The 56126-nt window shown below is 73.7% G+C and carries 53 protein-coding genes and 2 pseudogenes (3 of these 55 only partly in view); 19 read left to right on the forward strand and 36 right to left on the reverse strand.

Annotated features, from left to right (window positions below):
• Positions 1-381, forward strand: a pseudogene (locus DDJ31_RS17095) (zf-HC2 domain-containing protein); its annotated part reaches 834 nt to the left of the window's first position; the annotation flags it as partial.
• 158 nt (positions 382-539) lie between these two features.
• Here the strand turns inward: DDJ31_RS17095 and purU are convergent.
• Together purU and DDJ31_RS17105 are read right to left on the reverse strand one after the other, a co-directional pair.
• A complete protein-coding gene (gene purU / locus DDJ31_RS17100; RefSeq protein ID WP_127179423.1) occupies positions 540-1421 on the reverse strand; it encodes a formyltetrahydrofolate deformylase in 882 nt (293 codons plus the stop codon).
• A 44-nt stretch (positions 1422-1465) separates the two neighbouring features.
• The gene (locus tag DDJ31_RS17105; protein WP_127179422.1) at positions 1466-1966 is read right to left on the reverse strand and encodes an SCO4402 family protein; all 501 of its coding nucleotides are present in this window, start codon (positions 1964-1966) and stop codon (positions 1466-1468) included.
• A 117-nt stretch (positions 1967-2083) separates the two neighbouring features.
• On the opposite strand from DDJ31_RS17105, the gene DDJ31_RS17110 reads away from it, so the two are divergent.
• Positions 2084-3388 carry an ABC transporter substrate-binding protein gene (locus DDJ31_RS17110; protein ID WP_127179421.1) on the forward strand — a complete coding sequence of 435 codons (1305 nt, stop codon included), beginning with the start codon at positions 2084-2086 and terminating at the stop codon, positions 3386-3388.
• 15 nt (positions 3389-3403) lie between these two features.
• Here DDJ31_RS17110 and DDJ31_RS17115 read toward each other — a convergent pair whose 3' ends face one another.
• Both DDJ31_RS17115 and DDJ31_RS17120 read right to left on the reverse strand, forming a co-directional pair.
• Entirely contained in the window at positions 3404-5182 is a 1779-nt protein-coding gene (locus tag DDJ31_RS17115; protein ID WP_127179420.1) for a hypothetical protein, read from the reverse strand.
• Positions 5183-5336: 154 nt separating this feature from the next.
• A complete protein-coding gene (locus DDJ31_RS17120; protein ID WP_127179419.1) occupies positions 5337-6719 on the reverse strand; it encodes a transcriptional regulator in 1383 nt (460 codons plus the stop codon).
• A 262-nt stretch (positions 6720-6981) separates the two neighbouring features.
• On the opposite strand from DDJ31_RS17120, the gene DDJ31_RS17125 reads away from it, so the two are divergent.
• The 3 genes from DDJ31_RS17125 (at position 6982) to DDJ31_RS17135 (ending at position 10224) form a co-directional block, all read left to right on the forward strand.
• Positions 6982-7635, forward strand: a complete 654-nt coding sequence (locus tag DDJ31_RS17125) for a bifunctional DNA primase/polymerase (protein WP_127179418.1) — start codon at positions 6982-6984, stop codon at positions 7633-7635.
• A 199-nt stretch (positions 7636-7834) separates the two neighbouring features.
• Positions 7835-8608 carry an ABC transporter ATP-binding protein gene (locus tag DDJ31_RS17130; RefSeq protein ID WP_431029209.1) on the forward strand — a complete coding sequence of 258 codons (774 nt, stop codon included), beginning with the start codon at positions 7835-7837 and terminating at the stop codon, positions 8606-8608.
• Entirely contained in the window at positions 8605-10224 is a 1620-nt protein-coding gene (locus DDJ31_RS17135; RefSeq protein ID WP_127179416.1) for a transporter, read from the forward strand. Before DDJ31_RS17130 ends, DDJ31_RS17135 begins: the two co-directional genes overlap by 4 nt.
• 81 nt (positions 10225-10305) lie before the next feature.
• On the opposite strand, the gene DDJ31_RS17140 is transcribed toward DDJ31_RS17135, so the two are convergent.
• Both DDJ31_RS17140 and DDJ31_RS17145 read right to left on the reverse strand, forming a co-directional pair.
• Positions 10306-11439: an alpha/beta fold hydrolase gene (locus DDJ31_RS17140; protein WP_127179415.1), complete on the reverse strand. Its 1134-nt coding sequence runs from the start codon at positions 11437-11439 to the stop codon at positions 10306-10308.
• Between the two features lie 551 nt (positions 11440-11990).
• The gene (locus DDJ31_RS17145) at positions 11991-12683 is read right to left on the reverse strand and encodes a metal-dependent transcriptional regulator (RefSeq protein WP_127179414.1); all 693 of its coding nucleotides are present in this window, start codon (positions 12681-12683) and stop codon (positions 11991-11993) included.
• A gap of 282 nt (positions 12684-12965) precedes the next feature.
• On the opposite strand from DDJ31_RS17145, the gene DDJ31_RS17150 reads away from it, so the two are divergent.
• On the forward strand, positions 12966-13721 hold the full coding sequence (locus tag DDJ31_RS17150; protein ID WP_127179413.1) for an SIS domain-containing protein: 756 nt from the start codon (positions 12966-12968) through the stop codon (positions 13719-13721).
• Positions 13722-13813: 92 nt separating this feature from the next.
• Here DDJ31_RS17150 and DDJ31_RS17155 read toward each other — a convergent pair whose 3' ends face one another.
• Positions 13814-15268, reverse strand: coding sequence for a PAS domain-containing protein (locus DDJ31_RS17155; RefSeq protein ID WP_127179412.1), 1455 nt, complete (start codon positions 15266-15268; stop codon positions 13814-13816).
• 121 nt (positions 15269-15389) lie between these two features.
• On the reverse strand, positions 15390-15575 hold the full coding sequence (locus DDJ31_RS17160; RefSeq protein WP_127179411.1) for a hypothetical protein: 186 nt from the start codon (positions 15573-15575) through the stop codon (positions 15390-15392).
• Positions 15576-15796: 221 nt separating this feature from the next.
• Here DDJ31_RS17160 and DDJ31_RS17165 point away from each other — a divergent pair, with 221 nt between their 5' ends.
• Complete coding sequence (locus DDJ31_RS17165; RefSeq protein WP_127179410.1) at positions 15797-16873, forward strand: NAD-dependent epimerase/dehydratase family protein; 1077 nt, start codon at positions 15797-15799, stop codon at positions 16871-16873.
• Positions 16874-16896: 23 nt separating this feature from the next.
• Here the strand turns inward: DDJ31_RS17165 and DDJ31_RS17170 are convergent, their stop codons facing one another.
• A complete protein-coding gene (locus DDJ31_RS17170) occupies positions 16897-18006 on the reverse strand; it encodes a sensor histidine kinase (protein ID WP_127179409.1) in 1110 nt (369 codons plus the stop codon).
• Positions 17999-18796: a response regulator transcription factor gene (locus DDJ31_RS17175; RefSeq protein ID WP_127179408.1), complete on the reverse strand. Its 798-nt coding sequence runs from the start codon at positions 18794-18796 to the stop codon at positions 17999-18001. The genes DDJ31_RS17170 and DDJ31_RS17175 overlap by 8 nt, the downstream gene beginning before the upstream one ends.
• A gap of 122 nt (positions 18797-18918) precedes the next feature.
• Between DDJ31_RS17175 and DDJ31_RS17180 the strand changes: the two genes are divergently transcribed.
• The 3 genes from DDJ31_RS17180 to DDJ31_RS17185 are packed head-to-tail and all read left to right on the forward strand — an operon-like array spanning position 18919 to position 20905.
• Positions 18919-19632, forward strand: coding sequence for a glycosyltransferase family 2 protein (locus DDJ31_RS17180; protein WP_240678179.1), 714 nt, complete (start codon positions 18919-18921; stop codon positions 19630-19632).
• Positions 19629-20249 carry a TIGR04282 family arsenosugar biosynthesis glycosyltransferase gene (locus tag DDJ31_RS39185; protein WP_164784947.1) on the forward strand — a complete coding sequence of 207 codons (621 nt, stop codon included), beginning with the start codon at positions 19629-19631 and terminating at the stop codon, positions 20247-20249. Before DDJ31_RS17180 ends, DDJ31_RS39185 begins: the two co-directional genes overlap by 4 nt.
• Positions 20246-20905, forward strand: coding sequence for a class I SAM-dependent methyltransferase (locus DDJ31_RS17185; RefSeq protein ID WP_311633917.1), 660 nt, complete (start codon positions 20246-20248; stop codon positions 20903-20905). The genes DDJ31_RS39185 and DDJ31_RS17185 overlap by 4 nt, the downstream gene beginning before the upstream one ends.
• A gap of 44 nt (positions 20906-20949) precedes the next feature.
• Here DDJ31_RS17185 and DDJ31_RS17190 read toward each other — a convergent pair whose 3' ends face one another.
• A complete protein-coding gene (locus tag DDJ31_RS17190; RefSeq protein ID WP_127179406.1) occupies positions 20950-21354 on the reverse strand; it encodes a hypothetical protein in 405 nt (134 codons plus the stop codon).
• A complete protein-coding gene (locus tag DDJ31_RS17195; RefSeq protein WP_127179405.1) occupies positions 21354-22496 on the reverse strand; it encodes a molybdopterin-dependent oxidoreductase in 1143 nt (380 codons plus the stop codon). The genes DDJ31_RS17190 and DDJ31_RS17195 overlap by 1 nt, the downstream gene beginning before the upstream one ends.
• A 645-nt stretch (positions 22497-23141) precedes the next feature.
• Between DDJ31_RS17195 and DDJ31_RS17200 the strand changes: the two are divergent.
• Positions 23142-23741 (forward strand): annotated as a pseudogene (locus DDJ31_RS17200) (glycosyltransferase 87 family protein); the annotation flags it as partial.
• A 291-nt stretch (positions 23742-24032) separates the two neighbouring features.
• On the opposite strand, the gene DDJ31_RS17205 reads toward DDJ31_RS17200, so the two are convergent.
• Positions 24033-24599 (reverse strand): hypothetical protein, encoded by a 567-nt coding sequence (locus DDJ31_RS17205; protein ID WP_240678177.1) that lies wholly within the window; start codon positions 24597-24599, stop codon positions 24033-24035.
• Positions 24563-25972 carry a molybdopterin-dependent oxidoreductase gene (locus DDJ31_RS17210; RefSeq protein ID WP_127179404.1) on the reverse strand — a complete coding sequence of 470 codons (1410 nt, stop codon included), beginning with the start codon at positions 25970-25972 and terminating at the stop codon, positions 24563-24565. Before DDJ31_RS17210 ends, DDJ31_RS17205 begins: the two co-directional genes overlap by 37 nt.
• Before the next feature lie 750 nt (positions 25973-26722).
• On the opposite strand from DDJ31_RS17210, the gene DDJ31_RS17215 reads away from it, so the two are divergent.
• Positions 26723-27757: an isopenicillin N synthase family dioxygenase gene (locus tag DDJ31_RS17215; RefSeq protein WP_127179403.1), complete on the forward strand. Its 1035-nt coding sequence runs from the start codon at positions 26723-26725 to the stop codon at positions 27755-27757.
• Positions 27758-27838: 81 nt separating this feature from the next.
• On the opposite strand, the gene DDJ31_RS17220 is transcribed toward DDJ31_RS17215, so the two are convergent.
• On the reverse strand, positions 27839-28939 hold the full coding sequence (locus DDJ31_RS17220) for a citrate synthase 2 (RefSeq protein WP_127179402.1): 1101 nt from the start codon (positions 28937-28939) through the stop codon (positions 27839-27841).
• 146 nt (positions 28940-29085) lie between these two features.
• On the opposite strand from DDJ31_RS17220, the gene pdxH reads away from it, so the two are divergent.
• Positions 29086-29763, forward strand: coding sequence for a pyridoxamine 5'-phosphate oxidase (gene pdxH / locus DDJ31_RS17225; RefSeq protein WP_127179401.1), 678 nt, complete (start codon positions 29086-29088; stop codon positions 29761-29763).
• Positions 29764-29836: 73 nt separating this feature from the next.
• Here pdxH and DDJ31_RS17230 read toward each other — a convergent pair whose 3' ends face one another.
• From DDJ31_RS17230 to DDJ31_RS17265, 8 genes are all read right to left on the reverse strand, one after another.
• Positions 29837-30442 carry a TetR/AcrR family transcriptional regulator gene (locus DDJ31_RS17230; protein WP_127179400.1) on the reverse strand — a complete coding sequence of 202 codons (606 nt, stop codon included), beginning with the start codon at positions 30440-30442 and terminating at the stop codon, positions 29837-29839.
• The gene (locus DDJ31_RS17235) at positions 30430-31164 is read right to left on the reverse strand and encodes an enoyl-CoA hydratase family protein (protein WP_127179399.1); all 735 of its coding nucleotides are present in this window, start codon (positions 31162-31164) and stop codon (positions 30430-30432) included. Before DDJ31_RS17235 ends, DDJ31_RS17230 begins: the two co-directional genes overlap by 13 nt.
• A complete protein-coding gene (locus tag DDJ31_RS17240; protein ID WP_127179398.1) occupies positions 31161-32723 on the reverse strand; it encodes a 4-coumarate--CoA ligase family protein in 1563 nt (520 codons plus the stop codon). Before DDJ31_RS17240 ends, DDJ31_RS17235 begins: the two co-directional genes overlap by 4 nt.
• A 28-nt stretch (positions 32724-32751) precedes the next feature.
• Positions 32752-33912 (reverse strand): acyl-CoA dehydrogenase family protein, encoded by a 1161-nt coding sequence (locus DDJ31_RS17245; RefSeq protein WP_127179397.1) that lies wholly within the window; start codon positions 33910-33912, stop codon positions 32752-32754.
• 77 nt (positions 33913-33989) lie between these two features.
• A complete protein-coding gene (locus tag DDJ31_RS17250) occupies positions 33990-35831 on the reverse strand; it encodes an acetyl/propionyl/methylcrotonyl-CoA carboxylase subunit alpha (RefSeq protein ID WP_127179396.1) in 1842 nt (613 codons plus the stop codon).
• Positions 35832-35836: 5 nt separating this feature from the next.
• Positions 35837-37435 (reverse strand): acyl-CoA carboxylase subunit beta, encoded by a 1599-nt coding sequence (locus DDJ31_RS17255; RefSeq protein WP_127179395.1) that lies wholly within the window; start codon positions 37433-37435, stop codon positions 35837-35839.
• Positions 37432-39117, reverse strand: a complete 1686-nt coding sequence (locus DDJ31_RS17260) for an acyclic terpene utilization AtuA family protein (RefSeq protein ID WP_127179394.1) — start codon at positions 39115-39117, stop codon at positions 37432-37434. Before DDJ31_RS17260 ends, DDJ31_RS17255 begins: the two co-directional genes overlap by 4 nt.
• On the reverse strand, positions 39114-39908 hold the full coding sequence (locus tag DDJ31_RS17265; RefSeq protein WP_127179393.1) for a TIGR03084 family metal-binding protein: 795 nt from the start codon (positions 39906-39908) through the stop codon (positions 39114-39116). Before DDJ31_RS17265 ends, DDJ31_RS17260 begins: the two co-directional genes overlap by 4 nt.
• Before the next feature lie 321 nt (positions 39909-40229).
• On the opposite strand from DDJ31_RS17265, the gene DDJ31_RS17270 reads away from it, so the two are divergent.
• Positions 40230-41024 (forward strand): SDR family oxidoreductase, encoded by a 795-nt coding sequence (locus DDJ31_RS17270; protein WP_127179392.1) that lies wholly within the window; start codon positions 40230-40232, stop codon positions 41022-41024.
• 55 nt (positions 41025-41079) lie between these two features.
• On the opposite strand, the gene DDJ31_RS17275 is transcribed toward DDJ31_RS17270, so the two are convergent.
• From DDJ31_RS17275 to DDJ31_RS17295, 5 genes are all read right to left on the reverse strand, one after another.
• A complete protein-coding gene (locus tag DDJ31_RS17275) occupies positions 41080-41541 on the reverse strand; it encodes a cupin domain-containing protein (RefSeq protein ID WP_127179391.1) in 462 nt (153 codons plus the stop codon).
• An 8-nt stretch (positions 41542-41549) separates the two neighbouring features.
• Positions 41550-42509, reverse strand: coding sequence for a helix-turn-helix domain-containing protein (locus DDJ31_RS17280; protein WP_127179390.1), 960 nt, complete (start codon positions 42507-42509; stop codon positions 41550-41552).
• Positions 42510-42560: 51 nt separating this feature from the next.
• On the reverse strand, positions 42561-43571 hold the full coding sequence (locus DDJ31_RS17285) for an EamA family transporter (RefSeq protein WP_127179389.1): 1011 nt from the start codon (positions 43569-43571) through the stop codon (positions 42561-42563).
• Between the two features lie 158 nt (positions 43572-43729).
• Positions 43730-44524 (reverse strand): GntR family transcriptional regulator, encoded by a 795-nt coding sequence (locus DDJ31_RS17290; RefSeq protein ID WP_240678176.1) that lies wholly within the window; start codon positions 44522-44524, stop codon positions 43730-43732.
• Positions 44521-45063, reverse strand: a complete 543-nt coding sequence (locus tag DDJ31_RS17295; protein ID WP_127179388.1) for a GntR family transcriptional regulator — start codon at positions 45061-45063, stop codon at positions 44521-44523. Before DDJ31_RS17295 ends, DDJ31_RS17290 begins: the two co-directional genes overlap by 4 nt.
• Before the next feature lie 171 nt (positions 45064-45234).
• On the opposite strand from DDJ31_RS17295, the gene DDJ31_RS17300 reads away from it, so the two are divergent.
• Positions 45235-45630, forward strand: a complete 396-nt coding sequence (locus tag DDJ31_RS17300) for an ATP-binding protein (protein WP_127179387.1) — start codon at positions 45235-45237, stop codon at positions 45628-45630.
• Positions 45631-45668: 38 nt separating this feature from the next.
• Here DDJ31_RS17300 and DDJ31_RS17305 read toward each other — a convergent pair whose 3' ends face one another.
• Positions 45669-48797 (reverse strand): FAD-binding and (Fe-S)-binding domain-containing protein, encoded by a 3129-nt coding sequence (locus DDJ31_RS17305; protein WP_127179386.1) that lies wholly within the window; start codon positions 48795-48797, stop codon positions 45669-45671.
• Between the two features lie 123 nt (positions 48798-48920).
• Here DDJ31_RS17305 and serC point away from each other — a divergent pair, with 123 nt between their 5' ends.
• Entirely contained in the window at positions 48921-50039 is a 1119-nt protein-coding gene (gene serC / locus DDJ31_RS17310; RefSeq protein WP_127179385.1) for a phosphoserine transaminase, read from the forward strand.
• A gap of 101 nt (positions 50040-50140) precedes the next feature.
• Here serC and DDJ31_RS17315 read toward each other — a convergent pair whose 3' ends face one another.
• The 3 genes from DDJ31_RS17315 to DDJ31_RS17325 are packed head-to-tail and all read right to left on the reverse strand — an operon-like array spanning position 50141 to position 52112.
• On the reverse strand, positions 50141-51022 hold the full coding sequence (locus DDJ31_RS17315) for a PhzF family phenazine biosynthesis protein (RefSeq protein WP_127179384.1): 882 nt from the start codon (positions 51020-51022) through the stop codon (positions 50141-50143).
• 44 nt (positions 51023-51066) lie between these two features.
• Entirely contained in the window at positions 51067-51246 is a 180-nt protein-coding gene (locus tag DDJ31_RS17320) for a DUF397 domain-containing protein (protein WP_127179383.1), read from the reverse strand.
• Positions 51243-52112: a helix-turn-helix domain-containing protein gene (locus tag DDJ31_RS17325; RefSeq protein ID WP_127179382.1), complete on the reverse strand. Its 870-nt coding sequence runs from the start codon at positions 52110-52112 to the stop codon at positions 51243-51245. Before DDJ31_RS17325 ends, DDJ31_RS17320 begins: the two co-directional genes overlap by 4 nt.
• Positions 52113-52300: 188 nt before the next feature.
• Here DDJ31_RS17325 and DDJ31_RS17330 point away from each other — a divergent pair, with 188 nt between their 5' ends.
• Positions 52301-52723 carry an ATP-binding protein gene (locus DDJ31_RS17330; protein WP_127179381.1) on the forward strand — a complete coding sequence of 141 codons (423 nt, stop codon included), beginning with the start codon at positions 52301-52303 and terminating at the stop codon, positions 52721-52723.
• A gap of 230 nt (positions 52724-52953) precedes the next feature.
• Here DDJ31_RS17330 and DDJ31_RS17335 read toward each other — a convergent pair whose 3' ends face one another.
• The 3 genes from DDJ31_RS17335 to DDJ31_RS17345 are packed head-to-tail and all read right to left on the reverse strand — an operon-like array spanning position 52954 to position 55219.
• The gene (locus DDJ31_RS17335) at positions 52954-53568 is read right to left on the reverse strand and encodes a DUF5753 domain-containing protein (RefSeq protein ID WP_240678175.1); all 615 of its coding nucleotides are present in this window, start codon (positions 53566-53568) and stop codon (positions 52954-52956) included.
• 17 nt (positions 53569-53585) lie between these two features.
• Positions 53586-54434, reverse strand: a complete 849-nt coding sequence (locus DDJ31_RS17340; RefSeq protein WP_127179380.1) for a helix-turn-helix domain-containing protein — start codon at positions 54432-54434, stop codon at positions 53586-53588.
• 29 nt (positions 54435-54463) lie between these two features.
• The gene (locus DDJ31_RS17345) at positions 54464-55219 is read right to left on the reverse strand and encodes a DUF6879 family protein (RefSeq protein WP_127179379.1); all 756 of its coding nucleotides are present in this window, start codon (positions 55217-55219) and stop codon (positions 54464-54466) included.
• Between the two features lie 190 nt (positions 55220-55409).
• On the opposite strand from DDJ31_RS17345, the gene DDJ31_RS17350 reads away from it, so the two are divergent.
• On the forward strand, positions 55410-55634 hold the full coding sequence (locus tag DDJ31_RS17350; RefSeq protein ID WP_127179378.1) for a DUF397 domain-containing protein: 225 nt from the start codon (positions 55410-55412) through the stop codon (positions 55632-55634).
• A gap of 27 nt (positions 55635-55661) precedes the next feature.
• Positions 55662-56126, forward strand: partial view of a hypothetical protein gene (locus DDJ31_RS17355; RefSeq protein ID WP_127179377.1) — the 5' portion only. It continues 9 nt past the right edge of the window; 465 of the gene's 474 nt are visible here — the first part of the coding sequence; the start codon lies at positions 55662-55664; its stop codon lies off the right edge, out of view.
• Positions 56111-56126: the 3' end of an FAD-dependent monooxygenase gene (locus DDJ31_RS17360; protein ID WP_127179376.1), read on the reverse strand. 1490 nt of this gene lie beyond the right edge of the window; 16 of the gene's 1506 nt are visible here — the last part of the coding sequence; the start codon falls outside the window, past its right edge; the stop codon is at positions 56111-56113. The genes DDJ31_RS17355 and DDJ31_RS17360 overlap by 25 nt on opposite strands.

Consider the following 56126-nt stretch of genomic DNA (forward strand, 5'->3'; position numbering starts at 1 on the left):
GCCCCGCCGTCGCCGCGCGATCTGCACCGCATGATCGACCTGGCGGCGCGGATGCTGCCCACCGTGCTCGCGGTGCGGCGGCAGGCGGGGCTGGCGGCGCCGACGCACGGGCGGCATCTCGTACCGGCCGGTGAGCCGGGGCGGACGCTCCGGCTGGAGATCGAGGGCGCGGGCGGCGGGACGTGGCTGATCCCGCTCGACTCGCCCGCGGCGACCGGGTCGGCGGAGCACGAGGTGGCCCATATCGCCCTGGAGGGCGTGGAGTTCTGCCGACTGGCCGCGGGTCACGTACCGCCGCGCGAGGCCCCTGCGGGGCGGCTGGGCGACGCGGAGGCGATCAGGGACGTCCTGTACGCGACGGCGTCCATGAGCAGGATGTGAGGAGCGGGGGCCGATCGGGCGGCTCCCCGCGCCCAGGGTCGGTCACCGCGTTGCCCGTGATCAGCCGGCGGGACGGGTGGGCGCCGGTGGGCGCACCCACCCAGGGGCGCGGGGAACCGCGCGCCGAGCCACGGGTCACGTACCGCCGCCCGAGGCCCCTACGCGAAGACCACCGTGCGCCGCCCGTTGGGGAGGATGCGCCGCTCCGCGTGCCACTTCACCGCGCGCGCCAGCGCCTGGCACTCCACGTCACGCCCGATCGCCACCAGCTGCTCCGGCGTCACGTCGTGCCCCACCCGCTCGACCTCCTGCTCGATGATCGGCCCCTCGTCGAGGTCGGCGGTGACGTAGTGCGCGGTCGCCCCGATCAGCTTCACGCCCCGCGCGTGCGCCTGGTGGTACGGCTTGGCGCCCTTGAAGCTCGGCAGGAACGAGTGGTGGATGTTGATGATCCGCCCGCTCAGCTGCTTGCACAGGTCGTCCGAGAGCACCTGCATGTACCGCGCGAGCACGACCAGCTCGACGTTCTCCTCGCGCACCAGGTCGAGCACCCGCGCCTCGGCCTCGGCCTTGGTGTCCCTGGTCACCGGAACGTGGTGGAAGGGCACCCCGTAGGAGCCGACCAGCTCGGCGAAGTCGGTGTGGTTGGAGACGACCGCCGCGATCTCCACGGGCAGCGCCCCGGTCCGCGCCCGGAACAGCAGGTCGTTCAGGCAGTGCCCGAACTTGCTGACCATCAGGACGATGCGCATCTTCTCGTCGGCCCGGTGGATCTGCCAGTCCATGTGGAAGGCGTCACCGATGGCGGCGAAGCTGGCCCGCAGCTTGTCCACGGTCACCGGCGCCTCCGCCGAGAAGTGGACCCGCATGAAGAACAGCCCGGTGTCGTGGTCGCCGAACTGCTGGCTGTCCTCGATGTTGCAGCCGGTCATGAAGAGGTAGCTCGACACGGCGTGCACGATGCCCTGCTTGTCGGGGCAGGACAGGGTGAGGATGTACTGGTCCGTGGAGACGGCGGCGGCGCGGGACGGCTCGTTCATGCAGGACAGGGTCCCATACCCGGCGCCCTCGACCCCAGCGGCCGCTACGCGGACCGTGTCATGATCCGCAGGACGTCCAGGGTGCGCGGCGCGGCGTCGGGGTCGTCGCCGTCGGCGACCGCCATCCGGACGTGCGCGTCCCGGGCCGCGCGGACCGCGTCGGGCCACGCCTGGTGGTCGACGTAGACGGAGACGTGGGCGTCCGGGCCGACCTGGTGCATGATCCTGAGCACCCGCAGCACCGCGGTGTCGACGAGGGCCGCCTCCTGGGAGTCCCGGAAGATCGTGCCGACGTACTTCTCGGCCGACCAGTTGTCGAGCCAGGTGTCCTCGACCAGCCGGTAGACGGCGTCGGTGACGTCCCCGTAGCCGTCGACGCCGGCCAGCCAGACGTTCTGCTGGAAGACCGGGTCGGAGAGCATGTGCAGCGCGGAACGCACGTTGCTGCGCCAGCGCCACCACGGCATGTCATTCAGTGGCATGCCGCCCATGGTGGAGGAGCGACGGCCACGACGGGAAGAGTTCTCCGTACCTTGCACGGTCAACGATCGTACGTTCTTCTGCCCGGCCGTCCCACCGGCCCCCGCAATTCACCGCGCCGTCACCGCCCGACAACCGTCAGTCATCCCCGGGTTGGCGATGTGGCGGAAGCGTGTGTGGACATGACCGGCAGGCGACGCATCCGCAGCCCCTTCCACCGCACCTCCACCGGGCCCGTCACCAGCGCCGTCCGCGCGGCCGCCGCGGTGGCCGCGGGCACGGCCCTGCTCGCCGGCTGCGGGGTGGTGCCCGGCACCGGGGGCGGCGCGGGCGACACCGTCACCGTGATGACCTGGGCGCCGTCCGGCACCAGCGGCACCAACAAGCCGGGCATGCCCGCCTTCGCGCAGGCGTACGCCCGCTGGGTCAACGCCCACGGCGGCCTCGGCGGACGCACCCTGAAGGTCCTGACCTGCAACGAGCGCAACGACAGCGTGGCCGCGGCGAAGTGCGCCCGCGACGCCGTCAAGCGGAACGTCGTCGCGGTCGTCGGCTCCTACAGCCTCTACGGCGACTCCTACCTCCCCACCCTCGAAGGCGCCGGCATCCCCTACATAGGCGGCTACGGCGCCACCAACGCCGAGTTCACCAGCCCGCTCTCCTATCCCGTCAACGGCGGCCAGCCGACCCTGCTGGCCGGTCTCGGCCGGGAACTCGCGGGCGGCTGCGGCCCCGTCGTCCTGGTCCGCCCCGACACCATCAGCGGCGACGAACTGCCCCCGATGCTCGACTCCGGGCTCAAGGCCCGCGGCCACGCACCCGCCGTCGACGAACGGGCGGCCGACGACACCACCGAGTACGCCACGCCGTCGACGCGGGCGCTGACCGCCGCGAGCGGGCAGCCCCCGGAGAAGGGGTGTGTGATCCCCGCGCTCGGCGACAGCACCGGCACCTTCATGGACTCCTTCAGGCGGGCCCGCGGGAAGTTCCCCGCGGTGCGGACCGCGGCGACCCTCGGCAACGTCGACCAGACGGTGATCAACGCGTCCGGCGGGGCGTCGGGGCCGTACGAGGGCGCGTACGTCACCGGCTGGTACCCGGCCTCCTCCGACGCCCGCTGGGACCGGATGAAGAAGGTGATCAGCGAGCAGGCGTTCGGCGACAACCGCATCGACCCGGCCGACGCCGGGGTGCAGACGACCTGGATCGCCTACACCGTGCTCAAGGCCGTCGTCACGTCCCTGGGCGGCGGCGAGGTCAGCTCCGAGACCGTGCGCCGGGCCCTGAACGGCGGCCTCTCGGTCACCACCGGCGACCTCACCCCCACCCTCAGATGGGGATTCCAGGGCGAGTTGGCGGCCATCGGGCTCTCCCGCCTGGTCAACGCCGAGGTGACCCTCCAGGTGGTCAAGGAGGGCCGGCTCGTGCCCGCCCGCAAGGGCGTCACCGACCTGACGGACACCCTCCGCGAGGCCAAGGTCAACTGACCCGCGGGCGGAACGTCACAGCTGGGTCGGCTGGCGCTCCGTCAGGCCGTACGTCTTCGCGATCGCGTTCCAGAGGCGGGCGGCCTCCGCCTTCTGCTCGCTCGCGGTGCCGCTGGCCGCGTTGCCCGCCCGGGTCTGCCCGGTGGTGCGGGCCTGCCCCTTGTGGCAGCCGCGCTTGCCGCCGACCTGGTCGGCCCAGGCCGCGTAGTGGTTGTCGGCGGACGCGGACGCCTGCCACGCCTTGGTGAGCGCGGCGGTCAGCGCCGCGTGGTCGGGCAGCTTGTCGACGGTGATCCCCGACAGCCGGGTCACCAGGCCGGTGCGCTGCTTGGCCGCGTCCCGCAGGTCGGAGGCGGCCCCTTCGAGGTTGCTGCACGTCTTCACATCGGCGACGGCGCTGATCACCGACGCCCTGCTGTCCCCGCTGTCGGCCAGCAACTGGTCGAGGGCGACGGCCTGTTGCTTGACCGGGTCGGCGCCGGGCGACGGCGACCGCTCGTCCGCGGGCGCCGTCGCCGACACCGTCTGGTTGTCGCTGCCGCCGTCGCCGTCGCCCCCGCTGAGCAGCGCGCCCGCGCCCACCCCGAGGACGACGATGCCCACGCCGACCGCGGCGATGAGCGGCACCTTGGACCGCGACCTGGCCGCGCCGCGCCCGCGCGGCTCGTCGTGCCCGCCGTGCCCGCCGGGGCTCTTGGGCGGCTGGTGGTGCCGTGCGGCGCGCGGCCCCGGCGGGGGCGGCGGCTGGTGGTCGACGCGCGGCATCTGCTGGGTGGCCCCGGCCGGGCCGTCCCCGCGGAACAGGTTGTCGAACTCGGCGGGCGGCTGCCGGTCCCCGCCGTACGACGGGTCGGTCACCGGCGGGATGTACTGGGTCGCCTCGGCGTCGGAACCGGACGGCGGCGGCCCGGCCCCGGCCTCGGGCGGCAGCGCGCCGGGACCCACGGGCGGGATCAGCTGGGTGGCGCCCTCACTGGCCGGCACCGGCGGGATGAACTGGGTCGCCCCGTCGGCGCCGGGCACCGGCGGAAGGTACTGGGTGGCGCCCTCGGGGTGCGCGCCGGGCTGCATGTACTGGGGCGTGCCCTCGTCGGCGGCGACCGGCGGGATGTACTGGGTGGCGCCCTCGCCCGCCAACGGGGGGAGGGGCGCACCGAAGCTCGGGGAGGCACCGGGCCCGCCCCGCATGCCCTGCCCGTAGCCGTCCTGGCCGGTGGGAGCGGTGTACGCCGGGGGCGCGGCATAGGGGTCGACGGAGCCGGAGCCGGTGTACGGGGCGGGCGCGGAGCCCTGGTACGGAGCGGGTGCGCCGTACGGGTCCTGGCCGGCGGGCGGGAGCTGCGTGTCCGCCGGCTGCTGGGGTATCGACGGCGGCTGCGGTATCCCCCGGCCCTGGTCGTACGGCGTGCCGTACGGCCCGGGGGTCCGCTGGTCCTGCCCGCTCTCCGGCGGCAGCGCCCGCGCGTCCTGCTGCTCGGGTACGCCCCACTGCGGGCCCGACGGGGTGCCCCAGCCCTCGCCGGGCTGCGGGGCCGGGCTCTGGTACTGCTGCTGGTCGGCACCCCACGGGTCGTTCCAGGTCCGGCCGCCGGACTGCGCGGACGGCGGGGCGGAGTGCCCCGCGTCCTGCTCGCCGCCACCGTGCCGACCGCCGTGCCGTCCGGCGCCGCGGCCACCGCCGTAGCCGTCACCCGTCATGCCCGGCAGCAAGGGCTCTCCGCCGTCGGACGGCAGCACGATGCCTTCGCGCGGCTGCCGTACCGAGGGCTCCTCGCCCTGTCCACTCTGCGTCACCGGGGCTCCTACGAATGGGGGACCTTCGGAATCGTCGGCTCACGCTACCGGGTCCCCTGAGCACCGTGCCACGCAGCTCAGTTCGTGACCTCCCTGTCTGTGACGGCGGTAACAGGACCGGCTCCCCCGCGGACACCGGCCGTTGGCCGCGGGTTCACGCCGCCTGCAACTCCATCCGGGCCCCGAACTCCCGCACCACCGGCTCGTCCCGGTAGGGCTCGAGCCGGAGTTGGAAGTCGTCCAGGTACTCCGCGCCCCGGTTCGACCGTACGGATTCCAGGAGTTCGACCGCCTTCAGGCCCGTGTGGCACGCCTGCTCGATCTCCCGCTGCTGCACCTGCGCGCTGGCCAGCAGCACATAGCCGATGGCCCGCCTGCGGGCCCGTGACGCGGGATGCCCGGCCAGCGCGTCCTGCGCGCACCGGGCCGCCGCCTCGGCCTGCCCGAGGTCGCGGTGGCAGTGCGCCAACTCGTCGGCCAGGTACGCCGCGTCGAAGTGCGCGATCCACGCCGGGTCGTCGCCGCTCGACGGGTCGGCGGCCTCCAGCGCCGTCATCGCCCGCCCGGACGCGGTCTGCGCCGCCCGCGCGTCACCCATCAGCGCGTGGCCGCGGGCCTCCGCCGCGTAGAACATCGCCTCGGCGCGCGGGGTCACCCGCCCCCTGGCGCCCTCCTGGGCCGCCCGCGCCAACTGGGCGATCTCCCGCGGGTTTCCGAGCTGGGCGGCGAGATGGCTCATGGACGCGGCGAGCACATAGCCGCCGTACCCGCGGTCGCCCGCCGCCTGCGCGAGCCGCAGCGCCTGGATGTAGTACCGCTGCGCCAGGCCCGGTTGACCGGTGTCGATGGCCATGTACCCGGCCAGCTCGGTGAGTCGGGCGACGGCGGCGAACAGGTCACGTCCGACCGCCTCCCGGTAGGAGCCGGCGAGCAGCCCCGACACCACGCTGTTGAGGTAGTGCACGACGACCGGGCGCACATGCCCGCTGCCGTACTGGTGGTCGAGGTCGACGAGCGCCTGGGTCATCGCCCCCACGGCCGCCACGTCAGACTGCCCGACCCGGGGGCCCGCGGAGCGCGCCACCTGGCCGTCCGGCGCGGAGATCAGCCAGTCGCGGCTGGGCTCGACCAGCGCGGACGCGGCGACCGAGGACCCGGACAGGAAGTCCCGGCGCCCCACGTCGCTGCGCCACAGCTCGCAGACCTGCTCGATGGCTCCCAGTACCGTCGGCGAGAACTGGAGGCCCACGCCCGAGGCGAGGTTCTTGCCGTTGGCCATGCCGATCTCGTCGATCGTGACCGTACGGCCGAGCTTGCGGCCGAGCGCCTCCGCGATGATCGCGGGCGCCCGTCCCCGTGGCTGCTGACCGCGCAGCCAGCGGGCCACGGACGTCTTGTCGTAACGGAGATCGAGCCCGTGCTCAGCGCCGCACATGTTGACCCTGCGGGCCAACCCGGCGTTGGAACAGCCCGCTTCCTGGATGAGTGCCTGCAGCCGTTCGTTCGGCTGTCGCGCGACGAGTGGCCTCGCGGCCATGGTGTACCCCCTGCGAAACCCCTGGAGCGAAAAGATCCGGCCGTGAAGATCAGTGCCCCGCGAACATGACGAAAATGCGAGGCTTGCGCGGATTGCCGGGGTGAAGGCGGACGCCGACCCCATTTCTGGCTACCCCGCCCATGCGGCGGATCCTCCCGCGCGCCCCTGCACGTGCACCCATGCGCCCCGATCGCGGAATCGATGCTCCTCCCCCGCGCTCGCCGCGCCCGTAACTCCAGGTGGGTGCGGGAGTTGAGTGGGCGTGGAAGAGACGATCGCGGGTACCGAAGCCGTTCAGATTCCGACGCAGCGCGGGGAATCGCTGCTGGAGACAGCCGTGCGCTACGCCGAGGACCGTCACTGGGACGTCTTTTCCGGCACCTGGCTGGAAGCCGTCGACGGGGTGCAGCGCTGCTCCTGTGGCGACACCGCGTGCGCCGCCCCCGGCGCGCACCCGGCGCGCGACGACTGGGCGACCCAGGCGTCCGGCAGCGCGACGGTCGTGCGGCGGATGTGGTCGACGCGGCCGACGGCGTCGATCCTGCTGCCCACGGGGCGGACGTTCGACGCGCTCTCCGTCGCCGAGAGCGCGGGGTTCCTCGCGCTGGCGCGGATGGAGCGGATGGAACTGGACCTCGGCCCCGTGACGTCGACGCCGGACGGGCGGATGTACTTCTTCGTGCTGCCCGGTGCCGGTGCGAAGGTGCCTGAGCTGGTGCGGGGGCTCGGGTGGGCGCCCGGGTCGCTCGACCTCGCCGCGCTCGGGGAGGGCGGGTACGTGGCGGCGCCGCCGACCCGGGTGGGGTCGCGCGGGGCCGTCCAGTGGGCCTGCCGGCCGACGTTGGCGAACCGGTGGCTGCCGGATGTGGAGGAGCTGATCTCGGCGCTCGCGTACGCGTGCGGGAGGGACCGGTAGACCGGTGGGCGGCGGCAGGTAGCGAACCGGGGGCGGGGGACCGGTCGTTCGGCGGGCGAGGGCGGGCGGGGGCGAGCGAGTGCGGGTGGGGGCGAGCGGGTGCGGGCCGGTCGCGCGGTCCCCGCGCCCCCTGCGGCCGTCGGACCGCCGCTCGCGTCGTCCGGGTCGGCCGCGCGGCCCGTAGGGTTCTGGCATGACGATGGGAACAGCGGCCGTACGGGTGCGAGGGCTCTGGAAGCGGTTCGGGCAGCAGGTCGCCGTCGCCGGGGTCGATCTCGACCTGCCCGCGGGGAAGTTCATCGGCCTGGTGGGTCCCAACGGAGCCGGGAAGACGACCACCCTCTCCATGGTCACCGGGCTGCTCCGGCCCGACCAGGGGAGCGTCGAGGTCGCCGGGCACGACGTGTGGCGGGACCCGGTCGCCGTGAAGGCGCGGATCGGGGTGCTGCCCGAGGGACTGCGGCTGTTCGAACGCCTGTCGGGGCGTGAACTGCTCGCCTACACGGGCAGGTTGCGGGGGCTGCCGGGCGACGAGGTCGACAAGCGGGCCACCCAGCTGCTCGACGTCCTCGACCTGGCGGGCGCCCAGCACAGGCTCGTCGTCGACTACTCGACCGGCATGCGCAAGAAGATCGGGCTGGCCGCCGCCCTCCTGCACAACCCCGAAGTGCTCTTCCTCGACGAGCCGTTCGAGGGCGTCGACCCGGTCTCCGCGCAGACCATCAGGGGCGTCCTGGAGCGGTACACCGGCTCGGGCGCCACCGTCGTCTTCTCCTCCCATGTGATGGAACTCGTCGAGTCGCTCTGCGACTGGGTCGCGGTGATGGCCGCAGGCCGGATCCGCGCCACCGGCACCCTCGCCGACGTGCGCGGCGACGCGCCCTCGTTGCAGGCCGCCTTCCTCGAACTCGTCGGCGCCGGAACCCGGGACACCGCCTCCGACCTCGACTGGCTGGGCGGCGGCACCCGATGACGCGCGCCGAAGCCGCCCCCGCGCCCGGCCCGTCGTCCGTCACGGCCGTCTTCGTGCGGCTCAAGCTGTCCCTGCTGCGCAACGGGCTGCGGCAGTCCGGCGGCCGCCGGGCCGCGTTCGTCACGTCGCTCGTGGTGGCGCTGGTGTTCGCCGCGCTCCAACTGCTCGGTCTGATCGCGCTGCGCGGCCACCCGCACATCGAGTCCGTGATCGTGCTGCTGGTGGCCGTGGTCGCGCTGGGCTGGGCGGTGATGCCGCTGTTCTTCCCGAGCGGCGACGAGACCCTCGACGCGACCCGCCTGGTGATGCTGCCGCTGCGGCCACGGCCGCTGGTGCGGGCGCTGCTCGCGGCCTCCCTCGTGGGCATCGGACCGCTGTTCACGCTCTGCCTGCTGGTCGGTTCGGTGATCGCCCTCGCGCACGGCGTGGCCGCGACCGCGGTGGGCGTGGTGGCGGTGGCGCTCGCGCTGCTGGTGTGCGTGGCGCTGGCGCGGGCCGTGGCCGCCGCCAACGTCCGGCTGCTGAGCAGCCGCAAGGGCCGCGACCTCGCGGTGCTGAGCGGGCTGGTGATCGCGGTCGGCGCGCAGTTGGTCAACTTCGGGGCGCAGCGCCTCGGCGCGAGCGGGCTCGCCCAGCTCGCACCGGTGGGGGACGTGCTGAAGTGGGTGCCGCCCGCGTCGGCGATCGCGGCCGTCGACGCGGTGGGCGCGGGCGCCTACGGGACGGCGGCGGCCCAACTCGCGCTGTCCTGCGCGGCCCTGGCCGGGCTGCTCGCCCTGTGGGCGCGGCATCTGACCCGGCTGATGACGGCGCCCGACGGCTCCACCCTGAACGCGGCCGAGCCGTCCGCCCGGCGGCGCGGCGCCGGGGGCCTCGCCCGGCTGCTGCCCGCGGGCCGGACCGGCACCGTCATGGAGCGCAGCCTGCGGTACGTCTGGCGCGACCCCAAGACCAAGGCGGCCTGGGTGACATCGCTGGCCATCGGGCTGATCGTGCCGGTGTTCAACGCGTTGCAGGGCACCGGCTCGATCTACTTCGCGTGCTTCGCCGCCGGGATGCTCGGCGTGCAGATGTACAACCAGTTCGGGCAGGACACGTCGGCGTTCTGGATGGTCGCGGCGACGATCTCCGACGCGCGGGACGCCTACGTCGAACTGCGGGGCCGGGCGCTGGCGCTGCTGGTGATCACCCTGCCGTACGCGGTCCTGGTGACCATCCTGACGACGGCGCTGCTCGGCGCGTGGCCGCGGCTGCCCGAGGTGCTCGGGCTGTCGCTCGCGCTGCTCGGGGCGATGCTGGCGACCGGGGCGTGGACGTCGGCCCGCTTCCCGTACTCCATCCCGCAGGAGGGGTACAAGAACGTGGCCCCCGGCCAGGCCGGGCTCGCCTGGATCTCCATCTTCGGTGGCATGGTCGCGGCGGCCCTGGTCTGCTCGCCGGTGATCGCGGTGACGATCTGGCTGAACGTGTCCGCGGGCGGCGACCGCTACAGCTGGCTGCTGCTGCCGCTCGGCGCGGGGTACGGGGCGTCGGTCGGCTGGGCGGGGCTGCGGCTGGCCGCGCCGCGGACGGCGGCCAGGCTGCCGGAGATCCTGACGGCGGTCAGCAAGGGGTGAGGGGCCGCCGTCCGGGTCGCCGGCCCGGCGCCGCCGGGCGGTCGGGCGGTCGGGACGTCAGGACTTCAGATCGTCAGGACTTCAGGTCGTCAGGTCGGTGAGGATCTGGTCGAGGAAGGGTTCGATCGCCGTCAGCCAGCCCTCGGGCTGGTCGTAGTGGACGAGGTGACCGGCGTCGGAGACCTCCGCGTACTGGCCGCGCGGCAGCACCCGGACCATCTCCTGCGCCTCGGCCCTGCCCAGTTCGCCGTCCAGGCCGCGCACCACCAGGGAGGGGCATCTGACCTGGGCCAGCTCCTCCCAGTGGGCGTCCAGGACCCATGCCTCACGGGAGCTGAGCATCTGCTCGGGGTCGAAGACCGGGTGCCAGCCGTCTTGCTCCTCGCGCATCACCTCGGCGTAGAACTCGCCGCGGGCCCGGTGCGGGCGCTCCACCCAGGGGTCGTCCTCCCCGAACCACTTGCGGACGTCGGCGAGGGTGGCGAAGGGGACGGGCCAGGCCCGGAACCAGTCGGCCCACTCGCGCTGCGAGGCGGCGCCGAGGGCTGAGGCCCGCATGTCCAGGATGATCAGTCCGCTGACCAGGTCGGGGCGTTTGGCGGCGAGCTGCCAGGCGGTCAGCGCGCCCATGGCGTGGCCGACCAGGACGGCGGGGCCGAGGCCCAGCTGCTCGATGGCCGCCTCGGCGTCCTCGACGTAGGCGTCCCGGGTGTAGGTCCCGTCCGCGGGCCTGTCGCTCTGCCCGTGGCCGCGCTGGTCGAGCGCGACGGCCCGGAACCGCCCGGAGAGCCACCGGGCGGTGGACGCCCAGTGCGAGGCCCGCCCCATCAGCCCGTGCAGCAACAGCACACCCGGGGTGTCCTGCGCGGCAGGAGCAACGGGACGGTCGGGGGTTTTGGAGGTTCGGGGACCGTCAGAGGTGGCGGGACCGCCGGGACCGCCATGGCTGCCAGGACCGCCGGGAACCCCGCGGGGCTCGTCGCCGGCAGGGTCTCCGTGGTCCCGCTGGCTCACCACCCGGAGGGTGGGTCCTGGTGGGACGGCCCTGCCCGGGGGCCGTTCGCGGGCCGTGGGCCGCCCGGTCTGCCGGGCGGTGCCCAGCGGGGGCGGCTGTTCCGGTACGACTCCCGCCGGCTCGCCCTTCGGCGGGTCTCCGAACTCCCACGCGGCGAGGCGTACCCCGCCCGCGCCGGTCACCTCGATGCGCCGCGCCATTGGTCCTGGCACCCCCTCGCTTTGGTGGGACCGCTCCCGCTCGATCCGGGCGCCGGGCGATCGGCCCGGTGTGCCCGCTCCGCGTCCGCCGCCGTACCGCGCGGCCCGCCACACCCCCAGATTATCGAATGCGCATTCGAAAATGCTCTTTCTGCGGTCAACACCCCTCGTTCGAGTGACCACCCGCAAGGAATGATCGCCACCGTGGAGGGGAGATCTTCAGCGGGAGGCGGACCGCTCGGGGAAAACGGTCCGAGGGGATTGACCCTGGGAGCTCGGGGCTCCGGGTCAGCACAGGGGAGGACGGGCCCCGGCGCCGCAAGGCGCCGGGGCCTTCACCGTGTCTGCGGCACATCCGCCCGCCCCCTCCAGGTCATATGCCTCACGCGCAAGCCTGGCACGCGAATCGTCCGAGCGCTGCGATTCGACGCACAGAATTCCTTGATTCGACGAGAACGCCGACGGGAGTCACAGAGGACGCCAACCGCCACGTCCCCCACGGCAGTTGACCGGCGCCCCGGAGGGCACCACGCTCCGTGACGGCCGGGCGGTCAGCGCTTGGCGACGAAGACGTGCGACGCGACGTCCGTGTCCAGCTCGGCGGCCTCGCCGCCGCTGCCGACCAGCACGCCCCCCGCCGACTCCGTCACGCTCACCACCGAGCCGGGCTGCACACCCGCCCGACGCAGCGTGTACATCAGCTGCGCGTCGGTCTGGATGGGCTCGCCGATGCGGCGCACCACGACGGTCTTGCCCTCGGTGCCGGGGTCGAGGTCGGCGAGCGAGACCATGCCCTCGTCGAGGAAGGGGTCGGCGCCGTCCTTCTCGCCCAGCTCCTCCAGGCCCGGGATCGGGTTGCCGTACGGCGACTCGGTGGGGTGCCGCAGCAGTTCGAGGACGCGGCGCTCCACGGCCTCGCTCATCACGTGCTCCCAGCGGCAGGCCTCGGCGTGCACCTGCTCCCACTCCAGGCCGATCACGTCGACCAGCAGACACTCGGCGAGCCGGTGCTTGCGCATCACGCGGGTGGCGAGTCTGCGGCCCTCGTCGGTGAACTCCAGGTGCCGGTCGGTGGCGACGGACACCAGGCCGTCCCGCTCCATGCGGGCCACGGTCTGGCTGACCGTGGGACCGCTCTGGTCCAACCGTTCGGCGATCCGGGCGCGCATCGGGACCACACCTTCCTCCTCAAGCTCGAGGATGGTGCGGAGATACATCTCCGTGGTGTCGATCAGTCCGGACATACGTGCCCCTCGATGAGATCTGCCGGAAGCGCGGCGGCTTCCCGGCGCGTGCGCTGGCCCTGACTTCAATTCTGACGCATACCACTGACAACCGTGCCGAGCCAGGAAGCCACGGGCCTTCGAGCGGAGACGCGGCGGTACCGCTCGGCATCCGGGCGGGGTACGGCGGGCGCGCACCGACCACCGTACGCCTCCGTATTGACAGGGCGCTGGTCCAGACCGCACCGTGATCCGCGACACAGGCACGGGCACCGCACGGACACCGCCCCCGAAAGGACCCGCATGAGCGACGCCACACCGGCCGGGCAGTTCTTCGACGCCGCGATCGACCTGCTGCGGCGGGCACGGGACGAGGAGGCGGAGCGGATCGCCGAGGCCGGGGCGCTGCTCGCCGACACGGTGGAGTCGGGGGGACGGCTGTTCGCCTTCGGCGCGGGCCACTCCTCGCTGGCCGCCCAGGACGTCGTCTACCGGGCGGGCGGCCTCGCGCTGATGAACCTGCTGTCGGTGCCGGGTGTCGTCGGCGTGGACGTGATGCCGGCCACGCTCGGTTCGGCCCTCGAGCGGGTCGACGGCCTCGCGAGCGCCGTCCTGGACAGCTCGCCGCTGCGCGCGGGCGACGCCCTGGTGATTGTCTCCCTGTCGGGGCGCAACGCGCTGCCCGTGGAGATGGCGATGAACGCCCGCGCCCTGGGCGTGAAGGTGATCGGCGTGACGTCGGTGGCCTACGCCTCGCAGACGACGTCACGGCACACGTCGGGGAGCTACCTCAAGGACCACTGCGACATCGTCCTCGACTCGAAGATCGCGGTCGGCGACGCGGAGCTGACCCTGGACACCATCCCGGCCCCCTTCGCCCCCGCCTCGACGGTCGTCACCTCGGCCCTGCTCCAGGCGGTCGTGGCGACGGCGGCGGCGACCCTGGCCGACCGGGGCACCGAGCCGCCGCTGCTGCGCTCGGGGAACGTCGACGGCGGCCACGAGTGGAACGGCCGCGTGATGACGGAGTACGGCGACCGGATCTTCTACCGCCGGTAGGAACCACGAAGACCGGCCCGCCGGGCCGCTGGGCCCCGTGAGGACCGGCCCGCCGGGCCCCGGGGGTGCTCCCGGGGTGTTCCCGGGGCCGTTCAGCGGCCGTGGTCCCGCCGGTCCGCGGGGGTCCCGCGGTCCCCGCCCTCCAGGGTCGCCGCCAAGTCGAGGGCGGTGGCGATGCGGACCGCCACGTCCTCCGCGTAGGAGGCGTCGCCCCGTTCGAACTGGGTGCGGCCCGCGCCGCGCAGGAACGTCACGACACCCAGCGTGCGGCCACGGCTGCGCAGCACCGCGCACAGGGCGTGGACGGCGTCCGGGGGCCAGCGGCGGGCGGTGGCCCACTCGCGGGCCTGTTCGGGCGGTGCCGAGCTGGAACCGGCCCTGACCGAGCCCGCGCGCTGCACGCACTGGAGCGCCGGGTGGCCGGGTCCGTAGCGGACCGGGAGGCCCGCGCGGCCGGTGAGCAGGCTGGGCCCGGGGCCGCCCGACGGGGTCGCGGCGACCCGGACCAGGCGGACCGGTCCTGTCCCGTCGCCGTCGGCGAGCGAGCCGCCCGCGATCCGGTCGATCACGGCGTGGTCGGCGAAGCCCGCGAGGGCGAAGTCGAGATGGACGGTGGCCGCCTCCGCGGGGTCCTCGCACTCGGCGGCGGCCCGCGCGGCGCGGTGCAGCTGGTTGGAGCGGAAGCGCAGCAGCGCCGCCTCCTGCTCGCCCTGCTTGGCCTCGGTGACGTCCTCGAAGACCCAGCCCACGCCCAGCGGAACCGGTTCTTCCGCGAGCGGTGAGGCCAGCCGGACGAAGCCGCACCGCCAGCACCTGCGCTGCTCGCCCTCGGCGGTGCGCACGCCCACCCAGAACTCGGCGAGCGCGGGCGGCGCCCCCTCGGAGAGGACGTGGGTGAGGGCGCTCTCCAGCTCCTCGACCCCGTGGGCGAGCAGGTCGCCGAGGGGGCGGCCGAGGGCGGAGCTGCGGCCGATGCCGAGGGCGCGGGCCGCGTGCGCGTTGACCACGGCGGGCCGCAGGTCGGCGTCGATGAGGACGACGCCCCAGGAGGCGTCCTCGAAGAGCGCCTCGCTCAGCGCGATCGAGCGCTCCAGGTCGATCTGGGTGTGCACCTCGCTGAAGGCGCAGTACACGCCCGCGGGCCTGCCGTCGGGCCCGCGCACGGCGGCCGACTGGGTGCGCACGAGGACCCGCCCGCCGTCCTTGGTGAGCAGCGCGAACTCGTGGACCTGGCGGCCGTGCGCGTCCATCGCGGACATCAGGCGCCGCTGGACCTCGTCGGCGTCCGCCGGACGCACCGCCCACCCCGCGAACCCCTTGCGGCCCACGGCCTCGGCGGCGGTCCAGCCGAGGATGCGCTCGGCCTCGCGGTTCCAGTGGGTGACGACGCCCTCGGCGTCGAGCGCGCACAGGGCGGCGTCCATGCCGTCGAGGAGCGCGGCAAGGAGGTCGGAGCCGTCGGGGCCGCCGGGGCTCTCGGGTCCGGCCCGTTCGGGCTCGTCGGGGCCGACTTCGTCGGTGGTCCCACCACGCCGGGAAGCACTCACCTGGACCCCCTGCCAAGCTGCGTCCGCACGTACGGCGCGTCGGTTCGCTCACTCGCCATCATCTAACTGGAACGTGACGCAGCACACACCGAGTTCCCCAAGATTGCAGGTAATCGTTGCGTCACACCGCGCTGGTCCCCGCCTCCTCCGTCATCAGGTCGATCTCCGGGCCGGTCGGGGAACCGGTCCGGGAACCGGCCCGCGAACCGGTCGCCGGCCGGTCGGGAAGCCGGTCGACGGGGTCCGTCCACCGGCCGCTCCGCAGCGGGTTCCCGCCTTCCGGCGCGACCATACGAAGATCAGTCACTTCTTCAGCGAACATCGCCCACCGGCGCACGTCAACGGGGCACCGCGGATCGGTGCCGCGCGCCGGTCCGACGCTCGGGACGATCTTCGTCCTGTCATGTACGCAGCGCTAGTGTCCTGCTCCAGAGTCCTGCTCCCGAGTCCTGCTCCCGAGATGACGGAAGTCTTACGTCCGCGCGTGGGACCGCCCCGCGCGCGGGTGCCGTGCGTACCGTCCGGGACATGCGCGTACTCGTCACCGGAGGAGCCGGGTTCATCGGCTCCCACATCGTCACCGCCCTCACGGCCCGCGGACACGAGCCGGTCGTCCTCGACGCCCTGCTGCCCGCCGCCCACCCCGCCGCGCCGCCCCTGCCCGACGCGGAGTTCGTCCACGCCGACGTACGGGACCCCGACGCCGTGCGCTCCGCGCTGCGCGGGGTGGACGCGGTCTGCCACCAGGCGGCCATGGTCGGCCTCGGCAAGGACTTCGCCGACGCCCCCGAGTACGTCGGGTGCAACGACCTCGGAACGGCGGTGCTGCTGGCCCGGATGGCTGACGCGGGCGTGCGCAGGCTGGTCCTCGCCGGGTCGATGGTGGTCTACGGAGAGGGCCGGTACACGTGCGCCTCCCACGGGACGGTGCGCCCCGGACCGCGCCGGGCCGAGGACCTGAAGGCGGGCCGGTTCGAGCCGCGCTGCCCCGACTGCGGCGCCGCGCTCGCGCCAGGGCTGGTGCGCGAGGACGCGCCCACGGACCCCCGCAACGTCTACGCGACGACGAAGCTGGCGCAGGAGCACCTGGCCGCCTCCTGGGCCCGGTGCGCGGAAGGCCGCGCGGTGTCGCTGCGCTACCACAACGTGTACGGACCCGGCATGCCGCGCGACACCCCTTACGCGGGCGTCGCCTCCTTCTTCCGCTCGGCGCTGGCCAGGGGAGAGGCCCCGCGGGTCTACGAGGACGGCGCGCAGCGGCGGGACTTCGTCCACGTCACCGATGTGGCCGCCGCGAACTCCGTGGCGCTGGAGGCCGTCGCCGGCCTGGCGGGCGGGACGATGACCGCGTACAACACGGGCAGCGGGGAACCGCACACGGTCCGGGAGATGGCCGCCGCGCTGGCGACGGCGTGCGGTGGCCCCGCCCCGGTGGTCACCGGCGAGTTCCGGCTCGGCGACGTACGGCACGTCACCGCCGACTCCGCCCGGCTGCGCGACGAGCTGGGCTGGCGGCCCGAGGTGCGGTTCGCCGAAGGGATGGCGGAGTTCGCGCGGGCCGGTCAGCGGACGTCGGCGGAGCCGGTCGGCCCCGGCAGGCCGTGAGCCCGCGGCCGGCCGGGGCCCGCCTACCCGGGCGCGGGCAGCGTCAGCTCGAACCGGCAGCCGTCGGGGACGTTGTGGACGGCCGCGTGCCCTGAGTGGGCTTCGACGATGCCGCGGACGATGGCCAGGCCGAGCCCGGCCCCCGAGGGCGGGGTACGGGCCTGGCTGCCCCGCCAGCCGGTGTCGAAGACCCTCGGGAGGTCCTCCTCCGGGATGCCGCCGCAGGCGTCGGTGACGGAGAGCACCACGGTGTCCGCGCGGCGCTCCGCGGCGATCGCCACCGTGCCGTCGGCCGGGGTGTGCCGGATGGCGTTGACCAGCAGGTTGGACAGCACCCGCGTCATCTCCTTGCCGTCGACGTGGACCGGCAGCGGGGCGACGCCGCCACCGGCGAGGCGGACACCGTGTTCGCGGGCGAGCGCGTCGGTCCCCGCCAGCGCGTCCCCGACCAGGTCGTAGAGGGAGACACGGGTGGGGCTGAGGGAGAGCGCCCCGGCATGGATGCGGGACAGCTCGAACAGGTCGGTGACCATGGAGTTGAGGCGGTCCACCTCGGCGCGCATCTGGCGGTGGTAGCGGGCCGGGTCGTCGACCACACCGTCCTCCAGCGCCTCCGACATCGCCCGCAGCCCGGCGAGCGGGGTCCGCAGGTCGTGCGAGATCCAGGCCACCAGCTCGCGCCGCGAGGTCTCCAGGGCCCGCTCGCGGGCCCGCGACGCGGCGAGGCGCTCGCTGCTGAGGGCCAGTTCGCGGCTGAGCGCCGCCAGCTCGGCGGGGGCCGGCACGGCGGGCGCCTCGAAGGCGCCGTCCTCCCCGAAGCCGCGTGCCGCGACGACCAGTTCCCGGCAGCGGCGCACCACCTGACGCCCCAGCAGCAGCGTCGTGCCGAGCGACACCGCGGCGGCCATCGCGACGACGGTGGTCACCACGGAGAGGTCGTGCGGGGAGAGGAACATCGCCCACGCGACCGCGAGCGTCCCGGCGAGCATCGCGGACACGGCGACTGCCGCGACCACCGCGAGGGAGACGGCGACGCTGCGCCGGCGCAGGGCCCGCAGCGCCACGGCGCCGAGGAGCCCGGCGGCAGCCGCGCCGAGGAAGGCGTACAGGGCGATCAGCAGCAGGTCACGCACGGCCGCCGTCCTCCGTCCCGGCCGCGGCCGCCGCGCGGTCGGCCGGGGCGGGGCCCGCCTCGAAGCGGTACCCGGCGCCCCAGACGGTCCTGATCAGCCGCGGATCGGCTGGGTCCCGCTCGATCTTGCCGCGGAGTCTGCGGACGTGCACGGTCACCGTGGACAGGTCGCCGAAGTCCCAGCCCCACACCTCGCGCATCAGCCGCTCCCGCCCGCAGACCCGCCCGGGGTGCCGCAGGAAGTAGGTGAGGAGGTCGAACTCCCTGAGCGTGAGGGCCAGTTCGACGCCGTCCCGGGTCGCACGGCGGGCAGCGGGGTCCACGGTCAGGCCGGCCGCAGCGAGCACGGGCTCGTCGGCCGGGGTTGCCGCCGACGCCCTGCGCAGGACCGACCGGACCCGCAGCACCAGCTCGCGCGGACTGAAGGGCTTGGTGACGTAGTCGTCCGCGCCGACCTCCAGGCCGAGGACACGGTCGTCCTCGTCCCCGCGCGCGGTGAGCATGACCACCGCCACGGAACGCCGCCCGTCCTCCCCCGCCCGCAGCCGGCGGCAGACCTCGATGCCGTCCATGCCGGGCAGCATCAGATCGAGGACGACGAGGTCGGGCCTGCGCCCGGCGGCGGCCGCCAGCGCGGCCGGACCGTTGGCGGCCCGCTCCACGGTGAACCCGGCCCGTTCCAGATAGCCGGCCACGACCTCGGAGACGGTCGGGTCGTCGTCCACCACCAGGACGCGGCCCGCGACGTCACCCGGGGCCGGGGGCCGGTCGGTCTCGCTGCTCGATGCCATGCCCCCAGAGTGGCACCGGGCCGGGCCGCGGGACCCGGGCGTGCCGCCGTGCGGCTCGGGCGTCAGCGTTTCGTAAGGTCTTCCGCGCCCTTCTCGGCCCTCCGGTTCCTACGGTGTGGAGGGTGACTTCCTCTGCTTGTCCGCCTGCCGCGGACCTCGTACTGCCCTGCCTCGACGAGGCGGAAGCCCTGCCCTGGGTGCTGGCACGGGTGCCCGCGACCTGGCGGGCCATCGTCGTCGACAACGGCTCGACCGACGGTTCGGCCGACCTCGCCCGCTCCCTCGGCGCCACCGTCGTGCACGAGGCCAGGCGCGGCTTCGGGGCCGCCTGCGCCGCCGGACTCCTCGCCGCACGGGCCGAACTGGTCTGCTTCTGCGACTGCGACGCCTCCATGGACCCCGGTCTGCTCGCCCCGATGGCCGAACGGGTCGCCGCCGGCGAGGTGGACCTCCTGCTCGGCAGGCGCCGCCCGCAGGGACGCGGCGCCTGGCCCGCGCACGCCCGCGCCGGGAACCTCGCCCTCGCGCGGATGGTGCGCCGCCGCACCGGGCTGCGCCTCCACGACCTCGGCCCCCTGCGGGTCGCCCGCCGCGAGGCGCTGCTCGGCCTCGACCTCACCGACCGGCGCAGCGGCTACCCGCTCCAGATGGTCGTCAGGGCCGCCGACGCGGGCTGGAAGGTCGCCGAGACGGACGTCCCGTACCTGCCCAGGACGGGCAGGTCCAAGGTCACCGGGACCTGGCGGGGCACCTGGCACGCCGTACGGGACATGCGGCGGGTCCTGGCCGAGCCGCCGGGCACCCGCGGCGCGGCGGCCGAGGGGATCTCCGCGTGAGCACCCTCCTCGTCATCGCCAAGGCACCCGTCGCCGGGCGCGTGAAGACCCGCCTGACCACGCGCTTCACCCCGCGGCAGGCGGCCGACCTGGCCCGCGCCGCGCTCCAGGACACCCTCGCGGCGGTCCTGGCGACCCCGGCCGAGCGCCGGGTCCTGGTCCTCGACGGGCTGCCGGGCTCCTGGCTCCCGGACGGCATCGAGGTCGCCCCGCAGGGGAGCGGCGGCCTGGACGCCCGGCTGGCCGCCGCGTTCGCCCTGGCCGAGGGACCGGCCCTGCTCATCGGCATGGACACCCCGCAGGTCACCCCCGCCCACCTGGCGCGCGGGCTCGACTTCAGCGAGGCGGACGCGTGGTTCGGGCCCGCCGACGACGGAGGGTTCTGGGCCCTCGGCCTCGCCGCCCCCGACCGGGACCTGCTGCTCGGCGTCCCGATGTCGGTGGCCCGCACCGGCGAGGTCCAGCGGCGGCGGCTGACCGACGCGGGCCTCACCGTGCGGGACCTGCCGGGGCTGTGCGACGTGGACACGCCCGCCGACGCGGAACGGGTCGCGGCCTCGGCCCCGCTGACCCGCTTCGCCGCCCTGCACCACGGCCTGTGCGCGGTGGCCGGGTGACCGCGCAGCTCACCGCGCCCGCCACCCGCACCTGGCAGGCGGACCCGTACGTGGACGCCCTGCGCGCCGGGCAGGGACCGCTGTTCCTGCGCCGGCGCGACGGCTGGCTGCTGCCGCTCGACGTCGAGCGGTGGTGCGCCGGGCCCGACGCGGCCGACGACACCGTCCTGGCCCGGTGCACCGGGCCCGTCCTCGACATCGGCTGCGGCCCTGGACGCCTGGTCGCCGCCCTCGCCGGGCTCGGACACACGGCACTCGGCGTGGACGTCACCCCGGAGGCGGTGGACCGCACCGTGCGGGCGGGCGGCAGCGCCCTGTGCCGGTCGGTGTTCGACCCGCTCCCCCGCGAGGGCGGCTGGGCCACCGTCCTCCTCGTCGACGGCAACATCGGCATCGGCGGCGACCCCGCCGCGCTGCTGCGCCGCGCCGCCGAACTGACCGCCCCCGGGGGCTCCCTGCTGGTCGAGGTGGCCGCCGCCGACGTCGACGAACGCGTCGAGGTGCACGTCGAGGACGGCGCCGGCGGGCGCGGAGCCGCCTTCTGGTGGGCGCGGCTCGGCGCCCGCGCCCTGGACGCGAAGGCCGAGGCCGCGGGCTGGACCCGGTGCGACAGCTGGCAGACGGCGGGCCGGCACTTCTCGCACCTCACCCGCTGACGGCCGCCCCGACCCGCGCGGCGCGCGGCGGGGCGCCCGCCCGGTCAGGGCCGACGGCTCACCCGGCGCCGCACGGCCCGCACACCGGCGTGCCCGAGGGTGAACAGCGCGACGGCGGCCAGGGCGAGCAGCCAGTCGCGCAGGTAGTCGAGCGGCAGCACGGTGGGGTTGGCGACCGCGCCGGGACGCAGCAGCGGCGGAAGGGCGACGGCCGTCAGGGAGCCCGCGACCATCAGGGCCGCGCGCGGCACCCCGCGCGGGCGCCGCCCCACCGCGGCGATGAGCGCGGCGAGCCCGATCACCAGCGGCGCGACGAACCCGTCGTGCAGCACGACCGCCGCCGCGAGCCAGCCGGCGATCCGCCACGGCGCGGGCTGCTGGAGGAGCAGCCACCCGCCCCAGGCCGCGCACAGCAGCCCGCAGCCGCCCACCACCTGACGGAGCCCCATCACGCGACCTCCAGTCGGCCGACCCACTTGGTCTGCAGGACACCGGGCCGGTTCGGGGCGATGATCCGCGCCGGGTAGCCGTGGTCGAGGGAGAGCACCTCGCCGTTCAGCCGCAGCGCCAGCAGTGTGAGCGGACTCTGCGCGTAGCTCCGTCCCATCTCCGAGACCCGGTAGGCGCCGGACGCTTCGAGGGAGACCACGCGGGCCCGCGCTCCGGGACCGCCGCCCGCCCGCTCCAGGAGGTCGCGCACCCGGACCCCGCTCCAGTGGGCGGACGCGCTCCAGCCCTCGACGCAGGCGATGGGCAGGGTGACGTCGTGCTGCGGCAGGGCGCGCAGCTCCGCCAGGGTGAGCGTGTACGGGCGCGGCCCCTCCACGGTCAGCCGCCACCGGGCCAGGGAGGCCGCGCTGACCCCCGCGGCGGCGGCCGTCCGGTTCACGGGCAGCCCCTGGACGCCGTGGGCGGGGCTGCGCGGGGCGAAGAGGTCCAGCGGGCCGAGGGCGGTGAGCGACTGTCCGACCGTGGTGAGCGTGACCGCTCCGACCGAGGCCGTGACGCCGAGGAGGAGGCCGCGCCGGTCGGGCCCGTCGGCCTCGGGCAGGGCCAGGGTGCCCGGGGAGCCGAGCGTGAAGTGGTCGCGGATCCTCGGCCACTCGACGGCGACGTGCAGGATCAGCGAGCCCAGCAGCAGCCAGGCGACCGCGTAGTGGACGGGGACGAAGCTGAACGGCCACGGGTACCACTGGAAGGTGTTCAGCAGCCCGGTGGCCAGTTCGAAGAGTCCGGAGGCGACGAGCACGGCGACGGAGAGCCGCTTCAGCGCGTGCCGGACCGACCGCACCGGGGGCCAGGCGAACAGCCGCGGGTACACCGCCCACAGTTTCGCCAGCAGCAGCGGGATCGCGGCGATGCCGGACGCCACATGCGTGCCCTGGGTGAGCCGGTAGCCCCAGTACGGGCGGCTCGGCAGGGAGTCGGCCAGCCATCCCGGCGGGTGCTGGAGGACGTGGCTGAGGAGACCGGTCGCGAAGCAGACCGCCATCGCCGCGCCGAGCCAGCGGCCGATCGCGGTCGCGGTACGGGCGTCGTGCAGCGGCGCGTCGAAGGTGACGGGCGGTCCGGGGGGCAAGGGGAGACGCATGCCCCCATCACACGCTCCGCGCGGCCCGCGCGGACCGCCTGAACACCTTACGAATCGCGGACATCGGCGGTGGCACGGCCTGCGGAAGGACCGCTTCCTGGAAGGCTTCCGCAGGTGAAAGCCCTCACCTCCGCCACCCCTCGCGGCGCGCTCACGACCACCGCCGTGCTTGCTGTGCTCGCCGCGCTGACAACGGTGCTCACCCTCACCCTCGGCCACGGTGGCCATCCCAGCGACCGCGTCGGGCTGTTCTGCCGGTACGCGGCCTGCTGGGCGGTCTTCGCCGTCGCGCTGCTGGCCCTGCGCCGGGTCCCGGCCCGCCACGCCGTCCCGCTGATCGTCGCGGGCGCCGTCGCCGTCACCGTGACCGGGCTGGTGGGTCCGCCGCGCACCAGCACCGACTCCTACCGCTACGCCTGGGACGGCCGGGTCCAGTCCGCCGGCATCTCCCCCTACGACCACACCCCGCGGGACCCGGCGCTCGCCCGGCTGCGCGACCCCTGGCTCTTCCCCACCGGCGCCGCCTGCGCGAAACCGGGGCTCACACCGCTCCCCCGCGCCGACGGCCAACGCCGCTGCACCCGCCTCAACAGGCCGGGCGTCCACACCATCTACCCGCCGGTCGCCGAGGCGTACTTCCTCGCCGTGGACCGGCTCTCCCCGGCCGGCGCCCGGCACAAGCCGCTCCAGGCGGGCGCCGCCCTGATCTCCCTCGGCGTCACCGGCGCGCTGCTGCTGATCCTGCGGCGGCGCGGTGACGACCCGCGCAAGGCCGCGCTCTGGGCGTGGTGCCCGGCCGTCCCCCTGGAGGCGGTCAACAACGCGCACGTCGACATCCTGGGCGTGCTCCTCACCGTCACCGGCCTCGGCCTCGTCGCCTCCCGGGCCGTGGCCGGACGCTCGGCGGGCGGTCTGCTGATCGGCGCCGCCGTCGCCACGAAACTGATGCCGGCCGTCGTCCTGCCCGGAGCCCTGTCCGGGGTCCGCCGGCTCCGCGACGCGGCCACCGTGCTGCTGCCCGCCGCCGCCTTCGTGGTGATCGGCTACCTCCCGTACGTCCTCCTCTCGCACGCCTCGGTCTTCGGCTACCTCGGCGGCTACGTGGAGGAAGAGGGCTACGACGACGCGTCGGCGGGCTCCCGGTACGCGCTCCTGCGGCTGGTCCTCCCCGACACCTGGGCCCTGCCCGTGCTGGTCGCCGCCGTCGCCGCCGTGTCCGGGTGGGTGATGTGGCGCGGGGACCCGCGACGCCCCTGGAGCGGCGCCCTCCTCGTCACCGGCTGCGCCTTCGTGCTCCTGACGCCCGGCTACTCCTGGTACGCGCTCCTGCTGATCGCCCTCGTCGCCCTGGACGGGCGCTGGGAGTGGCTCGGTGTCGCCCTCGCGGGCGCCGCCGTCTACGTCCTCGGTCCGGCGTTCGGCACCCGGCCGTCGGTGAGCGAACTCGCGTACGGAGCGGCGGCGGCCCTGGTCCTGGTGGCGGCCTGGGCGCGGCGGCGGGCCGCCTCCGACCGGGGGCCCGCCGGCCGGGCCGGGTCACTCCGCGGCTCTCCGGGCTCGTGCCCGAGCACGGGCCGCCTTGCGTTCCGGCCGCAGGCGCAGCCAGGTCCTGACGGCCAGGACCAGCGCCGAGGCGAGGAAGAGGCCCGCGGTGACGAGGAGCCAACGGGTGAGGAACCCGTCCGCTGACAGGGCCGTGTAGGCGGTGTAGTGGCCGCCCTGACGCAGGATCAGCGGCCACCAGACGAGGAACAGGACCCCCGCGACGAAGGCCGGGACGCGCAGGTGGTTCACACCGGGCCGCGGCACGCCGCCTGGCGCGGGGCTCCGGCCGCGGAAGAGGAACTGGGCGGCGCGGTCGGTGAGCGAGTAGGCGGGCAGCAGGACCAGGTCGTGGAGGAGGGCGGCGCCGACGAACCAGATCACCACCCCGACGGTGTCGCCCTTCAGCAGCCGGACACCGGCGTAGAGGGCGACGGCGAAGCAGGCCAGGGTGAGCAGGAGGCGCCGCGGTGAGGCGCCGTAGCGGCGCCCGAAGGCCGCGGCCAGGGCCGTGCCGGTGCGCTTCACGCGGGCTCTCCGAAGGTGAGGCGGGTGACCCATTTGGTGTTGTGGACGCCGGGCGCCGCCGGGATGATCACGCGGGCCGGGTAGCCGTGGTCGGGTGACAGATCGGCGCCGTTCACGCGGGTCGCGAGGAGCGAGCGGTCGTCGCGGGCCTGGTTGGCGGCGAGGACGACGGAGGAGAAGGACCCGCCGCGCTGGACCGACTCGACCAGCACGTGCGGGGTCTCCTCGCCGAGTCCGACGAGGGCGGCGAGGTCGGTGAGGCGGACCCCTGACCACTGCTGGTCGGGGGTCGACCAGCCCTCGACGCAGGCGATCGGCAGCGCCGCCTCCCGCTGCGGCATCGCCAGCAGCATCTCCCGGGTCAGCACCGCCTGGCGGCCCGCGCCGCGCACCGTCAGCCGCCAGGCGGGCCCGATGTCGCTGGGGCGGATTCCGCTGGAGGCCGCGGTCTTGTTGATCTGGAAGCCGTTCGGGCCGCTCCCGGGGTCGCGGCCGTGCGGCGCCAGCAGGGCGGTCCCGCGCCACCAGCCGCCGATGCTCTGCCCCGCCGTCACGGCGAAGAGGGCGAGGGAGCCCGCGCCCACCGTCGCGACCGCGCCCCGCCGGGAGATCGTCGCGGGCGCGGGCCGGGGCGGGACCAGCCCGGCCGCCTCCGCCGAGTCCGGCGCTGGCTGCCACCCGCGGCCGGCCCGGACCGCGCGGACGGCACGCGGCAGCCGCGACGAGACATGGACGACGAACGCGGCGACGAACACCCAGGCGCCGTAGAAGTGCAGCGTGTAGAAGGAGCCGGGGAAGACGTAGTCGAGCTGGATGTTCAGGATGCCGGTGACGAACGTGAACCCGGCCCCGCCCACCAGCAGGAGCAGGGAGATCCGCTCCAGGGCGTGGGCGGCGGAGCGGACCGGCGGCCACTCGAACAGCTTCGGGATCACCGACCACAGCTTGGCGAGGAGGACCGGGACCAGCGTCACGCCCAGGACGGTGTGCACGCCCTGCGTCAGCCGGTACAGCCAGTGCGGCGAGGTGGGCCAGGTGAACAGGTAGAACCCCAGCCAGCCCTTGTCCGGCGTCTGGTCGTTGCGCGCGGCGAGGTCCGGGTTGTAGGCCGCGTACGACAACAGGCCCGTCACGAACAGCACCACGACCCCGACCAGCAGCACCAGTCCGAAGACGCCCGTCAGCCACGGCCCCCGCAGCGGACTGCGCCAGAACCCGGGGCGGGCCGGACCCGGCGGCGGACCCGCCGCCCGCGCCCGTCCGACCGCGCCCCGCACCCGCTCGGCGACCGGTGCGCGCGGCGGCTTCGCGGGTTGCTCGGGCCTCGCGGGTCTCTCGGGCCTCGCGGGGGCGGGCCGCCGCTCGGGCACGCCGTCCGGCTGGTCACTGTCACCGATCGCACCCATCCGGTACTTCTCCCTACACATCCGACTCATCGGGCATGAGCGTCCGGGAGAACATCCCGCGCCCGCGCCCTCCACCGGAGCCGTGACACGCGGCTCTCACCACCGCGCGAGAAAAACGGTTGATCGGGGCGCCGCGCCTTCTTAGGGTGGTCGTACACGAGAAGGGAGGTGGTTCGGCAGATGTATGCAAACCGGACGCGTGAGGTGACTGCGGGCTAGCGGCCCGTCATCACACCGAGTGCGGTGCCGGACCAGCACGTGAGGGATGCGTGCAGCCGGCCCAATCCCAGCAGTCACCGACCCGCCAGCTCGCCGGTACGTCCGGCCGGCTCCTCCCGCCGCGAGGCGGAGGAACCCGAGCTGGCGGGTCGTCCGCGTTCCCGGACCGCGAGCCGTACCGGGACGAGGTCCGCCGCCGAGGGCGAGGGAACGGGCGCCGTTCTCCCGGGTGCCGTGGCTCCCCCGCTCCACCGCTCCCCCGGCTCCCCCCGGCCGCCGCCGCCGTCGCCGCCGTCACCCGCCGCAGTACCCTTCCGTCATGGTTCTGCTCGTTCGGCGTCGCCACGTGGACTTCGTCCGCGTCACGAGCATGGGCTGTCGGCGCTCCGCCTGACCTCGGCCCCTTCCGCCGCACCTCGCGCGGACCGCGCACCCCCCGCGCCCCTCGCACCCCTTTCATCCATCGGCTCCGGTGCCACGCGCCCACCCATGGCCGGCGCCCGGGTCCCCGTACACCCGCGGACACATCTGATGACGCACCTCTCGACGACCCCGTCGTACGACCAGCTCCCGATCATCGACCTGTCGGCCGCCGACCGCGGCCCGCAGGCGCGTTCCCTGCTCCACGCCCAACTGCACAGCGCCGCCCACGACGTGGGGTTCTTCCAGCTCGTCGGGCACGGGATCACACCGGACGAGACCGCCCGCCTGGTGGCGGCCACGCACGCCTTCTTCCGGCTCCCCGAGGCCGACCGGCTGGCGCTCGACAACGTCAACTCGCCGCACTTCCGCGGCTACACGCGCACCGGCGACGAGCGCACCGGCGGCTCCCGCGACTGGCGGGACCAGCTCGACATAGGCGCCGAACGGCCCGCCCGCGCGCCCGGCCCCGACGAGCCCGCGTACTGGTGGCTAGAGGGGCCCAACCAGTGGCCCGCCGCCCTGCCCGAGCTGCGCACCGAGGCGCTGGCCTGGATCGACCGGCTCAGCCTGGTCGCCGCCCGGCTGCTGCGCGAACTGCTGACGTCGATCGGCGCGCCCGCCGACTTCTACGACCCGGTGTTCGGCGCGCACGCCCACCCGCATCTGAAGCTGGTGCGCTACCCCGGCAGCGCAGGCGACGGCGCGGGACAGGGCGTCGGCGCGCACAAGGACTACGGCTTCCTGACGCTGCTGCTCCAGGACCGGGTCGGCGGGCTCCAGGTGCAGCGCGAGGACGGCCGGTTCCACGAAGTGCCGCCGCTCGACGGCGCGTTCGTGGTCAACCTGGGCGAGCTGCTCGAAGTCGCGACCGACGGCTATCTGGTCGCCACCAACCACCGGGTGGTCAGCCCGGCAGGCGCGACGGAGCGGTTCTCGGTGCCGTTCTTCTACAACCCGCGTCTGGACGCCCGGATCGAGCCGCTGCCGTTCCCGCACGCGGCGACGGCGCCCGGCGTGAGCGACGACCCCACCAACCCGCTCTTCGCCGAGTACGGCTACAACGAGCTGAAGGGCAAGCTGCGCGCCCACCCCCCGGTGGCCCGCCGCCACCACGCCCACCTGCTGGCCCCGACCCCGGCCTGACGTCCCACCGGGGCTGTTCCGGGGCGGGCGAAGTGGGCGCGGGGCGCGGGCCGACTGCCCGCGCCCCCGTGACCGCCGTCGTCAGCGGGCGATGGCGTCGAACCCCTCGATGTCGCCAGGACCCCGGGTGCCGGGACCCACGTAGCGGGCGGACGGCCGCACCAGCCGTCCCGTCCGCTTCTGTTCGAGGATGTGCGCCGACCAGCCGGCCGTGCGGGCGCACGTGAACATGGACGTGAACATGTGGGCGGGGACCTCGGCGAAGTCCAGGACGATGGCCGCCCAGAACTCGACGTTGGTGGCGAGGACCCGGTCGGGGCGGCGGCTGTGCAGCTCCGCGAGGGCCGCCTTCTCCAGCGCCTCGGCGACCTCGAAGCGCGGCGCGCCCAGCTCCCGCGCGGTGCGGCGCAGCACCCGCGCGCGGGGGTCCTCGGCGCGGTAGACCCGGTGCCCGAAGCCCATCAGCCGCTCGCCCCGGTCGAGGGCCTGCCGGACGTAGCCCTCGGCGTCGCCGGTGCGTTCGATCTCCTCGATCATCCCGAGGACCCGCGAGGGCGCGCCGCCGTGCAGCGGTCCCGACATCGCGCCGACGGCCCCGGAGAGCGCGGCGGCGACGTCCGCGCCGGTGGAGGCGATGACGCGGGCGGTGAAGGTGGACGCGTTCATGCCGTGCTCGGCGGCGGAGGTCCAGTAGGCGTCGACGGCGGCGACGTGCTTGGGGTCGGGCTCGCCACGCCAGCGGATCATGAAGCGTTCGGTGATGGAGCGGGCCTTGTCGATCTCGGTCTGCGGGACCATCGGCACGCCCTGGCCGCGCGCCGACTGGGCGACGTAGGACAGGGCCATCACGGCGGCCCGCGCGAGGTCGTCGCGGGCCCGGTCGGCGTCGATGTCGAGGAGCGGCCGCAGCCCCCAGACCGGGGCGAGCATGGCCAGCGCGGACTGGACGTCCACCCGCACGTCACCGGAGTGCACGGGGATCGGGAACGGTTCGGCGGGCGGCAGTCCCGGGTTGAAGGCGCCGTCGACGAGCAGTCCCCAGACGTGTCCGAAGTCGACGTGTCCGACGAGATCCTCGATGTCGACGCCCCGGTACCGCAGGGCGCCGCCTTCCTTGTCGGGTTCGGCGATCTCCGTCTCGAAGGCGACGACTCCTTCGAGTCCGGGTACGAAGTCGGACATGCGGCGGCTCCTCGTGGCGTGACGGCTCGGCCTCTCGCACGATATCCCCGAGTGCCACCTTTGGGCACCCCTTGCGGCACTCAGTGCCACCCGAGGGAGGGGTGAAGTGACCCCGTTCCGGGCCGCACATACGGCAAGATGATCGCGTGACCGACCCCGACGCCGTCCCCCGCGGCCCTCTCGATCCTTCCGTGATGCGCGCGCGGTACTCGGCCGAGGGGCTGTCCGAGTCCGCGCTCGCCGCGACGCCGACCGAGCAGTTCGCCCGCTGGTTCGAACAGGTCGTGACCGGGGCGCGGCTCCACGAGCCGAACGCCATGGTCGTCTCGACGTCCGACGCGGAGGGCAGGATCAGCTCCCGCACGGTGCTGCTGAAGCAGTTCGACGCCGACGGCTTCGTCTTCTACACCAACTACGGCTCCCGCAAGGCCCGCGACCTGGCCCAGAACCCGCACGTCTCGCTGCTGTTCCCGTGGCACCCGGTGGCACGGCAGGTCATCGTGACCGGGGTGGCGCGGCGCACCGGGCGCGACGAGACCGCCGCCTACTTCCGCACCCGCCCGCACGGCTCCCAGCTGGGCGCCTGGGCCAGCGCGCAGTCCTCGGTGATCGGCTCGCGCGCCACGCTGGACAGCGCCTACGCCGAACTGGCGGCCCGCTATCCGGAGGGCGAGCAGGTGCCTGTGCCGCCGCACTGGGGCGGGTTCCGGGTGGTGCCGAGCGCGGTGGAGTTCTGGCAGGGGCGGGAGAACCGGCTGCACGACCGGCTGCGGTACGTGCCCGCGGCGGACGGCGCCTGGCGCGTGGAGCGCCTCAGCCCCTGACCCTCGAGCCCTCACCCCCGGCCCCCGTCCCCCGGCCCGCGGTGAGGTCCGGGGCGGGTGGTGCCGGGGCCGGTCAGTCCGCCAGCTCCCGGTCCAGGATGTCCGCCCACTGCGCGACGACCCGGCCGCGCCTGGCGGTGTCGTCGGTGAGGAGGTGGGCGAGGCCGAGCCCCCGCGCCATGTCCAGCAGGCCCTGGACGGTTTCGCGGACGCCCGGCCCGCTCTCGTCGGCGCCGAGCAGTTCGACGGCGGCCCGGTGGCTCTCCCGGCCGACGCGCGCCTCCAGCTCCGTCACCCGCGCGCCGAGCTGGTCCTCGTTCGAGGCGGCCACCCACAGGTGCAGGGCGGCCCGGAACAGCGGACCGGTGTAGAGGTCGACGAGGGCGGCGACGACGGCCCGCCGGTCACCGGCGGCGCCGTCCGGGAAGAGGGCGCGCAGGGCGGTGGAGCGTTCCTCGGCGACGTACTCGACGGCGGCCGTGAAGAGGTCCTCGCGGGTCGGGAAGTGGTGCTGGGCCGCGCCCCGGGAGACCCCGGCGCGCTCGGCGACGACGGAGACCGTGGAGCCCGCCCAGCCGTGTTCGGCGAGGCACGCGACGGCGGCCTCCAGCAGCCGCTGCCGGGTGGCCCGGCTGCGGTCCTGCTTGGGCGAGCGGTCGACTGCGGTCACAGCACCCATGCGGGATCCCGTCGTTCTAGGAAGGCCGTCATCCCCTCGCGCGCGGGCGGTGACGAGAACAGCCGGCCCGAGAGCGCGGTGAGATCGGCCGCGTCCCGGTCGAAGGCTTCGAGCACCCTAGCCGTGAGCAGCTTCTTGGTCTCCGCGAGGGCCTGCGGTGCGGCTCGCCGCAGCCCGTCGAGGACGGGTCCGAGGACGGCGTCCACGTCGTCGCCCGCGGTGGTGAGCAGGCCGAGCCTGACGGCCTCGGCGGTGTCGAACCGCTCGCCGGTCAGACAGTGGCGGGCCAGGGCGCGCGGGTCGGCGCGGGGCAGCAGCGGCAGCGAGATGATCGCCGGGGCCACCCCGATGCGAACCTCGGTGAAGGCGAACGTGGCGGCGGTGCCCGCGGCGGCGATGTCGCAGGCGGCGAGCAGCCCGAGGCCGCCCGCCCTGACATGGCCGGTGACCCGGGCGACGACGGGCCTCGGCAGTTCGACGACGAGCCGCAGCAGCCGCACCAGGTCCTCGGGGGCGGGCGGGTCGCGCAGGTCGGCTCCGGCGCAGAAGGTGGTGCCGGTGTGGGTGAGGACGACGGCGCGCACGTCGTCGTCGTGCGCGCACTCGGTGAGCGCGGCCGTCAACTCCCGCACCAGGGGCGCCGACAGGGCGTTGCGGGTGTCGGGGGAGTCGAGGCTGAGGGTCCGCACGCCGCGCGCGTGGGCGCGGCCGACGCCGCTCACGCCCGGTCCCGCAGGACGCGGCGGAGGATCTTGCCGGTGGCGGCGCGCGGCACGGTGTCGACGAAGGTGACGGCGCGCACCCGTTTGTAGGGGGCGACGCGTTCGGCGACGTACGTCATGACCTCCCCTTCGGAGAGGCCGGTGGCCGCGCGGACCACGTGGGCGTGCGGGATCTCGTCGCCGCGGTCGTCGAGGGCGCCGACGACGGCGGCGTCGGCGATGCCCGGGTGGGTGAGCAGGAGGGCCTCCAGTTCGGCGGGGGCCACCTGGTAGCCCTTGTACTTGATGAGTTCCTTGACCCGGTCGACGACGAACAGCCAGCCGTCGGCGTCGACCCGGCCGACGTCCCCGGTGTGCAGCCAGCCGTCCGCGTCGAGGATCGCGGCGGTGGCGTCGGGGCGGCCCAGGTAGCCCTTCATGACCTGGGGGCCGCGGATGAGGATCTCGCCGGTCTCGTCGACGCCGAGGTCGCGCGCGGGTCCTTCGAGGGGGACGACGCGCATCTCGGTGCCCGCGATGAGCTTGCCGACGGTGCCGGGCGGCGCGTGCTCCATGGCGTCGAGCGGGACGACGTGGGTGCCGGGGGAGAGTTCGGTCATGCCGTAGGCCTGGCCGACCGGCGGCAGGCCGAGCCGGTGGGCGCAGGCCGCGGCGAGGGTGGCGTCGAGGGGGGCGGCGGCGCTGAGGATGTAGCGCAGCGACGACAGGTCGTGGTCGGCGACCGCCGGGTGCTTGGCCAGCGCCAGGACGATCGGCGGGGCCACGTACAGGCCGGTGATGCGGTGGTTCTCGATGGCCGCGAGGAAGCTCTCCAGGTCGAAGCGGGGCAGGACGACGACGGTGGCGCCGGAGCGCAGCGGCGCGTTCATGAGGGCGGTCAGGCCGTAGATGTGGAAGAACGGCAGCACCGCGAGGATGCGCTCACCGGGTTCGACGCGCACCGAGGGCTCCAACTGGGCCAGGTTGGTGGCGATCTGGCGGTGGGTGAGCATCACGCCCTTGGGCAGTCCGGTGGTGCCTGAGGAGTACGGCAGGACCGCCACGTCGGTCACCGGGTCGAGGGTGACGTCGGGTTCCGGGTCCTGGCAGGCGAGCAGGTCGAGCAGGGAGCGGTGGCCCGGCGCGCGGTCGCAGACCAGGATCTCCCGTACCCCGCCCGCGAGTTCGGCGGCCCTGCGGGCGGTGTCGAGGAGCGGGGAGACGGTGACGATCCAGCGGGCGCCCGCGTCCCGCAGCTGGCCGGCGAACTCCTCGGCGGTGGCCAGTGGATGGACGGTGGTGACGGTGGCGCCCGCGCGGGTCGCCGCGTAGAACGCGGTCGGGAAGGCGATCGTGTTGGGGCTGTGCAGCGCGAGCACGTCCCCCTTGCGGACCCCGAGCGCGGCGAGCCCGGCGGCCACCCGCCGGTGGAAGCGGTCCAGTTGGGCGTAGGTGAGAGTGGTGCCGTCGGTGCCGTCGATCAGTGCGGGCCGCTCGCCGTACTCGGCGGCCCGGCCCAGGACCGCTTCGTGGATGGGGAGTTCTACGGGCGGGACGTCGGCGTACTCGCTGCGGAACACGGTTCCTCCTCGCACCACGCGGTGCCGGTCAGTACGACTTGGGCAGGCCGAGGCTCTGGTGGGAGACGTAGTTGAGGATCATCTCCCGGCTCACCGGGGCGATCCTGGCGACCCGGGCCGCGGTGATCAGGGAGGCGATCCCGAACTCGCGGGTGAGTCCGTTGCCGCCGAGGGTGTGCACGGCCTGGTCGACGGCGCGCACACACGCCTCCCCGGCCGCGTACTTGGCCATGTTGGCGGCCTCGCCGGCCCCGACGTCGTCGCCCGCGTCGTACAGCAGGGCCGCCTTCCGGGTCATCAGGCGGGCGAGTTCGAGTTCGATGTGGGCCTGCGCGAGGGGGTGGGCGATGGCCTGGTGGGCGCCGATCGGGGTCTTCCACACGGTGCGTTCACGGGCGTACTCGACGGCCCGCCCGAGCGCGTAGCGGCCCATGCCGATCGCGAACGCGGCCGTCATCACACGCTCCGGGTTGAGTCCCGCGAACAGTTGGAGCAGTCCGGCGTCCTCGTCGCCGACGAGCGCCTCCTGCGGCAGCCGCACCTCGTCGAGGGTCAGCTCGAACTGCTTCTCCGCCGCGTTCAGTTCCATGTCGATGGGGCGCCGGGTGAAGCCGTCGGCGTCGCGCGGGACGATGAAGAGGCAGGGTTTGAGGGAGCCGGTGCGGGCGTCCTCGGTGCGGCCGACGATCAGGGTGGCGTCGGCGATGTCGACCCCGGAGACGAACACCTTGCGGCCGGTGAGCAGCCAGTCCGCGCCGTCCCTGCGGGCGGTGGTGGTGATGCGGTGGCTGTTGGAGCCGGCGTCGGGCTCGGTGATGCCGAACGCCATCAGGCGGGTGCCGTCGGCGAGGGCGGGCAGCCACTCGTCCTTCTGCGCGTCGGTGCCGAACCGGGAGATCACCGTGCCGCAGATCGCCGGGGAGACGATCATCATCAGCAGCGGCGCCCCGACCGCGCCCAACTCCTCCAGGACGATGGAGAGTTCGGTGATGCCGGCGCCGCCACCGCCGTACCGCTCGGGGAGGTTGACGCCGATGTAGCCGAGGGCCGCCGCCTCCAGCCAGAGGTCCTTGGGGTAGCCGCCCTCCTCCTGGACGCGGGTGAGGTAGTCGCGGCCGTAGCGCCGCCCGAAGGCGGAGACCGCGGTGCGTAGTGCCTGGTGTTCGTCGGATTCCAGCAGGGTGGGCATGGGGCTCCTTGGGACGGGGGGACGGGTCTCGCGGTGCGGCGCCTTGCTCCTTGTGCGAGGGGGGAGGGCGTGGGCCGCTACCCGGGGCGGACCACCGCCAGCAGCGTGCCCACCGCCACCTGCCGGCCGGGGGCGACCTCGAGCGCGGTCAGCGTGCCCGTCACCGGGGCCGTGACGCGGTGTTCCATCTTCATCGCCTCGAGCCACAGCAGCGGCTCGCCCGCCTTCACCTCCACGCCGGGCGCCAGCCCCTCCGCCACCCGGACGACGGTGCCCGGCATCGGCGCCACCAGGGAGCCGGGGGCCAGCGGGGCGACCGGGTCGGGGAAGCGGGGCAGCGCGGTCAGGGCGGTGGCGTTCACCTGGACCCGGTCGCCGTACCTGGCCACCGCGAACCGCCGCCTGACGCCGTCGACTTCGAGGACGACGAGAGCGGCGTCGGCGTGGATCACCCGGACGCCGTCGGCGGCCAGGCCCTCCCGGGTGTGCCGGTAGTGGACCTCGTGCTCCTCGCCGTCGACCGCGTACCGCTTGGTCTGCGGCCCGGAGCCGAGGTTGCGCCAGCCGCCGAACCGGGAGCGGCCGTGGGCGTCGGCGAGGGCCGCCGCGAGCGGCGCGTACGGGTCGGGGTCGGGGGCGGTCAGGGCCGTCAGATGGCGGTCGTAGAACCCGGTGTCGAGGCGGCCCGAGGTGAACGCGTCATGGCGCAGGGACCGCACCAGCAGGTCGCGGTTGGTGACCGGGCCGTGGATCGTCGCCCGCTCCAGGGCGCCCGCCAGCGTGCGCAGCGCCTCCGCGCGGGTCGGGGCGTGCGCGATCACCTTGGCGAGCATCGGGTCGTAGTGGACGCCGACGGTGTCGCCGTCGCCGTACCCGCTGTCCAGGCGGACGCCCTCGGGGACGGCGAGGCGGTGCAGGGTGCCGGTCTGCGGGGCCCAGTCGCGGGCCGGGTCCTCCGCGTAGAGGCGGGCCTCGACGGCGTGGCCGCGCGCGGGCGGTGGCGCGCTCTCCAGGGCCGCGCCCTCCGCGATCCGCAGTTGCAGCGCGACCAGGTCGATGCCGAACACGGCCTCGGTGACCGGGTGTTCGACCTGGAGGCGGGTGTTCATCTCCAGGAAGTGGGCGGTGTCGCCGTCGAGCAGGAACTCGACGGTGCCCGCGCCGACGTACGACACGGCGCGCGCCGCCCGCTCCGCGAACGCGCTGATCTCGTCGACGAGTTCGGCGCTCAGGCCGGGTGCGGGTGCCTCCTCGATCACCTTCTGGTGGCGGCGCTGGAGGGAGCAGTCGCGGGTGCCGAGGGTCCACACCGTGCCGTGGCCGTCGGCGAGGATCTGCACCTCGACATGGCGGCCGCCCTCGACGTACGGCTCGACGAACACCTCGCCGTCCCCGAAGGCGCTCGCGGCCTCGGCGCGCGCCGCCGCCAGCGCGCCGTCCAGCTCCTCGACGCGGCGCACCACCCGCATGCCGCGCCCGCCGCCGCCCGCCGCCGCCTTCACCAGGACCGGCAGATCGGCGGCGGTGACACGGGTGAGGGGCGCGATGCCCAGCAGCTCCTTGGCGCGGGTCTTGGACGCCATCGCCTCGATCGCCTCGGGCGGCGGGCCGACCCAGACCAGGCCCGCGTCGAGGACGGCGCGGGCGAAGCCGGCGTTCTCGGAGAGGAAGCCGTAGCCGGGGTGGACGGCGTCGGCGCCCGCGGCGAGGGCCGCCCGCACGATCAGGTCGCCGCGCAGATACGTCTCGGCGGGGGTCGCGCCGGGCAGCCTGACCGCCAGGTCGGCCTCCCGGGTGTGCGGGGCGTCGGCGTCGGGGTCCGCGTGCACGGCGACCGTGCGGATGCCCGCCGCACGGCAGGTGCGGAAGACGCGGCGGGCTATCTCGCCCCGGTTGGCGACGAGCAGGGTGGAGATCATGGGCCTCACATCCGGAAGACGCCGAAGCCGCCGCGCGCGCCCTCGTAGGGCGCGGTGTGCACGGCGGACAGGCACAGGCCGAGAACGGTGCGGGTGTCGCGCGGGTCGATGACGCCGTCGTCGTAGAGCCGCCCGGACAGGAACATCGGCAGCGACTCCGACTCGATCTGCCGCTCCACCATGGCGCGCAGGGCGGCGTCCGCGTCGTCGTCGTACGGCTGCCCCTTCGCGAGCGCGGACTGGCGGGCGACGATCGACAGGACCCCGGCGAGCTGCTGCGGGCCCATGACGGCTGACTTGGCGCTGGGCCAGGAGAACAGGAAGCGCGGGTCGTAGGCGCGCCCGCACATGCCGTAGTGCCCGGCGCCGTAGGAGGCGCCCAGCAGGACGGACAGGTGCGGGACCCGGCTGTTGGCGACCGCGTTGATCATCATCGCGCCGTGTTTGATGATGCCGCCCTGCTCGTACTCCTTGCCGACCATGTAGCCGGTGGTGTTGTGCAGGAACAGCAGCGGGATGTCGCGCTGGTTGGCGAGCTGGATGAACTGGGCGGCCTTCTGCGACTCCTCGCTGAACAGCACGCCCTGCGCGTTGGCGAGGACGCCGACCGGGTAGCCGTGCAGGCGGGCCCAGCCGGTCGTCAGGCTGGTCCCGTACAGCGGCTTGAACGCGTCGAAGTCGGAGCCGTCGACGATCCTGGCGATCACCTCGCGCGGGTCGAAGGGCACCTTGAGGTCGCCGGGGACGATCCCGAGGAGTTCGTCGGGGTCGTACAGGGGCGGCTCGGCCGGACCCGGATCGCCGTACGCCTTGCGGTGGTTGAGGCGGGCCACCACCCGCCGCGCCTGGCGCAGCGCGTCCCGCTCGTCGACGGCGAAGTGGTCGGCGAGACCCGACACCCGCGCGTGCATCTCGGCGCCGCCGAGCGACTCGTCGTCGCTCTCCTCGCCGGTGGCCATCTTCACCAGCGGCGGCCCGCCGAGGAACACCTTGGCGCGCTCCTTGACCATGATGACGTGGTCGGACATGCCGGGGATGTAGGCGCCGCCCGCCGTGGAGTTGCCGAAGACGACGGCGACGGTGGGGATGCCGGCCGCCGAGAGCCGGGTCAGATCACGGAAGATGGCGCCGCCGGGGATGAAGATCTCTTTCTGGGACGGCAGATCGGCGCCGCCCGACTCGACGAGGCTCACGCAGGGCAGCCGGTTGGCGAGCGCGATGTCGTTGGCGCGCAGGGCCTTCTTCAGCGACCAGGGGTTGCTCGCGCCGCCGCGCACGGTCGGGTCGTTGGCGGTGATCAGGCACTCGACGCCCTCGACGACCCCGATGCCGGTGACGAGGGAGGCCCCGACGGTGTACTCGCTGCCCCAGGCGGCCAGCGGGGACAGTTCGAGGAACGGGGTGTCCGGGTCGAGGAGCAGCTCGATGCGCTCCCGGGCGAGCAACTTGCCGCGCTTGCGGTGCCGTTCGACGTATTTGACGCCGCCGCCCGCGAGCGCCTTGGCGTGCTCGGTGTCGAGGTCGGCGAGCTTGCCGAGCATGGCCGCGCGGTGGTCACGGTAGTCCTGTCCCGTGACGTCGAGCGCGGTGGGGAGGACGGTCACAGCAGGGCCTCCGGCAGATCGAGGTGGCGGGCGCGCAGCCATTCGCCGAGCGCCTTGGCCTGCGGGTCGAAGCGGTGCTGGGCGGCGACGCCCTCGCCGAGGATCCCCTCGACGACGAAGTTCAGGGCGCGCAGCCGGGGCAGGACGTGCCGGGTGACGGGCAGTCCACGGCTCTCCGGGATCAGCTCCTCGAACCGCTCGACGGTGAGTTCGTGGGCGAGCCACCGCCAGGCGTCCTCGGTGCGGGCCCACACCCCGACGTTGGCGTCCGCGCCCTTGTCGCCGCTGCGGGCCCCGGCGACCAGGCCGAGCGGCGCCCGCCGCACCGGCCCGGCGGGCAGCGGCTTCGGCAGCGCGGGCGGCGGGAGCGCGGCGAGGGCCAGGGTGGCGGCGGGCGGCGGCACGGGGTGGCGCTGCCCGTCGGGCAGGACGGCCACCTGCCGGACGTCGGACTGCGGCACGTACCCGGCCTCGAAGACGCCGTAGGGCGTGCCCTTCCCCGGCGGCGCGAGGACGTGGAAGCCCGGGTAGCTGGCGAGGGCCAGCTCGACGGCGGCACCGCTCAACGACCGTCCGACGACGGCCTGTTCGGCGTCCCGGACGACGAGCCGCAGCAGTGCGCTCGCGGTCTCCTCGGTCGGCGCGTCGGGCCGGTCGGTGCGGACCAGCTCCCACCGCACCTCCTTCGGGGGCGACTTGGCGAGCGCGTCGGCCATCTGGGCGCGCACCAGGTCGGCCTTGGCGTCGATGTCGAGTCCGGTGAGCACGAAGACGACCTCGCCCCTGAAGCCGCCGAGCCGGTTGCGGCCGACCTTGAGGTCGGGCGGCGGTGCCTCGCCGCGCACGCCCTCGATCCTGACCCGGTCGGGCCCGTCCTGGACGAGCCGCACGGTGTCGAGGCGGGCGGTGACATCGGGCCCCGGGTAGCGGGCGCCGCCGGTCTCGTAGAGCAGTTGGGCGGTGACCGTGCCGACGTCGACGATCCCGCCGGTGCCGGGGTGCTTGGTGATGACGGCGGTGCCGTCCTCGTGGATCTCGGCGAGCGGGAACCCGGGCCGCCCGAGCCCGCCCGGCACCTCGCCGAAGAAGGCGTAGTTGCCGCCGGTGGCCTGCGTCCCGCACTCCAGGACATGCCCGGCGACGACGGCCCCCGCGAGCCGGTCGTGGTCGTCGGGCCGCCAGCCGAAGTGGGCGGCGGCGGGCCCGGTGACCAGCGCCGCGTCCGTCACCCGCCCGGTGACGACGACGTCCGCGCCGGCCGTCAGACAGGCGGCGATCCCGAACCCGCCGAGGTAGGCGTGGGCGGCGAGGCTGCCGGGGTGCGCGGCGGTGAGATCGTCCCCCTCGACATGCGCGACCCGGGCGGGCACCCCGACCCGCTCGGCCAACTCCCGTACGGCGACGGCGAGTCCGGCCGGGTTGAGGCCACCGGCGTTGACGACGATCCGCACCCCGCGCTCCGCCGCGAGCCCGAGCCCCTCCTCCAACTGCCGCAGGAACGTGCGCGCGTACCCGGCGTCGGGGTTCTTCAGCCGGTCCCTGGCGAGGATCAGCATGGTCAGCTCGGCGAGGTAGTCGCCGGTGAGGACGTCGAGTTCACCGCCGGTGAGCATCTCGCGCAGCGCGTCGAAGCGGTCGCCGTAGAACCCGGAGGCGTTGCCGATCCGCAGGGGCGCGGTCACGCGGCGGCCCCCTTCGGCGGGCGTCCGGGCCCCGGCGGGCCCGCGAAGGACTGGGCGATGTCGAGCCAGCGGTCGGCGTCCTGGCCGGTGGCGGTGACCGCCAGGTCGGCGCGGTGGGCGCGCTGGGTGACCAGCAGACAGAAGTCGAGGGCGGGCCCGGTGACCCGCTGCGCGGCGTCCTCGGGCCCGTACCCCCACAACTCGCCGCCGGGAGCCGTGAGTTCGACCCGGAACGGCTCGGCGGGGACGGCCAGCGAACGGGCGGCGAAGGCGAAGTCGCGGGCCCGGACGCCGATGTGCGCGACATGCCGCAGCCGTTCGGTCGGCACCCGGACCACGCCGAGCGCGTCCGCGACGTCCTGGCCGTGGGCCCAGGTCTCCATCAGCCGCCCGGTGGCCATGGACGCGGCCGACATCGGCGGCCCGTACCAGGGGAAGCGGGCGCCGGGCGGGGCGTCGCGCAGGGCCCGCGCCAACGCGGACCGCCCGGCCCGCCACCGCGCGAGCAGCTCGGCGGGCGGCAGCGCGGCCCCTTCCTCCGCACCGGCGTCGACGAACGACTCGGGGGCGGCGAGGGCCTTCTCCACCAGCACACGGAAGCCGTCCTGGTCGGTCACGGCCAGCAGGGCGGAGTGGTCGGTCCAGGCGAGATGGGCGATCTGGTGCGCGATGCTCCAACGGGGCGCGGGAGTCGCGAGCGTCCACGACTCGGGCGCCAACTCGGCGACGAGCAGATCGAGTTCGTCGCTCTCCGCACACAGGTCGTCGATGACGGGCGTCGGGTCGGCCATGAGGGGGAGCATGGCAGGGGCGCGATAAACAAGCAAGCGTGCTTGCATGAATTGATGCGAGGGGGTGAGGCCGGGAGGGGTGGCCCGGCGGGGGCTGGACCTGGCCCACCGGGACCGGGCTCCGCTCGCTTGCCTGCTTGCTTGCCCGCTTGCTTGGAGTGCACTCCAAGGTCATAGCGTCGAGCCGGCTGAACCGCACAGGCGAGGAGGCCGAACCCCACACCCGACGCGGCGACGGCGTCGACGCGTCATCCCGTAGGACCGACAAGCGCTAACAAGCGCTGACAAGCACCGACAACAAACCGACAGGAACGGCGGCACGTGGTGGACCACCCCTTCACACCCCATGCGGAACTCTTCAGTCTGCGAGGAAAGCGCGCGCTCGTCACCGGTGGCACCCGGGGCATCGGAATGATGATCGCGCGTGGCCTCCTCCAGGCGGGCGCCCGCGTGGTCATCAGCTCACGCGACGCAAAGGCGTGCGCTCGGGCGCGAGAACAGCTGTCCGCGTTCGGTGAGGTGCGGGCCGTCCCCGCCGACCTGTCCCGCCACGACGAGTGCCGGCGACTGTCCGACCTGGTCACGGCCGGCTCGGAGCGCCTCGACATCCTCGTCAACAACGCGGGCGCCCTGTGGGACGAGCCGCTGGAGACGTTCCCGGACGAGGCCTGGGACACGGTCGTCGACCTCAACCTGAAGTCGCCGTTCTGGCTGGTCCAGGCGCTGCTGCCGGCACTGCGCGAGGCGGGCACCGCCGACGATCCCGCGCGGATCATCAACATCGGCAGCATCGCCGCCATCCACATCCCCCAGCGGCCCAACTACTCGTACTCCAGCAGCAAGGCCGCCCTGCACCAGCTCACCCGGGTGCTCGCCAAGGAACTGGGACCGCAGCACGTCACCGTGAACGCCGTGGCGCCCGGACCGTTCCCGTCGACGATGATGGCGGCGACCCTCGACGAGTTCGGCGAGGCGATCGCGGCGGCGGCCCCCCTGCGCCGGATCGGCCGCGACGACGACATGGCGGGCGTCTCGGTGTTCCTCGCCGGCCGGGCGGGCGCGTACCTGACGGGGGCCGTGATCCCGGTCGACGGCGGCATCGCCACCACCGCGTAGGCGGCCCAGGGTCACCGCCCTGCGCGGTCGCCGCAGCGGTCGCACAGCGGGCGCTTCACGAGGCGTACTGGTCCGAGATCTCGGTGGCGTAGCTCTTCCAGAGCGGCCCCATGGTCTCGGCGTTGACCGGCTGCCCGGAATCGATCATGGCCTTGAAGTCGCGGAAGTACTGCACGTACAGGTCAGGCGTGAAGGTGTTCAGCATGACGGCGTTCTCGTCGCCGACGTTGGCGAACGTGTGCGGCGCCCCGGCCGGCACGATGACCCAGGTGCCCGGCCCGGCGTCGTGGTGGTCCTCGCCGACGGTGAACCTAAACGTCCCCGCCAGCACGTAGAAACCCTCGTCGTGCTGGGCGTGGCGATGCTGCAACGGGCTCGGGGTGCCCGGCGGGATGGTGACCTCGGCGAACCCCAGCCGGTGGTCGGTGTGCTCGCCGTTCTCCAGGATGCGGATCCGCTGCGCCCCGCTGCCGAGGATCTCGCCCTCACCGGGGCGGACGATGTTGACCTTCGCCATGACGTCTCCTATTGCTCGTGCCTGCCTTGGTCACCACCATCCTTGTCCCGGCCGGCCGGGCGCGTCCTGGTCGTCCGCGCACGGTTGCTGGTCACCAGTGCACGGGCGTTGTAGCCGTACGTCGCCTTGAAGAGCTTGCTGAAGTGGGTGGGGTCGGAGAATCCCCACCGGGCGGCCACGGCGGTGACCGTGCGTCCGCTTCCGGTCAGCTCGGCCCGGCAGCGCTCCAGGCGGCGACGGCGGATCAGGGCCGCGACGGTGAGCGGCTGGTCCTCGAACAGCTTGTGCAGCCGGCGTACGGACATGTGATGGGCGGCGGCGATGCCGGGCGGGGACAGACCGGGATCGGCGAGCCGGGTCTCGATGTAGCCGACGATCCGGCTCCGCAGCCACTCGTCGGGGGCCGGCTGTTCGTCGCCGAGCCGCGACTCCAGTGCGACGGCGATCAGCTCGACGACGGCCGCCGCCGACCGCAGCGCCTCCGCCTCGCGGAACGCGGACGCCGACCGCGCCGACTCCCGGGCCAGCACGGAGACGAGGGCACCCGGGCCGTGGCTGCCGTCGATGCGTCTGCCGACGAGCCGGTCGATCTGCGCGGGCCTGATCCGAAGCTCCCGGCGCGGCACCAGGATGGTGACGTGCGCCGCGGCGGTGCTCTCGAACCGGAGCGCGCGGGTGGGGTCGAGCAGGACCAGGTCGGTCGGCCCGAGGTCGGCGTCGCTGCGCCCCTGCTCGATCCGCGTCCGGCCCCGGGTCATCACCTTGACCGCCAGGTGCTCGCCGTCGGAGGCGTCGCGCTCCCGCCCGACGCAGGCGCTCTCGGGGGTGTCGAGGGAGACCAGCCGCAGCGGCCCGAGGTCACAGGTGGCGATCCCGCCCCGGAAGCCGGCCCCGGCCAGTTTGTTGACCAGCGGCGGAAACCCGCTGGCAGCCAGCTCGTCCTGGAACGACTCAAGGTTGCCGATCACCGGTCCAGGGTAACGACGGCACGGATGCCCAGGCAGGCCGCCGGGCGGGGATCACTCGCCCGAGGCCTGAACCCGACGACCGTCACCGTCGCCCTCGCCCCTGCCCGTGTCCCGGGCCTTCGCCCGCGTCCGGCGCCGCCGTCCCACCTGGGTCCGCACCGCGCCCATGCTGGCCGCGACGACGAACGCGATGGCGAGCGCCTGGGTCGCGGAGAGCGCCTGGTGCAGGACGAGGAAGCCGGCCGTCGCCGCGATCGCCGGTTCCAGGCTCATCAGGACGGCGAAGGTGGAGGCCGGGAGGCGGCGCAGGGCGAGGAGTTCGAGCGTGTAGGGCAGCACGGAGGAGAGCACCGCGACGCCCGCGCCGAGCAGCAGCGTCGTCGGGTCCAGGAGCTTCGAGCCGGACTCGGCGATGCCCAGCGGCAGGAAGAGGACCGCCGCCACGGCCATGGCGAGCGCCAGCCCGTCGGCCTGTGGGAAGCGGCGTCCCGTGCGGGCGCTGAACAGGATGTACGTGGCCCACATGGCACCGGCGCCGAGCGCGTAGGCGACGCCGACCGGGTCGAGGGTGTCGAAGCCTCCGCCGCCGAGGAGGAAGACGCCGACCAGGGCGAGGGCGGCCCAGACGGCGTTGACGGCGCGGCGGGACGCGAGGACGGAGAGGGCGAGCGGCCCGAGCACTTCCAGGGTGACGGCGGCGCCGAGCGGGATGCGGTCGACGGCCTGGTAGAAGAGGCCGTTCATGGCGCCCATGGTGACGCCGAAGACGACGACGGTGCCCCAGTCGGCCCGCGAGTGGCCGCGCAGCCGGGGCCGGCAGACCAGGAGCAGCACGATCGCGGCGACCAGCAGCCGCAGCGAGACGACGCCGAGCGCGCCCGCCCTGGGCATCAGGGAGATCGCGAGCGCGGCGCCGAACTGCACGGAGATCCCCCCGGCGAGCACCAGCCCGACCGGGCCGAGGGAGCCCCGGCGACCGGGTTCGGGGACGTGGGACGCGGCGGCGGAAGGGGAGGACGGCGCCTGGGCGGCGGCTGCGACTGCTGCGTCGGGGGTGCTCACGGGCGTTCCACGGGGGCTCGGGCCTGACGGGCGGGTGCGGTTCGTGCAGTGCGATGGACTTCTGAGTCCAGGGTAGTGGACTCGGTCAGGTGTGTGAACTGATGACACCACTGTCAGGGGTGGCACTCACCACTCACGGAGCCAGCGGGGCGCTGCCGTCACTCGGGCCGGAACTCGTACTCCACCTCGTACAGGTGACCGGCCTTGACCATCACACTGACCTCGATGGGGCGTTCACCGTCGGCGCCATCGGTGTGGACGACCCGGAGGGTGCGCAGGACGGGCAGGCTGCTGGTGAGGCGCAGGGCTTCGTACTGCTCGCGGGTGGGAATCCTCGCGGAGACGCGGTCCACGCTGCGGCGGGGCGGGTGGCCGAGCGCGTCCAGGAGGACCGGAGTGCCGCCTCTGATCTTGCGCCGGTCCATCATGGGCGTACCGCGAGCGATGTCCAACGGGTAGTACGACGAGACGAGTTCGGCGGGTTCGTCGTCGATCAGCAGGAGCTGGGCGCGCAGCAGCGCCGTGCCGTCCTCGGCGAGCCCGAGGGCGGCTCGGACATCTGCGGGCGGACGCCTCTCCCCGACGTCCAGAAGTTCGCTGCGGGCGTGCGTACCGTGGCGTGCCGCCTCGGTGAGCCAGCGGTGCGTCTCGCCGGCTCCGGCGGGCGCGAGGGAGGCCGCCGGACGTACGGTGCGCTGGCGGTGTTCACGGACGGTCACCGCGGCGCCCGCGCGCCCCACCACCAGGTGCTCGTCCTTGAGGAGCAGCAGCGCCTTCTGCACGGTGGCGTTCGAGGCGTCGAAGCGGGTCTTGAGCTGTGCGGTGGACGGGAGACTGGCCCCCGGCGGCAGCTCCCCGCTCATGATGTCGTCGCGCAGGTCGGCCGCGATGCGTTCGTGCAGCGAACGGCGGTCGAAGGATTCCGGGTCGGCCTTGGGCACGATCGTCGTCACCCGATCCTGATCTCGTAGCGCAGCCGTTGCCGTCGTGCGGGCATGACCATGCGGTCGACCTGGAGGGGGCGCTCGTCGCGGTCCAGGGTGACTCGGGTCAGCCGCAGCACCGGCTCGCCCGGGGCGGTCCGCAGGGCGTGCCGTTCGTCGTCGTCGGGGAGGTCCGCCGTGACGTCCTCCCGGACGAGGGCGCCGACGTGGCCGAGGTCCGCGAGGAGGGTGACGGCGCCGCCGGGGATCTTGGCGGTGCCAGCGAGTCCGGTGCCCCGGGCGATGGCGAGCGGGTAGTAGGTGTCGGTCAGTTCGCTCGGCTCGTCGTCCAGGAGGATCACCCGCCTCCGCACGACGACCGTCGCACCGTCCTCGACGCCGAGGAGCCCGGCCACCTCGGCGGGCGCGGGCACCTCACCGGCCCGCACGATCCGCTGCGTCCCGCGCCGCCCGCGAGCCGCCGCCTCGGCGGCCCAGGCGTCACCCTGCCCGGCCGCGCGCGGCGTCAGATACGGCACGGACGTACTGATCCACCCACCGACACCCACAACACCCTCCCGCACCCTCACCCGAAGACCTCTGCCCGAGCTTGCCGCGTCACACGTTAGGCGACCCCGCTGACGGGGCACGTGTGCGATCCATCTCAACCTAGCTACCTTTCGCGAATAGCGATAAGGTTACGCCGTCAAACGCCCAGAGCCAAAGGCGGTGGCCCTCTCGTGCCCTTGTCACGGCAACGCCGTTTCCCCCGTTCACGCGCCTCCGTGCGCGATGCCCGCGACTTCGTCGTCCAGGTCCTGACGGAATGGGGCTGCCGCGACCGGCTGGACGACATACGGCTGTGCGCCTCGGAACTGGCCACCAACGCGGTGCTGCACGGCGTACCGCCGGGGCGGGAGTACAGCGTGACCGTCTCCTGGGACGACACGATCGTCCGGCTCGGTGTCCGGGACAGCGGTGGCGGAACTCCGACCCCGCGGGACGCGGACAGCGAGGCGTGCACCGGCCGTGGCCTGCTCCTCGTCCGTGAGGTGGCCGACGACCTCGGGGTCACGGAGCACCTCGTCGGGAAGACGGTCTGGGCGTCCTTCAAGATGCCAGGCACCCTGCCCTGAACCTCTCCTCAGCTCCTCATGGTCCGGAGCGCCTGAGATCACTCACCCCCGTCTGCTCCCCCCGGCGTCCGCGGCAGGGCCTCCGCGAGGATTTCCGCGAGGTGGGTGCCTCTGATGCCCGCCAGTTGGGACAGTTGGGTGCGGCAGGAGTAGCCGTCGGCGAGGATCGCCGTGGCGGCGGTCGCGGCCCGCACCGAGGGCAGGAGCTGTTCCTCCGCGCAGGCCGTCGACACCTCGAAGTGCCTTTTCTCGAAGCCGAAGTTGCCCGCGAGGCCGCAGCAGCCGCCGGAGAGTTCGCCGGTGAGTCCCGCCGCCTCGCGCAGCCTGCGGTCCGGCGCGTCGCCGAGCACCGCGTGCTGGTGGCAGTGGGTCTGCCCGGCGACGGGACGGTCCACGGCGGGCGGGGTCCAGCCGGGCGCGAGGCTTTCGAGGGCCTCGGCGAAGGTGAGGACGCGGGCGGCGAGACGGGCCGCGCGCGGGTCGTCGTGGAGCAGTTCGGGCAGGTCGGTGCGGAGGGCGGCGGCGCAGCTCGGTTCGAGGACGACGAGCGGCGGTCCGTCGGCGCCGTCGTCGTCGAGGATCGGGGCGAGGAGGTCGAGGGTGCGGCGCAACACGGCTCGCGCGCGGTCGAGTTGGCCGGTGGAGACATAGGTCAGGCCGCAGCAGACCCGGCCGCGCGGGGCGAACGGGTTGAGGAGGCGGGTGTGGCCGTCGGCGATCCGCCCGGTCGTCCAGCGCCGGGTCGGCGGCAGGACGACCGTGATGCCGGCCGCCTCAAGGACGCGCACGGCGGCCCGCCCCACGGACGGCGAGAGGTGCTCGGTGAAGGTGTCGGGCCACAGCACGACGAGCGGCCCGGCCCCGGCCCCGGTCCCGGTCTCGGCTCCGGCCCCGGTCCCCGCCCCGGCTCCGGTCTCGGCTCCGGTCTCGGCCCCGGCCCCGGCCCCCGCCCCGGTCCCGGCCCCGGCCCCCGCCCCGGCTCCGGTCCCGCCCACGCCCGCGTCTTCGCCTCTCCCGCTGCCACTCCCGCTGCCACTCCCGCTGTCCGCCTGCCCCCTGCCGGCCCGCCCCCTGCCGGCCTTCCCCCCGTCCGCCCTCCCCCGCCGCGCCCACCACGTGCTGAACGTCTCGCTCGCCAGTTCCGGGATCTGTCGTTCGGGCGCGATTCCCGCCGCCCGTTTCGCCAGCCGGGCGAGGACGCCCACCCGGGCCAGCGCGTTGACGGCGGTGGCGGTCCGGGTGCGGGTCACCCAGCGCAGCCAGAGGGGCAGCAGCCCCATCGAGTAGTGGGCGGCGGGACGGCGTCGTCCGGCGTAGTGGTGGTGCAGGAACTCCGCCTTGTAGGTGGCCATGTCGACCTCGACGGGGCAGTCCGAGCGGCAGCCCTTGCAGGACAGGCAGAGGTCGAGCGCGTCCCTGACCTCCGTCGAGCGCCAGCCGTCGGTGACGACGTCCCCGGCGAGCATCTCGTGCAGCAGCCTGGCCCGGCCGCGGGTGGAGTGCCGTTCCTCGCCGGTGGCACGGAAGGACGGGCACATCACGGCGGGGCCCGCCGTCTCGGTGGTCCGGCATTTCGCGACGCCCACGCAGCGGCGGACGGCGGCCGAGAAGTCCCCGGCGTCGGACGGGTACCCGAAGGCGACGTCGACGGGTTCGCGCGGCAGGACGGCGAAGCGCAGGTTGCTGTCGAGCGGGTCGGGCCGCACCAGCATGCCGGGGTTGAGGAGGTCGTCGGGGTCCCACACCCCCTTGGCCCGCGCGAACAGCGCGACCAGGTCGTCGCCGTACATCGCGGGGAGGAGTTCCGCGCGGGCCTGCCCGTCGCCGTGCTCACCGGAGAGGGAGCCGCCGTGCGCGACGACGAGCGCGGCCAGCTCCTCGGAGAACCGCCGGAACCGGGCCACGCCCGCCTCGGTGAGCAGGTCGAAGTCGATGCGGACGTGGATGCAGCCGTCGCCGAAGTGCCCGTAGGGGGTGCCGCGCAGCCCGTGCGCGGTGAGGAGTTTCCGGAATTCCCGCAGGTAGGGGCCGAGCCGGGCGGGCGGCACGGCGCAGTCCTCCCAGCCGGGCCACGCCTCCGAGCCGCCGGGCGTCCGGGTGGCGGTGCCGCTGGCGTCCTCGCGGACGCTCCACAGCGCGCGCTGCCCGGCCGGATCGGTGACGACGCGCGCGTCGAGGCAGTCGGCGCCCCGCACGATCGCGTCGGCACGCGCGCGTGCCTCGCCGTCGCTCGCGCCGCCGGTCTCGACGAACAGCCAGGCGCCGCCGCGCGGCAGCCCGGCGCCGGACGCCGGGACCAGGTCGGCGGCCATCCCCTCCACGGTGAGCGGCCCCTGCGGCAGCAGCCCGGCGGCGGCCTCGGCGGCGGCGCTCTCGTCGGCGTACCCGAGGACGGCGAGGGCGCGCGCGGCCGGCGTCTCGACGAGCCGCACGACGGCCTCCGTGACGACGCCGAGGGTGCCCTCGGAGCCGCAGAGGGAGCGGGCGACGTCGACGCCGTTCTCGGGCAGCAGCGCGTCGAGCGCGTACCCGGAGATGCGTCGGGGCAGCTCCGGGTACCCGGTGCGCAGCAGGGCGAGGTCCCGTTCGACGAGGGCCCGCAGTCCGTCGGGGGCGCCGGCCCACCCGCGTCCGGCGCGCAGCCGTCGTCCGCGCGCGGTGAGGACGTCGAGGCTGTGCACGTTGTCGGCGGTGGTCCCCCAGGCGACGCTGTGCGAGCCGCAGGAGTTGTTGCCGATCATGCCGCCGAGGGTGCAGCGGCCGTGTGTGGACGGGTCGGGGCCGAAGCGCAGGCCGTGCGGGGCGGCGGCGGCCTGGAGCCGGTCGAGGACCAGGCCGGGCTGGACGACGGCGGTGCGGGCCTCGGCGTCGAGGGCGAGCAGGCCGTTCATGTGCCGGGTGAAGTCGAGGACGACGCCGGTGCCGGTGGCCTGCCCGGCGATGGAGGTGCCGCCGCCGCGCGGGACGACGGGCACGGCGTGCGCGCGGCAGACGGCGAGGACGGCGGCGACGTCGTCGGCGTCGACGGGCGCGACGACGCCGAGCGGGACCCGCCGGTAGTTGGAGGCGTCCATGGTGTTCAGGGCCCGGGAGGTGACGTCGAACCCGACGTCACCGCGGACGGCGTCGCGCAGCTCCCTTTCGAGCGACGCGTCACGTTCCGACATGCGTTCACCTCAAGACCATCGGACCGGCGGGTACGGGGCTCCAGGTTCCCTCCCCCCACCGGCGGCGTCTCACCCGACGGACGACGTTTCGCCCGCGTTTCCTCCAGCGGATACCCTCCCTGCGTGGCTGAGATCCAGATCCCCTCTGACATCAAGCCCGCGGACGGACGTTTCGGCGCGGGACCCTCCAAGGTGCGGACGGAGGCGCTGGACGCCCTCGCCGCGACCGGCACGTCCCTGCTGGGCACCTCCCACCGCCAGGCACCGGTGAAGAACCTGGTCGGCTCGGTGCGCGAGGGCGTGACCGAGCTGTTCCAGCTCCCGGACGGCTATGAGGTCGTCCTCGGGAACGGCGGCTCGACCGCGTTCTGGGACATCGCGACGCACGGTCTCATCTCCTCCAAGTCCCAGCACCTCACGTTCGGCGAGTTCAGCTCGAAGTTCGCGAAGGCGGCCAAGCTGGCGCCGTGGCTGGCCGACCCGACGATCGTCTCCGCCGACCCGGGCACCCACCCGGAGCCGCGCGCGGAGGCGGGCGTCGACGTGTACGCCTTCACCCACAACGAGACGTCGACGGGTGTCGCCGCCCCGATCAAGCGGGTGGCGGGCGCCGACGAGGGCGCGCTCGTCCTGGTGGACGCCACGTCCGGCGCGGGCGGCCTGCCGGTCGACATCGCGGAGACGGACGTCTACTACTTCGCGCCGCAGAAGTCGTTCGCCTCCGACGGCGGCCTGTGGATCGGCGTGTTCTCCCCGGCGGCGATCGAGCGCGCCGAGCGCGTCCACGCGTCGGGCCGGCACGTCCCGGAGTTCTTCAGCCTGCCGACGGCGATCGACAACTCCCGCAAGAACCAGACGTACAACACGCCCGCGCTCGCCACCCTGTTCCTCCTCGACGAGCAGCTGAAGTGGATCAACGGGCAGGGCGGTCTGGCCTGGTCGACGGCGCGCACGAAGGACTCCTCGACCCGCCTGTACAGCTGGGCGGAGGAGTCGAAGCACGCGACGCCGTTCGTCACGGACGCGGCGAAGCGCTCACAGGTCATCGGCACGATCGACTTCGCGGACGAGATCGACGCGAGCGCCGTCGCGAAGGTGCTGCGCGCCAACGGCATCGTCGACACCGAGCCGTACCGCAAGCTGGGCCGCAACCAGCTCCGGGTGGCGATGTTCCCGGCGATCGACCCGGCGGACGTCGAGGCGCTGACGCGCTGCGTGGACTACGTGATCGAGAAGCTGTAGCGGCTAAGGCGACAGCGACGGACGAGACGGAGGGCGCCCGGCGGTTCCGACGAACCGCCGGGCGCCCTCCGTCGTCCCGTCCCGTCTCGTCCCGTCCCGCCTCAGTGGTCGATGCGCGCGCCGGTCCCGCCGACGCGCACGCGCGGGTCGCCCGCCCGGAGGGTGACGGTCAGCTCACCGGGCCGGCCGAGGTCCTCCCCCTGCCGCAGGGTGAGCACGGCGTCCTCGGCGACGAGCCCCAACTCCCGCGCGTAGGCGCCGAAAGCGGCCGCTGCGGCGCCGGTCGCGGGATCTTCGACGACCCCGCCGACGGGGAACGGGTCCCGGACGTGGAAGACCGTGCCGGTGCCGGTTCCGGTGTCGTCCCGCCACACCAACTGGACGGTGGTCAGGTCGAGTCGGCGCATCAGGGCTTCGAGGCGGGCGAAGTCGTAGTCGAGGTCGGCGAGTCGGGCGCGGGTCGCCGCGCCGAGGACGAGATGCCGGGCCCCCGCGAACGCGACGCGCGGCGGGAAGGCCGGGTCGAGATCGGCGGCGGGCCAGCGGAGCGCGGCGAGCGCCTCCTCGACGTCGGCGCCGTCGATGTCCTCGACGTAGGGCTCGACGCTGGTGAGGGTGGCGCGGAGGGCGCCGCCGTCCTCGGTGACCACGACCGGGACGGTACCGGCGCGCGTCTCGAAGACCAGCTCACCCGGCCCGATCCGCTCGGCGAGCGCGACGGCGGTGGCGACGGTGGCGTGCCCGCAGAAGGGGACCTCGGCCTTGGGGCTGAAGTACCGGACGCGGAAGGTCCGCGCGTCCCCACCCGGGTCGGGCGTGAGGAACGCAGACTCCGAGTACCCCAGCTCGGCGGCGACGGCGAGCATGTCACCGTCACCGAGCCCACGGGCGTCGAGCACGACACCGGCGGGGTTGCCGCCGCCGGGGGCGCTGGAGAAGGCGGTGTAGCGCAGCACGGCGGGGCGGGGCGGTTCGGTGGTCACGGGGGTGGGAACACGTCCGGTTCCCATCCGTATTCCCGCCCCCGTCAGACGGCCCGAAGAAACCGCCGCCAACTCTCGACGGAGAGGGTGAGGAGGGGGCCGTCCGGGTGCTTGCTGTCGCGGATCGCTGCCCGGCCATCGCCAACCGAGTCGGCGACCTCTACGCAGTTGCCCTCCTGCGAGGAGTGTGACGACTTCCGAAAGTTTTCAACACCTCTGTTCATGATGCCTCCTTCTCGAGGTCGGCCAACACCTTGCGAATGAACCGTGCACTTGCCTCGGGTGACAGTGCCGCCGAACGTAGTTGGTCGTAAGCATTGCTGAAACGGGAGAGATCTTGGGGCGGCTCGATGATGGAGGTGCCCAGGAGGTTCTCCATGGTGACAGCCTCGACGACTGGCTCGGAGTCGAAACTGAAGGAGGAGAACGCGTAGGACGAGCCGGCGATTGCACCGGCGCTGAAAGGCAGCACCTGCAAGGTGACGTTCCGTCGCTTCGCCACCTCAAGGATCGCGGACAGCTGATCCCGATGGACCTCGACACTCATCAGTGGATGAGCGATGACCGCTTCCCACAGGATGGCCGAATAGACCGCATCACCCCTATCGATCTTGGCCTTTCGTCCCGCGCGGACCATGACCAAGTGCTCCAGCTGTTCTGGGGAAATGTAGTTCGGCCCAGCAGAGATCGTCGCCTCAGCGTAGGCCGGAGTCTGCAAGAGCCCAGGGACGAGTACCGGCTGCCACTCGCGGATGTACGTCGCGTCGTCCTCCAGCGCGATGTGGTCCAAATAGTCAGGTCGCAGATGTGCCGCGTGCTCCAACCACCAGCCCCGGTTCTTGGAGTGCTTGGCCAGCTCCTCCAACTTGGCCCGGACATCCGGGTCCTTGATGCCGTACGCGTCCAACAGCAGCCGCACCTCGATGACGCGCGCGGTGACATGCCCGGTCTCAAGGCGGCTGATGCGGGCCTGACTTGCCGCGATGATGTCCGCGGCCTCCAACTGATCGAGCTTGGCGGCCAGTCGGTACGTCCTGAGCGCGGTTCCCAGACGCCTGCTGCGCACGGTCGGTCGTCCTGATGCGGGCATGGGCCCTCCCTTCTCCTGCGGTCACGATGACACACAGGCAACGCCCATTGGGGTCGAGTCACTCGATCGAGTGGACGAGTGAATGTATTCACTGAAGGCTATTGCGGGCCGACGGAAAATCGCCCTAGCTTCATGGCGGCGCCCACAGCGAGCGCATCTTGACGGCACGTCAGGAGGTACGGCACCCCATGCCCGCAACCGAGACCTTCCGCATCCCCAGACACCGAAGGCACGTCCCGACCGCGCGCCACCACGTGCTCAAGGCGCTCGCGGGCTGGGGCGTCTCAGGCGAACTCGTCGACTGTGTCGTCCTGTTGGCCAACGAACTCGTCACCAACGCGGTGACCCACTGCCGCGTCACGCACGCCCAGGTCAAGGTCACGCTGACGCTGGAGGGGCGGGACCTGCTGCTGGAGGTCTCGGACCCCGACCGGGATCGGCTGCCCCTCCCCCACCACTCCACCCCGGACGAGGAAGGCGGCCGCGGCCTCGCCCTCGTCGAGGCGCTGGCCGACGAATGGGGTCACCGGCAGGACCCGTTCACGAAGTGCGTGTGGGCCAGGTTCCGGCTTCCCGGCTCGGAGGGCGACGATGTTCCGCCGGCCGCGTAGGACTCGTCCCGAGGACGATCGCGAACTCGCCCGCGAGGTGCGGATACCGGACCCGTACGTCTGGCGGCTCCCGACTCCCCGCGACGCGCGCTGGATCCGCTGGTCCAAGCGGTGCCGCGCGGCCGGCCGCTATCTGCCGTTCCCGGGTGAGGAAGCCTGCTGGCAGACACCGGAACGCCCCGACCCACCTCACCGGCAGGCCGGGGACGACGTAGTGCGGCTGTACGTACTCAGACCGTGAGACCGCTGCGCGCGCGGACGATGAGCTGCCGGGCGTCATCGCCGTGGACGGCGGACCGCGCGTGCGCGTCCCAGACCTTCCGATGCAGCGCGACGGCGTCAGCGTCGTCGAGCCAGTGCTCGGCATGCCAGTCCTCGACGACGACGAGACGTTCGTCCACCATCGTGAACGAGCTGCCGACCAGCAGTCGCAGTCCGGCGCTGAACGGCACCACCCCGAGGCTGACGGTGTCCAGGTCCAACACCGCGAGGATCCGGTCCAGTTGAGCTGCCATGACCGCCGGCGGACCGAGCCGGGCGTGCAGCGCGCCCTCCCAGATGAGTTGATGCAACTTCTTACCCGGAAGTCCCAGCCACTCCTGCCGCTTCAGACGCGCGCTCACCGCGTCGTTCGTGTCCTTGGGAATGTCCCTCAGCTCACCCAGGCCGTCGAAGACGCATCGCGCGTAGTCGGCGGTCTGGAAGAGGCCGGGGACGATGCCGGGCTCCCAGGAACGCACCGTGCTCGCGTTGAGCACCAGGGAGTTCCACTCGTCCTGGACCGGGCGGTGCCCTGCGTCCAGTCGCCCCTGCCAAGGACGCGTCCGTCCGGTATCGGTACTCATGGGCCCACCAGCCTTCCTCAGCGGTGCAGACCGCTCCGTGCTCGGGCGATGACTCTCTGTGCGTCGGGACCATACACGGCACCGCGAGCGAGCATGGTCCAGATCCGGCCGTACAGGGCGACCGACTCCGCGTCGTCGAGAATGAGTCCGGCGTGCCAGGCCTCGACGGTGACCAGCCGTTCGTCAAGGATCGAGAAGGCGTGCCCCGGGGTCAGTTCTGTCTCGATATCGAGCGGCACGACCCCGAGCCGCACGGTGTCCATGCCGACCGCGCCCAGAAGCCGGTCCAACTGCGCCGCCTGGACCTCCGCCGAGCACACCCTGACCCGGAGCGCCGACTCCAGCATGAGGACGTGCAGTTCCTTGCCCGGCCGGTAGAGCCATTCCTGCCGCTTCATCCGCGCGCGTACCGCGTCGTCGGCGTCCTTCGGGGTGTTCCGGAGGTTCGCCCGGCTTTCGAAGAGGGCGCGCGCGTAGTCAGGGGTCTGCAACATGCCGTGGACGACACCGGTCTGCCAGGCCCGGATGGTTCGCGTGCCGGAGACGAGAGTGGTGTAGTTCTCCTGCGCCGCGCGGTGACCGCTGGCCAACTGGCGCCGCCAGGACCGGATATGGCTCTCGAAGCCCTTCAGCCGCGCGCTCAGCTCACCAAACACCTGAGGCTGTCCGGTGGCTTCGGCCCAGGCGCGGAGGTCGCCGTCGGTGGGGGTCTGCCTACCGTTCTCCAGCTTGCTGATTTTGGACTGGGGCCAGCCGAGCCGTCGGGCCAACTCCGCGCCGGTGAGCCGGCTCCGAGGACTCTCGTGCCGGAGTTCCCGGAGCCTTCGCCCCAGTTCCTCTCGCGCCCTCTGGTAATCCGTGCTCACCGGTGCCCGTTCAGTGCTCTACATGTCGTTCAGTCGGCGCGCTCCAGCTTCGCCAGGAAGTCCCGCCGCTCGGATGCGTGATGCCAAGCAGCATCCCTGAATCGAGAGCAGCGCACCACCTCCGACGGTTCGGTGATCAGCTCGACGTGCATGAGGCGGTCGTCGTCGTCGAAGTGCATGAGGGCGACGATCCGGCTGTCGAACAGCCAGAAGTCCTCGGCGGGGAGCCGAAGCCGCTCGGCATCTGCTCGCCACAGGTTGCGGATGTCCTCACCAGCGGCGATGTTGCGCTTGGCGCTTTCGAGGAGGTAGCGCTGCCCGACGGTTGGTGGATCATCCACCAGACGCACCCGCTCGATCCTCTTGCCTGCCGCGACCCGGTCGGCGATCGCTCGGAACCAGTCGCTCCCCTGCGGGTCGTCGTCAAGCGCTCCAGTCTCGACGAACTGCCGCCAACGATCTCCGCGTTCGTCGCTGGCGTACCGGCGCCGGGTCTCCAGCCGCCATGCCGTGTGCTCGAACTTGTCGAACAACTTGCTGAATTCGTCCCGGCCGATCACTCGCGCTCTGCGCGTCCTGTCCTTCGGCGTCCAGTCCACGAGTAACTCACGAGGGACGACCACTGCCACCTCCCCTTCCGAGAGGTGCTGGAGCTGCCCGATCTCATCAGGGCTGGTCAGGGGAGAGCCCTGCACGATCACTTCCCCGGTGTCCACGTCCTCGTGCACCGCCGGACACTCGTCCTCATCACTGGTCGTCCCGTTGAACCGCAGCCTGCGCGTCACCTGATGACCGCCCTTCCTGGTCGATCTGCTGGGTGATCAAAGCTTGATGGCTGCGCTGAGTGAATGTCCACGCATCCAGAGTGACCACACCCGAATAATCGAAAATATTCACGCCCCCAAGCCCCGCCCCTTCCCTACGGTCGTCCCGGGTCAATCCCCCACCTCCATCGACCGATCCGGAAGGCACCTCATGCAGAACGGCATCGACCTCTACGCCCTCGACATCACCTCCGCCTCCTTCGTCCAGGCCTGCGGCGGCCCCTGTACCGAGGGGTGTGTCACCCTCGCCCGGATCGGGGTCGGCGTCTGGGCCCTCGGGGACAGCAAGCGGCCCGACCTCGAACCCCTCCGCTTCTCCACCGAGGAGCTGGCCGTCGCCGGGATCGACCCGGCGCGGTTCGGGTTGGACGGCTGAGCAGCCCCCTCACCCGTAGCCGCCCCCGTGCACCACCACGCCTACCTCTGGTCAGGACCCAAGTCCCGTTTCGACCACGAGGCGTTGCGGCGGCCCCCGCACTCCGAGCCGCCGCCGCCCGGTGCCCGGCCCGAACTCCTCCAGCGTTATCGGGAGGTCGCCGCCGGGTTCCCCCTCTCCGATCTGCCTCCGCTCGAACCCGCCTACTGGCTCGTCAAGCCCGCCGCCCTGGTCCGTGGCACCTGGGCCGAGGCCGACCGTGCCGTCGCCTGGCTCGCGGAGCAACTCCACCTCCACGCGGCGCGGTTGGCGCACGAGCCGCCGCCCGCCCTCCTCGCCTCCGCCGCCGAGCGGCTCGCCTCCGGAGGTGACGTCTCCCTCGGGTTCTATCTCGAACGCCCCTCCTACCTCTCCCTCGCCCTCCTCACCTGCTCACCCAACCGCGCCGCCCCGCACCTGACTTGCCCGCTCGCCGGTCACTCCGCCGCCCAC

The sequence above is a fragment of the Streptomyces griseoviridis genome (assembly GCF_005222485.1).
Taxonomy (GTDB): Bacteria; Actinomycetota; Actinomycetes; order Streptomycetales; family Streptomycetaceae; genus Streptomyces; species Streptomyces hintoniae.

Coding starts and splice junctions, on each gene's coding strand:
- purU (WP_127179423.1), bottom strand. CDS start 1,421: ATGAACGAGCCGTCCCGCGCCGCCGCCGTCTCCACGGACCAGTACATC.
- DDJ31_RS17110 (WP_127179421.1), top strand. CDS start 2,084: ATGACCGGCAGGCGACGCATCCGCAGCCCCTTCCACCGCACCTCCACC.
- DDJ31_RS17120 (WP_127179419.1), bottom strand. CDS start 6,719: ATGGCCGCGAGGCCACTCGTCGCGCGACAGCCGAACGAACGGCTGCAG.
- DDJ31_RS17130 (WP_431029209.1), top strand. CDS start 7,835: ATGGGAACAGCGGCCGTACGGGTGCGAGGGCTCTGGAAGCGGTTCGGG.
- DDJ31_RS17135 (WP_127179416.1), top strand. CDS start 8,605: ATGACGCGCGCCGAAGCCGCCCCCGCGCCCGGCCCGTCGTCCGTCACG.
- DDJ31_RS17140 (WP_127179415.1), bottom strand. CDS start 11,439: ATGGCGCGGCGCATCGAGGTGACCGGCGCGGGCGGGGTACGCCTCGCC.
- DDJ31_RS17145 (WP_127179414.1), bottom strand. CDS start 12,683: ATGTCCGGACTGATCGACACCACGGAGATGTATCTCCGCACCATCCTC.
- DDJ31_RS17150 (WP_127179413.1), top strand. CDS start 12,966: ATGAGCGACGCCACACCGGCCGGGCAGTTCTTCGACGCCGCGATCGAC.
- DDJ31_RS17165 (WP_127179410.1), top strand. CDS start 15,797: ATGCGCGTACTCGTCACCGGAGGAGCCGGGTTCATCGGCTCCCACATC.
- DDJ31_RS17175 (WP_127179408.1), bottom strand. CDS start 18,796: ATGGCATCGAGCAGCGAGACCGACCGGCCCCCGGCCCCGGGTGACGTC.
- DDJ31_RS17190 (WP_127179406.1), bottom strand. CDS start 21,354: ATGGGGCTCCGTCAGGTGGTGGGCGGCTGCGGGCTGCTGTGCGCGGCC.
- DDJ31_RS17195 (WP_127179405.1), bottom strand. CDS start 22,496: ATGCGTCTCCCCTTGCCCCCCGGACCGCCCGTCACCTTCGACGCGCCG.
- DDJ31_RS17205 (WP_240678177.1), bottom strand. CDS start 24,599: ATGGGTCACCCGCCTCACCTTCGGAGAGCCCGCGTGAAGCGCACCGGC.
- DDJ31_RS17210 (WP_127179404.1), bottom strand. CDS start 25,972: ATGGGTGCGATCGGTGACAGTGACCAGCCGGACGGCGTGCCCGAGCGG.
- DDJ31_RS17215 (WP_127179403.1), top strand. CDS start 26,723: ATGACGCACCTCTCGACGACCCCGTCGTACGACCAGCTCCCGATCATC.
- DDJ31_RS17220 (WP_127179402.1), bottom strand. CDS start 28,939: ATGTCCGACTTCGTACCCGGACTCGAAGGAGTCGTCGCCTTCGAGACG.
- DDJ31_RS17230 (WP_127179400.1), bottom strand. CDS start 30,442: ATGGGTGCTGTGACCGCAGTCGACCGCTCGCCCAAGCAGGACCGCAGC.
- DDJ31_RS17245 (WP_127179397.1), bottom strand. CDS start 33,912: ATGCCCACCCTGCTGGAATCCGACGAACACCAGGCACTACGCACCGCG.
- DDJ31_RS17250 (WP_127179396.1), bottom strand. CDS start 35,831: ATGATCTCCACCCTGCTCGTCGCCAACCGGGGCGAGATAGCCCGCCGC.
- DDJ31_RS17265 (WP_127179393.1), bottom strand. CDS start 39,908: ATGGCCGACCCGACGCCCGTCATCGACGACCTGTGTGCGGAGAGCGAC.
- DDJ31_RS17275 (WP_127179391.1), bottom strand. CDS start 41,541: ATGGCGAAGGTCAACATCGTCCGCCCCGGTGAGGGCGAGATCCTCGGC.
- DDJ31_RS17305 (WP_127179386.1), bottom strand. CDS start 48,797: ATGTCGGAACGTGACGCGTCGCTCGAAAGGGAGCTGCGCGACGCCGTC.
- DDJ31_RS17320 (WP_127179383.1), bottom strand. CDS start 51,246: ATGAACAGAGGTGTTGAAAACTTTCGGAAGTCGTCACACTCCTCGCAG.
- DDJ31_RS17325 (WP_127179382.1), bottom strand. CDS start 52,112: ATGCCCGCATCAGGACGACCGACCGTGCGCAGCAGGCGTCTGGGAACC.
- DDJ31_RS17330 (WP_127179381.1), top strand. CDS start 52,301: ATGCCCGCAACCGAGACCTTCCGCATCCCCAGACACCGAAGGCACGTC.
- DDJ31_RS17335 (WP_240678175.1), bottom strand. CDS start 53,568: ATGAGTACCGATACCGGACGGACGCGTCCTTGGCAGGGGCGACTGGAC.
- DDJ31_RS17350 (WP_127179378.1), top strand. CDS start 55,410: ATGCAGAACGGCATCGACCTCTACGCCCTCGACATCACCTCCGCCTCC.